The organism is Enterobacter sp. GER_MD16_1505_Eko_090 (assembly GCF_003331015.1).
Taxonomy (GTDB): domain Bacteria; phylum Pseudomonadota; class Gammaproteobacteria; order Enterobacterales; family Enterobacteriaceae; genus Enterobacter; species Enterobacter roggenkampii.
Map to the genome: position 1 here is coordinate 230,686 of NZ_PUQF01000005.1, position 44,768 is coordinate 275,453.

At 51.6% G+C, this 44,768-nt stretch carries 43 protein-coding genes, 1 tRNA gene and 1 pseudogene (1 of these 45 running past the window's edge); 16 read left to right on the plus strand and 29 right to left on the minus strand.

Annotation, left to right across the window (positions count from 1 at the left end):
• Nucleotides 1–1,171, plus strand: the 3' portion of a protein-coding gene (gene mnmC, locus C6A40_RS07975; RefSeq protein WP_045334265.1) for a bifunctional tRNA (5-methylaminomethyl-2-thiouridine)(34)-methyltransferase MnmD/FAD-dependent 5-carboxymethylaminomethyl-2-thiouridine(34) oxidoreductase MnmC. The gene continues 827 nt to the left of window position 1, outside the view; 1,171 of the gene's 1,998 nt are visible here — the last part of the coding sequence; its start codon lies off the left edge, out of view; its stop codon occupies nt 1,169–1,171.
• Nucleotides 1,172–1,268: 97 nt separating this feature from the next.
• On the opposite strand, the gene C6A40_RS07980 is transcribed toward mnmC, so the two are convergent.
• The 6 genes from C6A40_RS07980 to prmB are packed head-to-tail and all read right to left on the minus strand — an operon-like array spanning nt 1,269 to nt 5,817.
• The gene (locus tag C6A40_RS07980; protein ID WP_008502607.1) at nt 1,269–1,544 is read right to left on the minus strand and encodes a YfcL family protein; all 276 of its coding nucleotides are present in this window, start codon (nt 1,542–1,544) and stop codon (nt 1,269–1,271) included.
• Nucleotides 1,545–1,557: 13 nt separating this feature from the next.
• Complete coding sequence (locus C6A40_RS07985; RefSeq protein ID WP_008502608.1) at nt 1,558–2,103, minus strand: elongation factor P hydroxylase; 546 nt, start codon at nt 2,101–2,103, stop codon at nt 1,558–1,560.
• Nucleotides 2,103–2,912 carry a sulfite exporter TauE/SafE family protein gene (locus tag C6A40_RS07990; protein ID WP_045334264.1) on the minus strand — a complete coding sequence of 270 codons (810 nt, stop codon included), beginning with the start codon at nt 2,910–2,912 and terminating at the stop codon, nt 2,103–2,105. The genes C6A40_RS07985 and C6A40_RS07990 overlap by 1 nt, the downstream gene beginning before the upstream one ends.
• Complete coding sequence (mepA, locus tag C6A40_RS07995) at nt 2,912–3,736, minus strand: penicillin-insensitive murein endopeptidase (protein ID WP_008502610.1); 825 nt, start codon at nt 3,734–3,736, stop codon at nt 2,912–2,914. The genes C6A40_RS07990 and mepA overlap by 1 nt, the downstream gene beginning before the upstream one ends.
• 2 nt (nt 3,737–3,738) lie before the next feature.
• Nucleotides 3,739–4,824 carry a chorismate synthase gene (gene aroC / locus C6A40_RS08000; RefSeq protein ID WP_023325780.1) on the minus strand — a complete coding sequence of 362 codons (1,086 nt, stop codon included), beginning with the start codon at nt 4,822–4,824 and terminating at the stop codon, nt 3,739–3,741.
• Between the two features lie 60 nt (nt 4,825–4,884).
• Nucleotides 4,885–5,817: a 50S ribosomal protein L3 N(5)-glutamine methyltransferase gene (prmB, locus tag C6A40_RS08005; protein WP_008502612.1), complete on the minus strand. Its 933-nt coding sequence runs from the start codon at nt 5,815–5,817 to the stop codon at nt 4,885–4,887.
• A 145-nt stretch (nt 5,818–5,962) separates the two neighbouring features.
• Between prmB and smrB the strand changes: the two genes are divergently transcribed.
• Entirely contained in the window at nt 5,963–6,514 is a 552-nt protein-coding gene (gene smrB, locus C6A40_RS08010) for an endonuclease SmrB (RefSeq protein ID WP_008502613.1), read from the plus strand.
• Between the two features lie 46 nt (nt 6,515–6,560).
• Here the strand turns inward: smrB and sixA are convergent, their stop codons facing one another.
• From sixA to C6A40_RS08030, 4 genes are all read right to left on the minus strand, one after another.
• Entirely contained in the window at nt 6,561–7,046 is a 486-nt protein-coding gene (sixA, locus tag C6A40_RS08015) for a phosphohistidine phosphatase SixA (protein WP_014884683.1), read from the minus strand.
• Between the two features lie 209 nt (nt 7,047–7,255).
• Nucleotides 7,256–9,403 carry a fatty acid oxidation complex subunit alpha FadJ gene (gene fadJ, locus C6A40_RS08020; protein WP_045334263.1) on the minus strand — a complete coding sequence of 716 codons (2,148 nt, stop codon included), beginning with the start codon at nt 9,401–9,403 and terminating at the stop codon, nt 7,256–7,258.
• Nucleotides 9,403–10,713: an acetyl-CoA C-acyltransferase FadI gene (gene fadI, locus C6A40_RS08025; protein WP_021241580.1), complete on the minus strand. Its 1,311-nt coding sequence runs from the start codon at nt 10,711–10,713 to the stop codon at nt 9,403–9,405. Before fadI ends, fadJ begins: the two co-directional genes overlap by 1 nt.
• A 279-nt stretch (nt 10,714–10,992) precedes the next feature.
• Nucleotides 10,993–11,277, minus strand: a complete 285-nt coding sequence (locus C6A40_RS08030; RefSeq protein WP_023294142.1) for a YfcZ/YiiS family protein — start codon at nt 11,275–11,277, stop codon at nt 10,993–10,995.
• 372 nt (nt 11,278–11,649) lie between these two features.
• Here C6A40_RS08030 and fadL point away from each other — a divergent pair, with 372 nt between their 5' ends.
• On the plus strand, nt 11,650–12,972 hold the full coding sequence (gene fadL, locus C6A40_RS08040; RefSeq protein WP_021241581.1) for a long-chain fatty acid transporter FadL: 1,323 nt from the start codon (nt 11,650–11,652) through the stop codon (nt 12,970–12,972).
• A 44-nt stretch (nt 12,973–13,016) separates the two neighbouring features.
• On the opposite strand, the gene mlaA is transcribed toward fadL, so the two are convergent.
• A complete protein-coding gene (mlaA, locus tag C6A40_RS08045) occupies nt 13,017–13,769 on the minus strand; it encodes a phospholipid-binding lipoprotein MlaA (RefSeq protein WP_008502619.1) in 753 nt (250 codons plus the stop codon).
• A gap of 315 nt (nt 13,770–14,084) precedes the next feature.
• Between mlaA and C6A40_RS08050 the strand changes: the two genes are divergently transcribed.
• The 5 genes from C6A40_RS08050 (at nt 14,085) to C6A40_RS08065 (ending at nt 17,992) form a co-directional block, all read left to right on the plus strand.
• A complete protein-coding gene (locus C6A40_RS08050) occupies nt 14,085–15,014 on the plus strand; it encodes a formate/nitrite transporter family protein (RefSeq protein WP_045334259.1) in 930 nt (309 codons plus the stop codon).
• A gap of 75 nt (nt 15,015–15,089) precedes the next feature.
• Nucleotides 15,090–15,161 (plus strand) — tRNA-Arg (locus C6A40_RS08055).
• 187 nt (nt 15,162–15,348) lie between these two features.
• Complete coding sequence (locus C6A40_RS08060; protein ID WP_114191257.1) at nt 15,349–16,620, plus strand: tyrosine-type recombinase/integrase; 1,272 nt, start codon at nt 15,349–15,351, stop codon at nt 16,618–16,620.
• Between the two features lie 74 nt (nt 16,621–16,694).
• Entirely contained in the window at nt 16,695–17,669 is a 975-nt protein-coding gene (locus tag C6A40_RS24895; RefSeq protein ID WP_024235423.1) for a hypothetical protein, read from the plus strand.
• A 107-nt stretch (nt 17,670–17,776) separates the two neighbouring features.
• On the plus strand, nt 17,777–17,992 hold the full coding sequence (locus C6A40_RS08065) for a helix-turn-helix transcriptional regulator (protein WP_071993459.1): 216 nt from the start codon (nt 17,777–17,779) through the stop codon (nt 17,990–17,992).
• Between the two features lie 49 nt (nt 17,993–18,041).
• Here the strand turns inward: C6A40_RS08065 and C6A40_RS25090 are convergent, their stop codons facing one another.
• Nucleotides 18,042–18,215: a hypothetical protein gene (locus C6A40_RS25090; RefSeq protein WP_166783744.1), complete on the minus strand. Its 174-nt coding sequence runs from the start codon at nt 18,213–18,215 to the stop codon at nt 18,042–18,044.
• Between the two features lie 133 nt (nt 18,216–18,348).
• Between C6A40_RS25090 and C6A40_RS08070 the strand changes: the two genes are divergently transcribed.
• From C6A40_RS08070 to C6A40_RS08105, 8 genes are all read left to right on the plus strand, one after another.
• Entirely contained in the window at nt 18,349–18,525 is a 177-nt protein-coding gene (locus C6A40_RS08070; protein WP_001118612.1) for a host cell division inhibitor Icd-like protein, read from the plus strand.
• Nucleotides 18,518–18,877 carry a hypothetical protein gene (locus tag C6A40_RS08075; RefSeq protein ID WP_061357374.1) on the plus strand — a complete coding sequence of 120 codons (360 nt, stop codon included), beginning with the start codon at nt 18,518–18,520 and terminating at the stop codon, nt 18,875–18,877. The genes C6A40_RS08070 and C6A40_RS08075 overlap by 8 nt, the downstream gene beginning before the upstream one ends.
• Nucleotides 18,878–18,908: 31 nt before the next feature.
• Complete coding sequence (locus tag C6A40_RS08080; RefSeq protein WP_061357373.1) at nt 18,909–19,193, plus strand: hypothetical protein; 285 nt, start codon at nt 18,909–18,911, stop codon at nt 19,191–19,193.
• The gene (locus C6A40_RS08085; protein ID WP_061357372.1) at nt 19,190–19,573 is read left to right on the plus strand and encodes a DUF5375 family protein; all 384 of its coding nucleotides are present in this window, start codon (nt 19,190–19,192) and stop codon (nt 19,571–19,573) included. Before C6A40_RS08080 ends, C6A40_RS08085 begins: the two co-directional genes overlap by 4 nt.
• On the plus strand, nt 19,570–22,242 hold the full coding sequence (locus C6A40_RS08090; protein WP_061357371.1) for a TOPRIM and DUF927 domain-containing protein: 2,673 nt from the start codon (nt 19,570–19,572) through the stop codon (nt 22,240–22,242). Before C6A40_RS08085 ends, C6A40_RS08090 begins: the two co-directional genes overlap by 4 nt.
• 400 nt (nt 22,243–22,642) lie before the next feature.
• Nucleotides 22,643–23,404, plus strand: a complete 762-nt coding sequence (locus tag C6A40_RS08095; RefSeq protein WP_061357370.1) for a phage polarity suppression protein — start codon at nt 22,643–22,645, stop codon at nt 23,402–23,404.
• On the plus strand, nt 23,404–23,676 hold the full coding sequence (locus C6A40_RS08100; protein ID WP_061357369.1) for an ogr/Delta-like zinc finger family protein: 273 nt from the start codon (nt 23,404–23,406) through the stop codon (nt 23,674–23,676). The genes C6A40_RS08095 and C6A40_RS08100 overlap by 1 nt, the downstream gene beginning before the upstream one ends.
• A gap of 428 nt (nt 23,677–24,104) precedes the next feature.
• Complete coding sequence (locus C6A40_RS08105; protein ID WP_114191258.1) at nt 24,105–26,096, plus strand: ATP-binding protein; 1,992 nt, start codon at nt 24,105–24,107, stop codon at nt 26,094–26,096.
• Between the two features lie 679 nt (nt 26,097–26,775).
• Here the strand turns inward: C6A40_RS08105 and C6A40_RS08110 are convergent.
• The 17 genes and pseudogenes from C6A40_RS08110 to C6A40_RS08190 all read right to left on the minus strand — a co-directional run.
• Nucleotides 26,776–28,107 carry a VasL domain-containing protein gene (locus C6A40_RS08110; protein WP_045334256.1) on the minus strand — a complete coding sequence of 444 codons (1,332 nt, stop codon included), beginning with the start codon at nt 28,105–28,107 and terminating at the stop codon, nt 26,776–26,778.
• A gap of 91 nt (nt 28,108–28,198) precedes the next feature.
• The gene (locus C6A40_RS08115) at nt 28,199–28,669 is read right to left on the minus strand and encodes a hypothetical protein (protein WP_023325796.1); all 471 of its coding nucleotides are present in this window, start codon (nt 28,667–28,669) and stop codon (nt 28,199–28,201) included.
• A 14-nt stretch (nt 28,670–28,683) separates the two neighbouring features.
• Nucleotides 28,684–29,139 (minus strand): type VI secretion system baseplate subunit TssE, encoded by a 456-nt coding sequence (tssE, locus tag C6A40_RS08120; protein WP_025912749.1) that lies wholly within the window; start codon nt 29,137–29,139, stop codon nt 28,684–28,686.
• The gene (tssJ, locus tag C6A40_RS08125) at nt 29,139–29,684 is read right to left on the minus strand and encodes a type VI secretion system lipoprotein TssJ (RefSeq protein ID WP_045334254.1); all 546 of its coding nucleotides are present in this window, start codon (nt 29,682–29,684) and stop codon (nt 29,139–29,141) included. Before tssJ ends, tssE begins: the two co-directional genes overlap by 1 nt.
• Nucleotides 29,662–30,747: a type VI secretion system baseplate subunit TssG gene (gene tssG / locus C6A40_RS08130; protein WP_045334252.1), complete on the minus strand. Its 1,086-nt coding sequence runs from the start codon at nt 30,745–30,747 to the stop codon at nt 29,662–29,664. The genes tssJ and tssG overlap by 23 nt, the downstream gene beginning before the upstream one ends.
• The gene (gene tssF / locus C6A40_RS08135) at nt 30,711–32,465 is read right to left on the minus strand and encodes a type VI secretion system baseplate subunit TssF (RefSeq protein ID WP_045334250.1); all 1,755 of its coding nucleotides are present in this window, start codon (nt 32,463–32,465) and stop codon (nt 30,711–30,713) included. The genes tssG and tssF overlap by 37 nt, the downstream gene beginning before the upstream one ends.
• An 85-nt stretch (nt 32,466–32,550) precedes the next feature.
• Nucleotides 32,551–32,802: a hypothetical protein gene (locus C6A40_RS08140; RefSeq protein WP_045334249.1), complete on the minus strand. Its 252-nt coding sequence runs from the start codon at nt 32,800–32,802 to the stop codon at nt 32,551–32,553.
• The gene (locus C6A40_RS08145; RefSeq protein WP_114191259.1) at nt 32,795–33,085 is read right to left on the minus strand and encodes a hypothetical protein; all 291 of its coding nucleotides are present in this window, start codon (nt 33,083–33,085) and stop codon (nt 32,795–32,797) included. Before C6A40_RS08145 ends, C6A40_RS08140 begins: the two co-directional genes overlap by 8 nt.
• Nucleotides 33,086–33,658: 573 nt before the next feature.
• Nucleotides 33,659–33,937, minus strand: a pseudogene (locus C6A40_RS08150) (PAAR domain-containing protein); the annotation flags it as partial.
• 30 nt (nt 33,938–33,967) lie between these two features.
• Nucleotides 33,968–35,569, minus strand: coding sequence for a type VI secretion system protein TssA (tssA, locus tag C6A40_RS08155; protein WP_045334247.1), 1,602 nt, complete (start codon nt 35,567–35,569; stop codon nt 33,968–33,970).
• Nucleotides 35,569–39,027: an ImcF-related family protein gene (locus C6A40_RS08160; protein WP_045334245.1), complete on the minus strand. Its 3,459-nt coding sequence runs from the start codon at nt 39,025–39,027 to the stop codon at nt 35,569–35,571. The genes tssA and C6A40_RS08160 overlap by 1 nt, the downstream gene beginning before the upstream one ends.
• Entirely contained in the window at nt 39,024–40,232 is a 1,209-nt protein-coding gene (locus C6A40_RS08165; protein ID WP_039266810.1) for a hypothetical protein, read from the minus strand. Before C6A40_RS08165 ends, C6A40_RS08160 begins: the two co-directional genes overlap by 4 nt.
• A 129-nt stretch (nt 40,233–40,361) precedes the next feature.
• Nucleotides 40,362–40,919, minus strand: a complete 558-nt coding sequence (locus tag C6A40_RS08170) for a M949_RS01915 family surface polysaccharide biosynthesis protein (protein WP_039266811.1) — start codon at nt 40,917–40,919, stop codon at nt 40,362–40,364.
• A 49-nt stretch (nt 40,920–40,968) separates the two neighbouring features.
• On the minus strand, nt 40,969–41,463 hold the full coding sequence (locus tag C6A40_RS08175) for a sugar ABC transporter permease (protein WP_072205015.1): 495 nt from the start codon (nt 41,461–41,463) through the stop codon (nt 40,969–40,971).
• A 29-nt stretch (nt 41,464–41,492) separates the two neighbouring features.
• Nucleotides 41,493–43,334, minus strand: a complete 1,842-nt coding sequence (locus tag C6A40_RS08180; RefSeq protein ID WP_045334242.1) for a TIGR02594 family protein — start codon at nt 43,332–43,334, stop codon at nt 41,493–41,495.
• 18 nt (nt 43,335–43,352) lie between these two features.
• Complete coding sequence (locus tag C6A40_RS08185) at nt 43,353–43,769, minus strand: DUF4431 domain-containing protein (RefSeq protein WP_039266813.1); 417 nt, start codon at nt 43,767–43,769, stop codon at nt 43,353–43,355.
• Nucleotides 43,770–43,772: 3 nt separating this feature from the next.
• Nucleotides 43,773–44,768 (minus strand): DUF2345 domain-containing protein (locus C6A40_RS08190; protein ID WP_133293455.1); only part of this gene is annotated, 996 nt, incomplete at its 5' end.

Consider the following 44,768-nt stretch of genomic DNA (forward strand, 5'->3'; position numbering starts at 1 on the left):
CGCCCTGCTCTCGCTCGCGCTGCTGCACCGGGGCTGGCAGGTGACGCTCTACTGCGCTGACGACGCGCCCGCCAGCGGCGCATCCGGCAACCGTCAGGGGGCGCTCTATCCGCTTTTAAGCGCACACGATCCGGCCCTGTTCCAGTTTTTCCCGGCAGCCTTTACCTTCGCCCGCCGCCTGTACGACGCGCTGCCAGTGGCATTCGACCACGACTGGTGTGGCGTTACGCAGCTCGGCTGGGATGAGAAGAGCCAGCAGAAGATCGCGCAGATGCTGTCGCTGGGCCTGCCGGAAGAAATTGCCCGCGCGGTCAGTGCGCAAGAGATGGCGGACACCGCTGGCGTAGAAACCGGGTGTGGGGGCATTCAGTACCCGCTCGGCGGCTGGCTGTGCCCGGCCGAACTGACCGCGGCGGTCATTGCCCTGGCGCAGTCGCAAGGGCTGACGGTGCGGTATGCCCACAAGGTGGAATCGCTCACCCGGACAGAACGCTGGGATCTGCGTTTTGCTGATGGCAAGGAGGCGAGCCATGCCAGCGTTGTGCTGGCCAACGGGCATCACATCAGCCAGTTTATCCAGACAGCAGCGTTGCCGGTTTATCCGGTCGGCGGCCAGGTGAGCCACATCCCCACCGCGCCTGCGCTCGGCAAACTGCGCCAGGTGCTGTGCTATGACGGCTATCTGACGCCGCAAAATCCGTCTAACGGCCATCACTGCATCGGGGCCAGCTATCATCGTGGCGAAACGGATATGCGCTATAGCGAAGCGGATCAGGCGCAAAACCGCCAGCGCCTGATTGACTGTTTCCCGGATGCGGCGTGGGCGAAAGAGGTTGACGTCAGCGAGGGTGACGCGCGCTGCGGCGTGCGCTGTGCCACCCGCGATCATCTGCCGATGGCGGGCAACGCGCCGGACTATGACGCGACGCTTGAGGCCTATCAGGATCTGGCTGAAAACAAGGAAACGGCGGTGGCCGCACCGGTGTATCCGGAGCTGTTTATGCTGGGCGGGCTGGGTTCCCGTGGGCTGTGCTCTGCGCCGCTGCTGGCTGAAGTATTAGCCGCGCAAATGAGCGACGAGCCAATTCCGCTGGACAGGGTTACGCTTGCGGGACTGAATCCGAATCGCTTGTGGGTAAGGAAACTGCTGAAGGGGAAAATGGTTAAGTAAGGTGCGGCCTGGTGCCCTCACCCTAACCCTCTGCCACAGGGAGAGGGAAAATTAGTAGGCCCGGTAAGCGCAGCGCCACCGGGCGAAAAACGATGACTTAGCGTTTAGCCTGCTGGAACAGGTTGTCCCACATGCCCAGCACCAGTGACTGGTCTCGCGGAGAGAGCTCCCCGGCCTGAATGGCTTTCTCCAGACTGCGGGTCACTTCCTCATGAACAGCGTCGGCAGAGTGATCGTCACCTGCTTCCAGCTCGGCTACCGCGAGCGTCAGGTGACCACGCAGATAACCGCTGGCGAACAGCTCATCATCGCTGGCGTGTTCCACCATGTCATCAATTAACGCCAGAATGCGTGATTCAAATTCTGCGATCATCTTCTTTCCTCTGTTAAAGATCTTCCGGCCAAGGGAAGCTTTCCGCCGCAATCGCCGGCGTGTGGTAATAATTCTGTAAGGCCTCGATCAGGCGCGCCGGACGTGCCGGGATGCCTTTCTCAAGGTATTCCATCACCTGCGCATGCACGCGGCGCTGGAAGACAATGCGGTCTGGCTCGAAGTCGCCTTCGAGGTTGTCGCAGCTGACGTTGAACGGGAAACCCGCCGCCACGCAGAACAGCCATTCCAGCGCCTGCGGCTTCACTTCCACATCCTCAAACTGCCCCTGCGTCGCGGCGTCTCGCCCGTCCGGGCAATACCAGTAACCGAAGTCCACCAGCTCGCGACGCGCTTTTCCGGCGATGCACCAGTGCGAAATTTCGTGCAAACCGCTGGCGTAAAAGCCGTGCGCAAAGACGATGCGGTTATACGGAACCTCGTCATCAGCAGGAAGATAGATCGGTTCGTCGTCGCCTTTAATCAGACGGGTATTAAAATCGTCAGCAAAACAGCCGTCAAAGATCTCAATCAGCTGTTCGTATTTATGCGTACTGTTCATTAGTGCATCCCCAACCAGGTGAGGATCTCCTGTCCATGGCTGTCATAAAGAAGTTTGGCGCTCATCACGGCCGAGACGATAACGATCATCGGACGGATCAGCTTTTGCCCTTTGCTTAATACCAGACGCGAGCCCGCGCGCGCGCCCAGGAACTGCCCTACCATCATCACAAACCCGGTTGCCCAGATAACCTTGCCGCCAATGATAAACAGCAGCAGGCCGCCGACGTTCGAGGTCGCGTTGAGCACTTTGGCATGGGCGGTCGACTTGGCGAGGTTAAACCCGGCCAGCGTCACAAACGCCAGCGCGTAAAACGAGCCTGCCCCCGGGCCGAAGAAACCGTCGTAGAAACCGACGCAGCCCCCGGCAATCAGCGCAAACGGCAGGCCGTGCAGACGACGCTGACGGTCTTCCTCGCCGAGTTTTGGCATCAGCAGGAAGTAAAGACCGATACAGATAACCAGAATCGGCAGGATCTGGCGCAAAATATCCGACTGCACGTGCTGAACCAGCAGCGCGCCCGACGTGGAACCGATAAAGGTCATCAGGATATTGAGCTTCTGGTCGGCCAGGTTCACCACCTTGCGGCGGATAAAATAGAGCGACGCCGAAAGCGAGCCGCCGCAGGCCTGTAGCTTGTTAGTGGCAAGCGCCTGCGCCGGGCTCATGCCCGCCGCCAGCAGCGCGGGTACGGTTAATAGCCCGCCGCCGCCCGCAAGGGCATCAATAAAACCGGCCAGCATAGCCACAAAGAACAACACCACCAGCAGCAGCGGTGACACCATAAACAGATCGACGAAATTATCCATTAAAGTACATGCTCATCCAGTAGCGCCTGGCAGGAAGGCGGCAACGGAGGCGGTGTCTTCTTCTCAGGCTTAGAGGTTCCAGGTTTTGCCGGTTCAAACCAGCTTTGCAGTTCCGCACCACAACCATCGCCTGGCGGCGGTAGCGGCTGATCTTCGCATTCCAGGCTGTTCGCCGGGCAGCGCAGACGAACGTGCATGTGCGCACGATGCTGGAACCACGGGCGCACTTTGCGCAACCAGTCGCGATCGGTTCCCTCATCGAGGCAGAGCTGTTGCTTGATAGCCGGGTTGACGAAGATCCGCGTGACGTCGTTATCTTTTGCCGCCAGCTTAATCAGGCTGAAGATATCCGGCGTCCACAGTGAGGGCACAACACGCTTACCGTCGCTCGACACCAGATCCAGCGCCTGCGGTTTCAGCAACTGGGCTGAACTCCAGCGCGCTTTAGGCAGCTGCAGGAAGATATCGACATCCAGTCCGGTCTGGTGACTGGCGTGTCCACCGTTAAAACGCCCGCCCGCAGGCATCCCCATATCGCCGATCAGCATCGTGCCCAGCCCCAGATTATGCACCTGGTTTCCCAGCCGCTGGATGAACAGCACCAGATCCGGGTGGCCGAAGTAACGACGCTGGTCGGTACGCATCACCTGATAGGTATCCGATTGCAGCGGAAGTTCCTGCGCGCCGACGATACAGCCGTTGGAAAAGGCGCCGATGGACTGCGCGCTCCCCGCCACCGGATGGGTGATTTTTTGCCACGGCGTGGCGGCCAGACTGGCTCCACTGGCAAGCAGCGCCAGCAGAGCAATTGCGGTTTTTTTCATGTTTACCAGCGTGGAATGGTGGTCGTCACATCCGCATTCTGCGCGCGCTGGCGCAGGAAGTGATCCATCAGCACGATCGCCAGCATCGCTTCTGCGATCGGCACCGCGCGGATCCCCACGCACGGATCGTGACGTCCTTTAGTGATCATCTCAACTTCTTCGCCATCGCGGTTAATCGTGTGGCCCGGCACGGTAATGCTGGAGGTTGGTTTCAGCGCGATATTGGCAATAATCTGCTGCCCGCTGCTGATCCCGCCCAGAATGCCGCCCGCGTGGTTGCTCTGGAAGCCCGCTTTCGTGATTTCGTCGCGATTCTGGCTGCCGCGCAGGGATACCACGTCAAAACCGTCGCCAATCTCAACGCCCTTCACCGCGTTGATGCTCATCAGCGCGTGCGCGATGTCGGCATCGAGACGGTCAAATACCGGCTCGCCCCAGCCTGGCGGGACGCCGTCGGCCACGACGGTGACTTTCGCCCCGATGGAGTCGCCCTCTTTTTTCAGACCGCGCATCAGTTCGTCCAGCGCGTCCAGCTTGTCGGCATCCGCACAGAAGAACGGGTTTTGCTCGACCTGATCCCAGTCTTTGATCGCCAGCGGAATGTCGCCCATCTGGGTCAGACAGCCGCGGATCACGATGCCAAATTTCTGCTGCAGGTATTTCTTAGCAATGGCGCCAGCCGCCACGCGCATCGCGGTTTCACGCGCGGAGGAACGTCCGCCGCCGCGATAGTCGCGAAAGCCGTACTTTTGTTCGTAGGTGTAGTCGGCATGGCCTGGACGGAACACGTCCTTGATGGCGCCGTAGTCCTGGGAGCGCTGATCGGTGTTTTCAATCAGCAGACCAATGCTGGTGCCAGTGGTACGGCCTTCAAAGACGCCGGAGAGAATTTTGACCTGGTCCGGCTCGCGACGCTGCGTGGTGTAGCGAGAGGTGCCCGGACGACGACGGTCGAGGTCGTGCTGCAAATCGGCTTCGGTCAGTTCGATGCCTGGCGGTACGCCATCAACGATACAGCCCAGCGCCAGCCCGTGCGACTCGCCAAAGGTGGTCACGCGGAATACCTGTCCAATACTGTTTCCTGCCATCACGGCTCCGATGTTGTTGTTTGTGTTTGAGCGTTGTGAAGCGGGCCGAAGCCCGCTGGATTAATCTTTATAGATGCTGAAGTGTTCGCGCGCGTCGAGCAGCTGCGCTTTGGTCAGCATAAAGACGCCGTCACCGCCGTTGTCAAACTCAAGCCAGGTGAACGGCACATCCGGGTACTGCTCTATCAGATGTACCATGCTGTTGCCCACTTCACAAATCAGAACGCCGTCGTCGGTCAGATAATCCGGCGCGCAGGCCAGAATGCGGCGGGTCAGCTTCAGGCCGTCAGAGCCTGACGCCAGACCCAGCTCCGGCTCGTGACGGTATTCGTTTGGCAGATCGGACATGTCTTCCGCATCGACGTACGGCGGGTTAGTGACGATCAGATCGTACTGCAGCGTCGGCAGATCGCGGAACAGGTCAGAGCGAATTGGCGTAACGTGATGGATCAGACCGTGCTCTTCAATATTGTGCTCGGTCACGGCCAGCGCGTCGGTGGAGATATCAACCGCGTCCACTTCCGCTTCCGGGAAGGCGTAAGCGCAGGCAATGGCGATACAGCCGCTCCCGGTACACATATCCAGAATGTGCTGCGGCTGATGGCCGATCAGGCCTTCAAAGTGGTTGTTAATCAGCTCACCAATCGGCGAGCGCGGCACCAGCACGCGTTCATCGACATAGAACTCGTGGCCGCAGAACCAGGCTTTGTTGGTCAGGTAGGCGACCGGAATACGCTCGTTCACGCGACGGATTACGCGCTCAACGATGCGGTGTTTTTCGCTCGAGGTCAGGCGCGCGGTGCGCATGTCTTCCGGAATATCCAGCGGCAGGTAGAGGGACGGCAGCACCAGCTGCACGGCTTCATCCCACGGGTTGTCGGTACCGTGTCCGTACCAGATATTGGCGGCGCTGAAGCGGCTAACCGACCAGCGCAACATGTCCTGTATGGTATGCAGCTCGTTTACTGCTTCATCGACAAATATTTTATCCACTCTTTCCTCCAGGGCATGCTCGCATAATTTTCGGCGGCTAGTTTGCCATGAAGACGGCGATAAATCAGCAATGACGCGTACCGCTTGAGGTTAAAAAATGCGTTTAGTCGGGTACACTATCGGAAATACGAGATGAGAATGACGAATGAAAAAGAAAACATCGCTCAGCGAGGAGGATCAGGCGCTCTTCCGCCAGCTGATGACCGGGACGCGGAAAATCGCGCAGGACACGATAGTTCATCGCCCGCAGCGTAAAAAAATCAGCGAAGTTCCGGTCAAACGGCTGCTGCAGGAGCAGGCCGATAACAGCCACTACTTTTCAGACGAGTTTCAGCCGCTGCTTAATACCCAGGGCGCGGTGAAATACGTGCGCGAGGACGTCAGCCATTTCGAACTGAAAAAGTTACGCCGGGGAGATTATTCGCCGGAGCTGTTTCTGGATCTGCACGGCTTAACGCAAATGCAGGCGAAACAGGAGCTGGGGGCGTTGATTGCTGCCTGTCGCCGCGAACATGTTTTTTGCGCCTGCGTGATGCATGGCCACGGGAAACATATCCTCAAGCAACAGACGCCGCTGTGGCTGGCTCAGCACCCACACGTAATGGCGTTTCATCAGGCACCGAAAGAGTACGGCGGAGATGCCGCCTTGCTGGTATTGATTGAAGTTGAGGAGTGGCAGCCGCCAGAGTTGCCCTGACAGAAGGGCGGGAAAGATATAGCACCCCGCCCTGTCACACGTCACGTCAGATCGCTTTTGCCATCTTCAGGTTGCACGGGCTCATTTGCCAGTTGAAGACCCCTTTGCCGGTTTCGTCGAGGGTGACGTTGGCAATCGCGGAAGTGGTGAACATAGGCGGCGTTTCGCCCGGGCACAGCTCAGATACCAGATAGCCGACCAGCGGCAGGTGGGAAATGACCAGTGCGGAAGCGACACCTTCATTGCACAGCGCCTGAAGATAAGCGCTGACAAGGCCGACATCACCGCATGGTGTCAGTTCGGGGAGAACATCCACACTGGACGGCAGGTTCATACACTCCCCTACCACATCCAGCGTCTGTTCTGCACGCAGGAACGGACTCACAAGAACGCGTTCAATGTCCACTTTTTGACCTTTAAGCCAGGTTGCCATCAGACGGGATTCGTCGCAGCCACAGACGGTTAAAGGACGTACTGAGTCACTGGCGGCATCGAGTGCCGCGTCGCCGTGACGCATGATGAAAACTTGCATATTGCACCGCTTTTGTTAACCAGAATCACCGGCGTTAACTACCCGCGATAAATGCTAAGAGGTAGAAAACCCGATGGCCGGGCATTGTGCCTGATCCATTCGATGAATGAAACGCTGTTTTTTACCTCAATGGCGTAAGTATAGTCAATCTCTGTTTACAAAATCGCCAGAACAGGTTCATTCACCTCAGGATTTACCCTTCTTTGACTTCAGTTTACGAAATCAGTTTCCCGTGCAGGCCAAAATGTCTGGCCCCGTTCCGCCATCTGCAATAATTCGTCACACGGTGTAAACCGTGGGCCATATTGCGAGGCCAGACGTTGCAAAATGGCAACCACTTCACCCGCGCCGAGTGTATCCATGTAGCGGAACGGGCCGCCAAGGAACGGCGGAAAACCAATACCAAATACCGCGCCGATGTCGCCATCGCGTGCGCTCTTGATCACCTGCTCACCAAAGCAGCGCGCTGCTTCATTGAGCATCATCATCACGCAACGTTCAGCGCACTGAACGGCAGACAGTTTTCCCTGACCGGTGGTCGAAATAAGCCCATAAACCGAAGGGTCGACCTGTTTCTTGCTTTTACGCCCTTTCGCGCCGTAAAGATAGAAACCGCGTTCATTTTTTCTGCCTTTGCGATCGTCCTTCAAAATTGCAGAAACAATGTTTGCAGGCGGGCTAAAACGATCGCCATAAGCTGCCTCCAGCACAGGTATAATTTTAGTGCCGGTGTCTATTCCCACCTCATCCAAAAGTTGGATTGGGCCAACGGGGAAACCAAACTTTACCAGCGCCTCGTCGATATGCTCGATCTTCTCGCCTTCCGTCAGCAGCCGCATGGCTTCATTAATATAGGGCGCCAGAATACGGTTGACGTAGAAGCCGGCTTTATCTGCGACCACGATCGGCGTTTTACCCTGCTTCTTCGCAAGTTTGACTACCGTGGCGATGGTTTGCGGACTGGTAGTCTCGTGTGGAATAACTTCCACCAGCGGCATTTTTTCTACCGGGCTAAAGAAGTGCAGTCCGATCACCTGCTCCGGACGCGCGGCTTTCGCCGCGATATCGCCAATCGGTAATGACGACGTGTTGGAGGCAAAAATGGTATGCGGGGCGCAATGCTGCTCAACGTCTGCCACCATCTGCTGCTTAAGCGCCAGATCTTCAAACACGGCTTCAATCACCAGATCGCGGTGCGCAAAACCGCTGTAATCCGTCGTACCGGAGATCGTCGCCAGGGTTTTATCACGCTCGCTTGCCTTGATATGGCGGCGTTTGACCTTTTGATCAAGGTTCTGCCAGCTGTACTGCAGCGCGTGGTTGATTCCCTTAGGGTTAATGTCTTTGATGCGTACCGGCAATTTGCCTTTGCTGGCGGTAACAAAAGCGATACCGCCGCCCATGAGCCCCCCACCCAGTACGCCAATGGCACGCAGAGGCGCAGGCTCCGCCTTGCTGCCGGGATCTTTTTTGACGTCAGTGCTGGCGAAGAAGATGCTGCGCAATGCCTGTGACTGCGGCGTCATCGCCAGTTCACCAAAGGCTTTGGCCTCCGCGGCATAGCCGCTGCTGCTGCCCTGCGACAGCCCGGTTTCGATCACGTCCAGGATCCGCTTTGCCGCCGGGTAATTGCCTTTGGTTTTTTGTTCGGTCTTTTTGCCCACCATATTGAACAGGAGCGTTCTCCCCAGCGGACCGGCCAGCACGCGCTCGCGAACCGGCAGAGGACGTTTTGCCTGACGCCCTTTCAGCGCAAGCTCAACGGCGGCCTCCAGCAAAATAGACTGCGGCACGACGTCATCGACCAGACCGGCTTTCAGCGCCTGACGGGCACGCAGCTGTTTACCGGTTAAGATCATCTCCAGCGCCGTGCTGACGCCCACCAGCCGCGGCAGACGCTGCGTTCCGCCAGAACCTGGCAACAGGCCCAGCTGCACTTCCGGCAGGCCCAGAATGGTTTTCGCATCGTCAGTACAGATGCGGCTGTGGCAGGCCAGCGCCAGCTCCAGCCCACCGCCCAGACACGCACCGTGGATCGCTGCGATGACCGGGATTGGGAGACTGTTGATCTCCGACATCACCTGCTGGCCCTGACGCGCCAGCTCTTCGGCTTCCAGCGCGCTTTGCGCCCGGGCAATCATGTTGATATCCGCCCCGGCGATAAAGTTGTCGGGTTTGGCAGAGATAAACACCAGGCCGCGAATGGCTTTGTTCTCGCGGATCTGCTTTAGCATCGCGCGCACCTGAACGCCAAATTCGGCCTTCAGGGTATTCATCTTTTCATCAGGCACATCAATAGTGATAACGGCCACGTTATCGAGGCGAACCGTCAGATTAAATGCAGATGGCATATCCATTATTCAGCCTCCAGAACCATTGCTGCGCCAAGGCCGCCCGCCGCACAGGCGGTAACAAGGCCAAACCCACCGCCACGGCGACGGAGTTCATGTAATGTTTGCGTGATCATCCTCGCCCCTGTAGCGGCAAACGGATGACCGTAGGCGATAGAGCCACCCAGCACGTTGAATTTACTCTGATCCACTTCACCCGTGGCATGCGCGCGGCCCAGCACATCACGTGCGAAACGCTCGCTTGCCAGCAGCTGGACGTTTGCCAGGGTTTGCGCGGCAAACGCTTCGTGCATATCAATCAGGGTTAAATCAGCCAGCGTCAGCCCCGCGCGATCCAGCGCCAGCGGCGTGGACCATGCCGGACCTAACAGCATGTCCTGCCAGACGTCAATGGCGGTGAAGGCGTAGCTGCGTAAATAGCCCAGGGGAGTAATGCCCAGCTCTTTCGCACGGGATTCGGTCATCAGGATCACGGCGGCAGCCCCGTCCGTCAGCGGCGTACTGTTCGCCGCCGTCACGGTGCCGTGCTTGCGGTCAAACGCCGGGCGCAGTTTGGCGTAATCCGCAAGCGTTGACGTGCCACGAATATTGTTATCTTCCGCAAGCGGTTCGCGATAGGGAGGAATATAGGCGGTCATGACCTCATCGGTCAGCTTGCCTTCCGACCAGGCTTTTGCCGCAAGCTGATGTGAACGATGCGCCAGCGCATCCTGCTGTTCACGGGTAATGCCGTAGGTTTTCGCCATCTGCTCGGCGGTGTCGCCCATGCGCAGGCCGGTGGAGTATTCCGCGACGGCAGGAGGTACAGGCATCAGGTCGCGCAGACGTAAACGCGAGAAGAGTTTGAGTTTCTGACCCGTCGTACGGGCTTTGTTGGCATCCACCAGGATGCGCGCCAGCTTTTTACTGACCCCAATTGGCAGTACCGAAGAGGAGTCCGCTCCCCCCGCTATCCCGGCGCGAATGGTGCCCGCCATCAGGCTTTCGGCGACGTTAGCCACGGCCTGGAAACTGGTTGCGCAGGCGCGGCTGACGCTGTAGGCGTCGGTATGAACATTCATCCCGGTACCGAGGACGATTTCCCGCGCAATGTTGGGGGCTTCAGGCATCTGCACGACCTGGCCGAAGACCAGCTGTTCGATGACCTCCGGCGGAATTTCGCTGCGAGCCAGCATCTCCCCCACTACCATTTTCCCCAGGTCGACGGCCGGTATGCCATGAAACGCCGTTGCCTGACGCGCAAATGGCGTGCGCAATCCACTGACTATGGCAATGCGATCGCCCTGACGGGTAATAAGCGGTAATGCCTGACTCATAACACTCCCCTGTAAAAAAAATATTCGCAAACACTAAGTGGTCTGACCTGATAATAGTCTTAACCATTTTTTTACATTCAGCCAATCGGGGAAACGAAAAAGTGCGAGCTAAAACACAGAGAAGAAAAAGAAAATGCCCCTGTATGGCAGGGGCATTTGTGCGGTATGTTGCCGGGTACGCAAGGTAAAAGCAAAACGGTAACCCGTAGGTTACCGTTTTTAATGCTTACGCCCTCTCCCGTGGGAGAGGGTCGGAGTGAGGGCATCAGGCCGCTGAAATTAACGCAGACCCAGCTGGAAAATCAGCGTTTCAGCTTCGCAGGCAAAAACAAAGTCGATGTCCAGCTTCACGCCGCCTTCCACTTCGGTAAAGGTCGACTTGATTTCACACGGATCGGATTCAACATCACGCGCACGCTTGCTCAGCGCGGCCAGGGTCTCTTCCGCTTCGGCGCGGTTGGTGAACACACGGCTGTAAGACGCGGTGCAATCGGAGTTGTCCATGATGGTGCCAACATCCATACAGCAGCAAACCGGGGTTTCATCAGCACTGCATTTACTCATAGCTCAATTTCCTCTGTATTCGCGCAGCGCGCGAGATAAACACGATGCTGATATTTTACGCCCCGGCGCGGGCTCTCTCCAGCCGTTAATGGCGCAAAATCGGATAAGTGACCAATATCACACTAAAAAATGATCTAAAACAAAAACCACCCTTTTGGGTGAGTCGCGATGGTCACAATTTTGCCAACCAGATCTCGTTTCACGAAACATGTTTGAAAATATTAATAAACAAACTTGCAACATTCAGGCTGGTCGGACCTATACTCTGGCCACTGGTCTGATTTGTCTGTCATACCTCAGACCCTACACTTCGCGCTCCTGTTACGGTATGTAACAATTATTGAATAAAAATAACTCAATGAGGTTATGGTCATGAGCCAGAAAACCCTGTTCAACAAGACTGCGCTGGCAGTCGCAGTGGCACTCGTCTCCACTTCCGCATGGTCAGCGGGCTTTCAGTTAAACGAATTTTCTTCCTCTGGCCTTGGCCGCGCGTATTCAGGGGAAGGCGCTATCGCTGATGATGCGGGTAACGCAAGTCGTAACCCCGCATTGATCATGATGTTTGATCGTCCGACCTTCTCTGCCGGTGCGATTTTCGTTGATCCGGGCGTTGATATTACGGGCCGTTCACCTACCGGTGCCAGTCTGAATTCAGATAACATCGCGCCAACGGCGTGGGTGCCAAACATGCATTTCGTGGCGCCTATTAACGAACAGTTTGGTTGGGGTGCCTCCGTGACCTCTAACTACGGTTTAGCGACCGAGTTTGGTGATAACTATGCCGCAGGGGCATTTGGCGGTAAAACCGATCTGGAAACCCTGAACCTAAACCTCAGCGGTGCTTACCGTCTGGATAGCCACTGGAGCTTCGGCGTTGGCTTTGATGCTGTGTATGCCAAAGCGAAAATCGAACGTTACGCGGGCGATTTGGGCAAAGTCGTTGCTGGCTCAGGTGCACTGCCGCCTGCCCTGGCGCGTCAAGTTGCGGGTATCCCAGCAGACACTCAGATCGCTTATCTGAAGGGCGATGAGTGGGGCTTTGGCTGGAACGCCGGTATCCTGTATGAACTTGATAAAAACAACCGTTACGGCTTTACCTACCGTTCCGAAGTTAAAATCGATTTCGATGGCGATTATAAGAGCAGCCTGCCTTCTGCCTATAACCAGATCCTCGGCAACTTCGGCCTGCCGATGGGTACCAACGGTAGTACCACTGGCGGTTCTCTGAGCCTGCACCTGCCGGAAATGTGGGAACTGTCAGGTTATAATAAAGTGGCACCGCAGTGGGCAATTCATTATAGCCTAACCTATACCAGCTGGAGTCAGTTCCAGGAGCTGAAAGCAACCAACAGCAAAGGCGACACGCTCTTCTATAAAGATGAAAGCTTCCGCGACGCTTACCGCATCGCGCTGGGGACAACCTACTATATGGATGATAACTGGACGTTCCGTACCGGTATTGCCTTCGATGACAGCCCGGTTCCTGCCGACAAGCGCTCCATCTCTATTCCGGATCAGGACCGTTTCTGGCTGAGCGCAGGTGCTACTTATGCCTTCAACAAGGATGCCTCAATTGACGCCGGTATCTCTTATATGCACGGTCAAAAAGTTTCCTTCAAAGAAGGCCCGTATGAGTTCTCTTCCGAAGGTAAAGCCTGGCTGTATGGTATGAACTTCAACTACGCGTTCTAATCGCGCAGGAATTGAAAAAGGTGAGCATTGCTCACCTTTTTTATTTACTCCGAATCGATATCTTTTAGTTCGTTCTCGATCGCCTTCGCGTTTGGATTCTCTTCCGGTTTCAGCTTACCGCCGTTAGCAATAAAGTCATGATTCTGGAAGTACGCTTCTCGCACCATAATATACGGGTCAGAAGACTGGCGCAGTAAGCCATCAGAGTCGAGCAGTTGCGCACGGGTTTCTATCCCTTCCACCGTCCATTTACCCACCGACAGCGGCCAGGTCAGCCACGACAGAACCGGATACAGCGTATCAACCATATCGCCGCCGTCATCACGAAGGGTGAAACTACCGTAGAACGGTAATTGCATGTACGGACCGTACCCGACGCCATAATGTCCCATTGTGCTGCCGAAACGGTGCGGCTGCTCACGCTGCAGTTTCGGGTTCGCCATGCCTGCCACGTCAATAAAGCCGCCCATCCCCAGAATGGAGTTCAGGAAGAAGCGGGTAAAGTGCACCATCCCCTGATACGGGTCGCCCTGCAGGAAGTAGTTCACCATTACCGCAGGCTCTTCGAGGTTGCTGGTAAAGTTACTTAACCCGTTACGCGCGGGCTGTGGAACATAATCGCGCCATGCTACTGCCACCGGGCGAACCACATACGGGTCCAGCACGTTGTAGTTGAAGTTATACATGGAGCGGTTAAATCCTTCGAGAGGATCGGAGCGTCCCGTTTGCTCCCCGGAGCTGGCGCAGCCCACAAGCATCGTCGCGCCAAGCGCAAGCGCCGACAGCCGAAGTTTCATAAATATCTCCCTGTTCAGTATGGCTATCGTTGATTGCCATCCGTAACGGAGCCGTTGATGCTCCGTCTGTAAACGTGCAAGCGATTGTAACAGCACGTTTACCGATGTCTATGAGCACAATTACGGGCAGTAATCACCGTGACTCTGATCTCAGCATAGCCTGGCTTTTGGAATTCGTTTCGCTGGCAATTTTATAATGTCTTTGAAAGAGATGTATCACCTTTGTTGTCATTGCCGCCAATTTAAGAGCATCCCCACAGGCATCCCGATAAAAGCCGCTACGCTTAACAGAAAGATCAACCTCCGGGAGCAGATATGAAAGAAGTGGGCGAAGAAAAAATTGGCGAGAGCAATGAGGAACTTGAAATTGAAAGCGAGGAGAAAGCGCGTGGCGAGAAAATAGAAATTGATGAAGATCGCCTCCCTTCCCGCGCGATGGCCATCCATGAGCATATCCGCCAGGACGGTGAAAAAGAGATGGAGCGCGATGCCATGGCCCTCTTCTGGTCAGCTATCGCCGCAGGGCTCTCAATGGGCGCCTCTCTGCTCGCCAAAGGGATATTTCATGTTCAGCTGGAAGGTGTGCCGGGCGGTTTTTTACTCGAGAATCTCGGCTATACCTTCGGCTTTGTGATTGTCATCATGGCCCGCCAGCAGCTGTTTACCGAAAACACGGTGACCGCCGTTCTGCCGGTGATGCAAAACCCTACCCTCGGCAATTTCGGTTTATTGATGCGTCTGTGGAGCGTCGTCCTGCTGGGTAATATCATCGGCACGGGCATCGCGGCCTGGGCGTTTGAGTACATGCCGATCTTTGATGAACCCACCCGGGATGCATTTGTAAAAATCGGCATGGATGTGATGAAAAACACCCCGATCGAGATGTTCTCGAATGCCATCATCTCCGGCTGGATCATCGCCACGATGGTCTGGATGTTTCCTTCAGCAGGGAGCGCCAAAATTGTGGTGATTATATTGATGACCTGGCTGATTGCGCTGGCTGACACCACGCATATTGTGGTCGGTACCGTAGAAATACTGTATCTGGTCTTTAACGGTACGCTTCACTGGAGCGACTTTTTCTGGCCCTTCGCCCTGCCGACACTAGCAGGAAACATCTGCGGCGGAACATTTATCTTCGCGCTGTTAAGCCATGCCCAAATCCGTAACGATATGTCGAACAAACGCAAAGCGGAGCTTAAAGCGCGGGAAAATGATGATAAATCGACAAAAAAATCGTCCTGAATGGTGACTCTTTGAGCAGTCAGGCGGCGATGCGCTTAACGCATAGTGTAAATAAGGCTATACTCGTGCCGCCTCGTCCCCTTAGTTAAATGGATATAACGAGCCCCTCCTAAGGGCTAGTTGCAGGTTCGATTCCTGCAGGGGACAATACCTTTTCATTTCATCACGTTTCAACACACTTCACCTCCCCCCTTAAAACCAGCAAAATCAGGGCTTGTCGCCTTGAACATGGTTTCAGTTGATTTCATGACATTACATGATTCTGATGGTATCGTTGATGGTACTCACGGTTCGATAAACCGATACCATCAACTGACAACAAAGATTACTCTCCATGGCACTAAATGAGCTATCACCTAAGAAAGTTGAAAACGCTAAACCCAAAGAAACAGACTACAAACTGACGGATGGGGGAAGCCTGTATCTTTTAGTTAAAAAGAACGGGACCAAGGCATGGCGAATGAACTACAGATTTAACGGCAAACAAGCTACGCTGGCTTTGGGCGTTTTCCCTGACGTTTCGCTGGCACTTGCCCGTAAGCGTAGAGATGAAGCAAGGCAACTTTTAGCCGACGGTGTTGATCCCAGAGTATCTAAAAAAGCAGCGCCAACAGAACCCGCCTCTGCTACATTCCAGACAATCGCTTTAGAGTGGCATAAAGGCTCTATAGGCCATCCCTCATGGAAAGAGATTACCCGCACTAAAATTTTAAGAGAAATGGAAAATCATATTTTCCCATATATCGGAAATAAACCCATCGACTCATTAAAAACAAGTAACCTGTTGCCATTATTGGTGAGGATGAGTGATCAGGGAATTGGAGCAACAACAGGAAGAGTGAAAACTACTCTTGCAAGCGTTTTCCGGTACGCTATTCAGCGTGGAGTTGTTGAATACAATCCTACCCATGATCTAAGAGGAGCAATTTCCAGCCCCAAAATAAAGCATCGCCCTGCACTTCCGTTAGAACGATTACCCGAATTAATATCAAAAATTGATAGCTATACAGGGAGGCCGTTAACTAAGCTGGCAGTATTATTTTCTCTTCATACTTTTGTTCGCTCCAGTGAACTGAGACACGCAAGATGGGAGGAAATTAATTTTGAAAATGCAATGTGGACTATTCCTGCTCAAAGAAAAAGAATTGATGGGGTAAAATATTCAGAGCGTGGGGCAAAAATGGGCAGTATTCATTATGTTCCATTATCTAATGAAGCTATTGATGTTCTCGAAGCTATTAAAAAAATAAGTGGTGAGTATGAACTTATTTTCCCCGGAGATAGTAACCCTTACAAACCAATGAGTGAGAACACAGTTAATAAGTCATTAAGAATTATGGGGTACGACACGCAGGTGGACATTTGCCTTCATGGATTTAGGGCAATGGCGTGCTCAGCCCTGACAGAATCAGGTTTATGGTCGAGGGATGCAGTAGAACGGCAAATGAGCCATCAAGAACGAAATGAAGTGCGAGCCGCTTATGTACACTTAGCTCAGCATATGCATGAACGTCGTCGGATGATGCAATGGTGGTCTAATTATATTGAAGCTAACACTGATAGATATATTGCCCCCTATAAAATGAAAAAACTACGCGTTGTTTGAAAATAAGAAAATGGCTAATAGTAGTAAAGTCTGCTATTCGCCCCATTTTACCATATGTGCATACAGGTGACGTGATGAGCGATAATACACGATTAAATGTTTGGGAAAGGAATAGTATTCCTGTAATGGAATTTTGCTCCCTAAAACGAGCTGCTGAACTACTTAATTGCCAAATTGATGACCTTATCCATTTTGCTCAAATTGGAATTATCGAATTTTGCTTAGAATTAAATGGTTTCGAAGCTGCGCTAATGATGATGCGTAAAGGTGGAGATTTTAAAGATTGGGAAAATATGTACCCACCCAGAGTATTAAACTATAGTAATAAATCTGCATTAAGCCATTTCATACCAAAAGCAAAATTCGATATTGATTATACAGAAGATAAGCCATTTTCACCTCCAAAACAAATATACCATTTAGAAAACAAACCAAATATAAAAAGCCCATTAATCTTACTTTCTGGATTGTGGTCTATATGTGTCATCAGCCCAACATCTTCATTATACAAAGAACTAAAGGTATATGGTAAAGCAAGGCTATTAGCACATGATATTTCTTTTAAAGAAGCTAATATGCCATTCACTAATGCTGCATTTGGCAGTGATGAGTGGGTAATATTAGCAATGTCCCCTTTCGAAGGCTTATCATCAATAGAGGGATTAGTATCTCCATCTAATAAAAATATTATTGGAAATATAACACTGGATGATATCTATTTAACAAGATACCAAATAGAAAAATTAGATAACGGTGTTGGCAAAGAGCTACCCAGCTATGTGAATGGTGGTGTATCCAGCATCGAAAGCATCCGAAGAGTGCATGGTAATGTTGAAGCATCAGCAACAAAAAGGGAGGCAGTGTACAAAGCAGCTATTTATTGGTTACTAAATGACCCAGCATCTTGCAATGGAAAACGAGGAAAACTGACTATTGACGCGTGGGCAGATAAAATCGTGGCAGAAAGAAACAATCCCAAAACAAAGGTTGAACTTGGAAAAGATAAGATAAAAGAATGTCTTAGCTCATCTAAAGCAGGAAGATTTTAAGTGGTAATATTTTATACCATCATAAAAACAAAATAGTGGCACTGATAATTTAGCCCTAACCTTGCCATCATCTGCCGTGTTCATTACATAACACGGCAGGTAATTTCATGACATTAAAAACTTACCCTATCACCGGGCATGCCCGCCCACGGGCTACTGCTGACTTTTTGCAAGTAAGCACAGTTACTCTCTGGCGCTGGGAAAAAAACAATCCTGAATTTCCAAAATCCACACGTATTTCAAAACGGGTAACTGTTTACGATGCACAAGAAATTAGACAGTGGGTAAAAGCTCAATCAGCGGGTTCAGGGGGCGTAGTGTGATGGCAACCTTAACTAAATTGGGGAGAACTGCATCCCCCCTATACATAAATCAATTCTTAGGATCGATGCCACGATTCAGTAGTTCTTTACGCAGAATTCGCTTGATCCAAGATGCAAGAGCTGAATCTCCATCTTTGCGCATTTCGTCTTCAAGCTGTCGGCGGAACTCATCTGTAAGACGCATCTGGAAAGGCGGAGAACGTTTTTCTTTTGGTGTTGACATGGTGATGACCAGACCTTATATTAACCTACATGGTAATTACCATTGTAAACATCAAAGCTACAAAAAACAATGCCCAACCTGTGCTGGAACACAAATCGGGCATCTGACCAATCCGCTGTATGAGGTAACGAAGATGGCTAAACAGAAGTGTACCTGGTTATTTGCGGCGATCAACCGCAGCCAGCGCAATGCCCGTCCTGTGATGTTAAGGATCACCGCAGATAACGAGCGCTCAGCGCGGCGCAGACTGGCCCCGGACTATGTGCTGAGCTTTGCCGGTCGCATTCCCTGCGGAGGTGAGCATGCGTAATTATCCGCAACCCGGCGAACGCTGGCAGCATGAGCGTGGCTGGACCGTCACAATCATCCGATTAATTGAAGCCTTGCCCTCCGTGGCGCTGGTTAATCCTGAATTCAGCTGTGAAGTGCTGATACGTCATGACAGCGACAACCAGCTTTCTTCCTGCCCTCTGGCATGGTTTGAACAGCGGTATACGCGTCTGTTTGATGCGCCGCTCTTTAAACCTTCACCAGCTCCGGCAGGCGGTAGTGGCTCCGGCCCGCTGACACTGCATCCGTCTGTGGTATTTACCCGCTGGCGGGAGCGCAGCATACGGCGTTCTGCTGAACCTGACGACAGTCACTATTCAAAGTTTCTCTGACAAAACACCGCTGAAAACGGAGTAATCCACGATGAATATTTCAAACGGGCACAACAGTGCTCAGGGCCACACTTTGCCTGAAAAACACAATGCCGGTGCTTTTGCCTATGGATTGTCAGAGGACGGTTTCGGAAAGCTGACCCGCGCAAGAAATGCCTGCGACCTGCTCCAGCTTCTCTTTTCTGAATACCCGTCTCAGGTCGGAGCGCTCGATACAGGCTGTGCGCCGGGTGTCGCCGCGCTGATGGAGTACTTGCGGGCAGATTTGACGGATATTGCGCACAGCTGCGCACTGATTGAAGGAGGTGTCAGATGAACCAGCCGCAGGTTTCCATTTTCCCGGCAGAAATGACCACCGCGCTGTACCGGCGGGCTATTGCATCGGCATGGCGGCAGAAAACGCTGAACGAAACCGGCAGCGATCAATATGGTCCGCACAGCCTGACGGTTGAACGTATTGAAATGGCCATTGCCCTGCATATCGAGTGCGCATTGATTAACGAATATGGCGAAGCACAGGGAGCCGCTGCCGCACTGGCACTGCTGACTGACATGCTGGAGCCGTCACTGCTGACCGCGCCGCCGGTACTGACCGTGCGCGGCTGTGAAGTGATGACGGAGCTGTACCGTACGCTTCCGGCGGCTTTTGATGACTTCTGCAGCACGGGTGCGGCGCTGTATCAGGGGGAAGTATGACAACACAGAAAGTTTCACAGGTTGCAGAGGCTGCACAGGGGAAATGGCCCGTTATTCTGCAGATGCTGCGTATTGATGTACCTGAAAACGGCAGGCACGGTCCCTGCCCGAAATGTGGGGGCAAGGATCGTTTTCGCCTCGATGACCTTGACGGGCGCGGGACGTGGATTTGCAGCCAGTGCGGCAATGGTGACGGTCTGGATCTGGTTAAGCTCATAACCGGTTACGGCGTCAGAAAGGCCGCGCAGGAGGTGGCGCAGGTGCTTAATGTGCCGGATGTGCAGGAACTGTCTGTTAAGCCCGCCAGGCAAAAAGCCCCTAAACGTGACATGAGCCTTACCGTGGCGGCGCTGATGAAAGAGAGCCACACGGGAGAAAGCCCCTATCTGACCGGAAAAGGGTTCGCCGGATACCCGGCCTCCCTGACCGGGAGCGTGCAGCATATCAGCGGTAAGGATTTTCCTGCCGGTTCCCTGCTGTTACCGCTCACCACCAACGCCGGAGCCGTGACCGGTGCGCAGCTTATCGCCCCGACGGGTGAAAAAAGCATACTGCCCGGCAGTACGATGAAAGGCGCGTTTGTGGCGCTCAGCCCGTTACCGTCTGAACCGCCGGTACAGGTGGTGATTACCGAAGGTTACGCCACGGCGCTGACGGTAAGCCAGCTCACCGCCGGATGCGTAGTTGCTGCCATATCTGCGGGCAACCTGCCCAACGTGGCGCAGTCGCTGCGGGCACGCTGGCCTGAGGTAAAAATTATCATCGCCGGTGATAACGATTTTCAGGACGGGGGCGAGAATCCCGGCAGATCCTTTGCTGAACGGGCGGCAAAAGCCGTCGGCGGCTGGATGACGCTGCCACCGGGAGAGATTAAGGCTGACTGGAATGATTTCCATCGGGAGCACGGTATTACCCGTGCCCGTGAAGCCTTTCGTAACGGTCTGGTACTGTGCGGGGAAGGCCGCACGCAGCTGCCGCACGGGTTCCGTCTTACCCAGGAATATCTCTGGTATGAAAAACAGGTACAGCGCAACGGTGAGACGGAGATCCAGAACGTCAAAATATGCAATCCGCTGCGCGTGACGGCAATCACCTGCGATGCCGATGGCGGTAACTTCGGGCGACTGCTGGAGTGGGAAGATACGTGGGGTGAGCGCCGCCGCTGGGCGATGCCGATGGAAATGCTGAGCGGCAGCGGTGAGGAACTGCGCCGGGTACTGCTGGTTAACGGGCTGTCCTATATCAGCACCACCGGCGAGGCCCGCGCACGCCTGATGGAATATATCTCGCTGTGTAAACCGGAACGCCGCGTGACCTGCGTCAGCCGTACCGGGTGGCATGGTCAGGTTTACGTCCTGCAGGATGAGGTCAGCGGTGAAGGTGCGGAAAGTGTCATTCTCCAGACCACTTCCGTGCAGGGGCGTGATTTCCGCGTGTCGGGCACAACGGAGGAATGGCGGGAGCACGTATCCCGCTACTGCACCGGCAACTCCCGCGTGGCGTTTGCCGTCAGTCTGGCTTTTGCTGCACCACTGTTACGGCTGGTTGGTATGGACGGCGGCGGCTACCACCTCAAGGGGGAATCGACGGACGGTAAGACCACCACCATGAAAGCGGCAACCTCCGTCTGCGGCGGGCCTGACTACTGGCAGACGTGGCGGGCAACCGGCAACGCGCTGGAGGGATGCGCCAGCCGCCGCAACGATGCCGCCATGATGCTCGATGAGATCCGGGAGGTGGACGGACGCGAGGCTGGCAATATCGCCTACATGCTGGCAAACGGTCAGGGCAAGGGCCGTGCCGGTACGGACGGTGAGCTGCGCACCCGTAAGCAGTGGCGGCTGCTGTTCTTTTCAACCGGCGAGCTGTCACTGACTGAACATGCGGCAAAAGCCGGGGAGCGTACCTTTGCCGGGATGGAAGTCAGGATGATCCAGATCCCCAGCGATTCCGGGAAGTTTGGCGTATTTGAGGAGCTGCACGGCTTCGACAGCGGCAAAGCTCTGGCGGAACATCTGGAGTGGGCCACGTCCAGCTACTACGGTTCGCCGTTCAGGGAGTGGCTGAAAGCCCTGACCGCTGACCTTAACGGGCTGACGGCACAGGCAAAGTCACTGATGAAGGAATATACCGCCGCCCTGACCCCGAAAGATGCGGGCAATCAGGTGGGCCGGGCTGTGAACCGCTTTGCACTGGTGGCGATGGCGGGCGAGCTGGCAACCCGGCTGGGTATCACCGGCTGGCCTGAGGGTGAAGCGCTGCGGGCAACCCGCGTCTGCCTGAACGCATGGCTGAAAGATCGCGGGCACACCGCCAATCAGGAAGATATTGCCGCACTGGAGCAGGTACGCAGCTTCTTTACCGCGAATCAGTACAGCCGCTTTGCTGACTGGCACGACGAGCGTAACCGCCCCGGCAATATGGTGGGCTGGCGCAGGGTGGAGAAAGGCAGTACCGCGCAGGGCACGGAAGCCGTCACCACGTTCTACGTCATGCCGTCCGGCTGGAAAGAAATCTGCCGGGGATTTGACCCGCGCAAGGTGGCACGTCTGTGCGCGGATCGTGGATATCTGCTGCCCTCCACCGATGGCAAGCTGCAGACAAACATTCGCCCGCCAGAGATGAATCCCCGCAGGCTCTATGTCTTCAACAGCGAGGTTCCGGGTTAAGGCTTTGCGTGAGTTTTATTTATTAAGGGTAACAAGTGTAACAGGTGGAACAACCTTGTTTTACAAGGGCTGAAACTGTTCCACCTTCTGAAATAGTGAGGTGGAACAGGTGGAACGCCAGCCGATCCGCTGTTCCACCTTGTTACCCGCGATGTTCCACCTGTGCTTTACCTATAAATGCATTACAAAACAAGGCTGTAACACCTGTTCCACCTGTTCCACCGCATCGGGGACATAAAGCAGGCTGAAGCAGAGGCATTTTTATCTGGCTGGCTTTCATAGCCACGTCTGAATAACCGCAAACGCCCGTTGTGCCAGCTACCACACACTGAGCACCGATAGTGCGCTTGTGTCAGCCACGACACAATTGACGTAACGAACCAACCCGACAGGAGAAGTCATGAACAACACTGCAGAGAATAACAACCTTTCCACTTTTCCGGCTGTCACGCAGCGGGCGCTGGAAACCCTGAACACAGCCAGAAGCGCATGGCTTGAAGCACGTCGTCGGCAGAAAGCGGCAGCGGATAATATTGCAACTATCCGCCAGCGCCGGGCTGAAATGGAAGCCACGACGAACGCACTGAATGAGGAGTGGCGCACGCTGTTTCGTGAAAGTCAGGGCGTTGTCTCAAAGGAAATGAAAAAGCTGCGCACGGAAATTGCGCTGGGACGCGAAACGCTTGAGGATTTTGATGAACTGCTGGCAGCTCAGGAAAGCGAAAATGCCTTATTACCGCAGGAAGCCGGGAAATTAGCCGGGCAGTATATCAGCGCACATAACACCCTTGTGGAAATTCGCGCAAAGCAAATCTGGGAAGACTTCATGCAGGCGCATGGCAAGGCGTTAATCCAGACACTGAGCCTGCTCAAAACCACAATGGGGCGGGAAGCCAGTGCCGTTGTGGGGGTGGTGAATTCAGTTAATGACCCGGACACAGTACTGAAAGACTTTATTCACAAACATATCACCAGACCGGCTCTTACTAACGCTGCGATGCCGGAACAGGACCCTGTGTTCAAACTGGCGGGCGTTGCGCCGGATTATGCGGCTCGTGTCGATTTAAGCAAAATCCCGTCACCGGCGGCCCTTCACAAAATGAAGATCCGTCAGGAACGTGAAGAGCTGCAGAAACGTAACCGTGATATGGAGGGTATCTGATGGCGCTGAAATGTCCTGAATGCGGCACCGTTGCACACGCCAGAACCACCGCCTATGAAGCACCGTCGGTTAAACGCTCATGGTATCAGTGCCAGAATCTTGAATGTTCCTGCACATTTACCGCTCTGGAAAGTGTGGATACGATAATTATGAAGCCCCGGCGCAATGAACAGGAATCAGACAAAGCACAAATGCCGGAAAAACAACAGCAAACGCTCAATCGCTATGGCTCTGCATCAAAGTTATCAAGCCGCCAGCAAATCCCTGTCTGATTAGCAAAAAACGCCTACCTAATCCCGGCCCGGCACCGGGATTTTTTACGCCTTTTTCCTGGCTGGCCTGAGAGCGCATGAGTGCATGTCTATGGCGCATGAAAACGCATGAGTCTCATGCATCATTTTTGACGTGAAAGCCCTTGTGTGGCGGCTCCTGAGGCGATTTACCGGGTGCATGAAAACCATTCTGTTAAGCGAAGCGGGCAGGCGGGCGGGGCTGCGCACGGAATGGAAATAAATGGTAATGCTGTGGGTACTGGGCACACATAGATAAGAGGTTTGCGAATATTAAGCTTGTTGTCGTAACTGAGATGGCCCTATCAAAATCAGAAATCAAACAAAGTGTTACGTGTAATTTATAGAATTTTCACAGAAAACATATACAATCATTTCTAACATAGGAGTCTGATTAAGTCGGGATTATTATGGCTATTCAAAAAAAACAAACAAAAAATTCTGAAAGAAGTATTAAAAGCCAATTAGAAAAACTTACGGTTGAAAAAGCCATTTCCGAATATATTTGGAATGCTTTTGATGCCGAGGCCACAAATGTTAACATTACAGTTATTCCGAATGGTTTAAGTGGAATATCCTCAATAGAAATCATTGATGATGGAACTGGCATCGATTTCAATGAAGTCGATGAAACCTTTGGGCAATTTTTAGATTCCAAGAAGAAAGCAAAAAGAACACCTGTCACAAGAGGGCATAAAGGTAAGGGGCGATTTTCATTCTGTAAATTCGCTGACAAAGCCGAATGGAATAGTTGGCGAAATGGAGAGGAATTTACGCTAACTATAGTTTCATCGCATCTGAATGAATATGAGCACTCAGATTTATCCACATGCCATCGTAAAAACTCTGGAACTAAGGTCGTATTTAACCCCGTAACAATGGCTGAGGATTATTTTAGCTCAACAGTCATACCTTTTTTGCAGAACGATATATCGTGGTTATTGGTGGCCAAGCCAAAATTAAATTTAAAAATAAACGGCCAACCTATGAGCCCAATCGGATATTCTTCAACTTCAAATATTACTGAGTTTGGAGATGAAGATTTCAACTCAAAAACAGTCATATGGTCCAGCAAGCCAGTAGTAGAAAAATCATACATATATTATTTAAACAACCTCGGTGATATTGTTTACAAAGAGTTTTCTGAGATGAACAAAAAAGGATTTGATTGTTCATCCTATGTCACATCAAGTTGGTTTGATGATTTTTCTGAATCAAGTGATTTGTTTAGTGAATCGGAAAACAGTGTTGATTCAGATGCTTTTAAATATATCAGCCTTAAGGTTAAGGGGCAATTAAGGGAAGAGTACAGAAAATATAAAAATAATGCAGCAGATCAACTCATTCAAAGCTATTTAAATGAGGGTGTATTTCCAGAGTATAAAGGTGAGAATAGAATGCTCAATGAATTTAAAAGGAATCAACTCATTGAAACTATTAAAGTAATTTATGAGGCTGAACCTCAAATTTTCTCATCATTAAATAAGAAACAAAAGAAAATCCTAATTAAACTATTGGATAGAATTGTTGAAACAAATAACTTATCCAATCTCTTTGATATTTTTGAAGGGATAGTTTCCTTATCCGAAGATGAGGTTGATAAACTTTCATCCGTAATAAAAAGAAGTTCACTCTCTAATATCACTAGGACTTTATCATTCATTAACGACAGACTGGATATTATTGATTATTTTAAAAAAATGTTATATGAAAAAAAGAAAGAGTCGTATGAGGTAAAACACATTCAAAAGAGTATAGAAAATAACTTATGGCTTTTTGGGGAGCAATACACTCTAGTTGCATCCGAAGAAGATAAGTTTGATAAAGCTCTAAGGAAATACCTTGAGAAAATTAAAGGCTTTAACGAAGAACATTATAATAAGTATAGTGTGGAGCACCCAGACAAAAATAAAGAAATGGATATATTTGCAGCGCAAAAAACAAAACGCTACACTGAAAACAATGAAGAATACTTTCATTGCATTGTGATTGAATTAAAGAAACCAAGTATAAAACTCGGTGATGAAGAACTCGCACAAATAAAACTATATAAAAATATAATATCTGCAACTGATGAATTCAAAGACGAAAATACAAAATGGGATTTTATTTTAGTTGGGAATGATATATCTAATAGTAAAATCACTGCCGCAAATTTATCATCAGATCTAGAAACTAATAAAATACATGGTGAGTTTGGCTTGGTTCAAAAAACAACAAATATGAAAATTTACGTCAAAACGTGGAAGCATATTTTAAATGAGTATGATCTTAGATATAACGACCTGATCGATAAACTTAAGTTGAAAGAGTTAGAAATTGCAGAAGATATGGGGCCTGATGAACTCACAGCAAAAATTGTAGAAAAAACGGAAAGACTTCCGACTTCGATACAATCTTAGCCGAAAAAACCAGCTTTGCTCCCATTCAACCCACATCAGGCAATACAGTCTTTTGTGGGAGCAGGGTTTGACTTGTTCATGTCAGCGCATCGCATATTGGATGAGGCGTTTTTTGAGCACCTGTCCAATGTGCCCATCTTTCTTAGGGCCTGCCATTTCTCACAAGCGCTTTTTTGCATAGTGGCTCCTGCTGCATTTGAACCAGCGGCCAAGCGATTATGAGATGGCAAATCATGAAGCGATGGTATACATGGTTAAACCCGGTTATAGCGCTGGACGGTGAGCGATTTAAAGCCATTCCGGTATACAGAAAGTGAAAAAAATACTTTAGGGGATATACCCCTAACTTACAGAACTGGCGCTGGTTTGCGAGTAGCATTGTATAATGCGTGGGGTGTGATAACTTTTTTGCGCATTTTTCAACCTTTTCGCAGATTTGCCAGCCCCCTGCCCCGTCGTTTTTTCATCCAACTATTCATTATTGAAACTGACGGAATAGGCCGATCTCTATGGCCTTAATGAGATGTTTTTATCGTTTGATGGTATCCATGATGGTATCAACAAAACAACCACTTAAATTACCTTTATAAAACATAGATATAAATACATTTTCGATTCCTGCAGGGGACACTTTGACCTCCACGCGTTGTTGAACACATTCGCCTGTCCATCGCAGAATTCACTGCGAAGAAGAATCCCGTTTTATTTGAGCGTAACGCGTTGCCAGCTGTTTAAGACGCAACTCCAGTTGGGTCTTTTCAGCTTCAGGAAGCACACCTCCTGCGGGATGCTGTGACAGGCGTCTGAGTTGTTCTTCAGCCGGTATTGTTTGGTTAAATGACTGTATAGTCGAAAAAACTACCGATTTAAGCTCACTCACCGTGATATATTTTCCCTTCTGCTCATCCAGACTACTCAGCCGATGGCTCAGTTGCTGTAGCTTCATCATTCCCTGATACCAGCTGTTCATGGCCTCAGCAGGCAACGCTGCCGCGTTAAATTTTTGCTGCCACTGCACGGCAAGCGGCTTTGCCTCCTCCGGCCGCACCGTCTGGAGTTGCGCTAACAGCTCAAGGCTGTAGGAAATATTCCAGTCAGGGGGCAGCTTATCCAGTCGGGCAAGCTGCTGCTGCGTTTCTGTAATAAACGTGGGCGGTAAAGTGCCTCGCTGTGCTAATGCCTCTTGCTGAGCAGGTGTAAGCGCTTCAGGTAACGGCGCCAGCGAGGCAACAGCCTGAGTCGTTAAGGGATCGGGTCTGGACAGAAAGCCCCCTCCCCACGCCACGACGACGCAGACCACCAGCATAGAACACATCCCGGCGACAAAGGGCTTCCATGGTCTGACCGACCCGTGCGCTGTCGTAAGACCCTCTGCATCAGGCTGATTTTCCGGCTGCACAACATAGACCCATTTCACGTCGTCAACCGGTTCTGCCCTTTCCTGAGGTAATTCGCAACCGGGCATCATGCGTGCATTCAGATCTGATGCGTCATTACTGCTTTCCAGCCGTTCAGCATTCGAACGTATCATTGTTCGTAACGTATCGAACTGGCTTAGGTGTTTCAGTTCAAGACGCTGGAGCACCGCACTCAGCCGGGTAAGCAACGTTTCAGCACTGTAAAGCTCACTTAGATGGCTGTTGTTGAGTGGAAGCATACGCATGCGCTGCTGCAGTCGCTGGCTCAGGCCGGTAAGGATTTCCAGACGAGTATGTAGCGTCTTCGGCCAGAAAACGTCCCATTGATGGCTAATCAGGGCCTCCAGAATCGCCAGCCCTTCGTTCAGGCCAGCCAATCCAGACAGGTGAGTCCGGGCAAGGGTGTACCAGGCCGCAGTCTGCAACTCCACACCGTTTTGTTCAAACAGAGAGAGACAGCGTTTTTCGACATATTGCCAGTTTACATCCGGGCGAGCAGGATGCGTCAGCTTGCTGAGTTCATCGCGGAGAGTAGCGTAATCTGGCAGCGTGCGCGGGTCGCCGCCGGTTTTTAACGTTATATGTGTGGTCATCCTGGAGGGCCTGCATATCCGTGTGGTTAATTTCGTCAGTTGATGTGAGGGGCTATTTTGCGTTTAAAAGTGCAATGACTCAGAAATATCGCTATGGCAGCAGCGCTAAAATCAGACCGAAAAATACACCTTCATCAAATAGTTGTCCGGACCGGGATGAGGTATCAGGGGGAGTAAAGATCCAGCCATTTGCGTTCCCCACCCGCATGAACAGACGTCCTTGAGAAATCAACTTGTCCCCGGAATAGAAAGTCACCTCGACACAACCGGCGACGCCCTGTCCATACAGAAAGATCGGCATAAAGTTGACCGCCCGGCTGTCATAGCGCAAAACGATACCGGAAATCTCAAAAGCCCCGCCCTCCACCAGCAGATCCGGAACGGATACGGTCAGTGGCTCCACATTCAGTCCCGTATCCGTCAGCCACGCGTCCATTTGCTCCTGAAGCTGAGCCATCCGCTGGCGAAACTCTGCAATATCAGCCTGACTCTTGCTGATGGCAGGAACTGGTGCAGGTTGTCGTGCCTGCAACTTTTTCAGGAACTGTGATTTTACTGACATGATGTTATCAAACCTTATATACGGAGGGTCGTATCGAGATATTGTTGTTGCCTGAGATGCCTTAACAGGACCCGTCCTTCGGGCATAAACTCAGTCCCGTAGCGCACCAGACCAATCCCTTTAAGTTCAGCGTCAATGGCATAACGCAGTTCGCCGGGGACGTTCTGTTCCAGCAGGACAACGGTTATTTTTTTCAGGCGGGGTTCATACTTGAGCAGGACGGCAGATAATGTGCCCATCAGCTCATGGGCCGTTCCCGGCATGCCTTGCAGAATTTTGGTCATATCCGGCAGCCCGTAGTCTGGCAGATGCGACAGCGTACCGGCACGACAGTTGAGAACGCGCTGCATGTTATCCAGCACCGAGAGGATGACCTGATTTTCTTCACTGACCTGACTAAGGTTGAGTCCGCCTGTAAAATTTCCCGTTAACATTTCATACAGCGAAGGCGCGTTATGTCCGTAGGGCATCAGTCTTCCTTAAGCGGCTGTAGCGTCAGAGAGTTATCACCTGCTTCCAGGATACGTGGTTTATCCGGATCCAGGTCACTGCGTTTGATAACCTGCTTCCAGGCGTTGTTGTCCATATCCGGATGGCGGAAGAGCCCTACCACCGCGACAAACTGCGCCTTTTCTTCCATTGGCATATCAAGGTTTGCATCGCCACCCGGTTTCACCACGACATCACGACTGGCCAGCATGTCGTCTTTCAGAATGGTGCTATCATCCTGAAGCAACTGCTGATACACCGTCTTATCAAAGGTTTTGCGGTCTTTGAGCTGGTAAACCCTTATCACCACCGGCTGAGACAGCGAGTTACTTTCACGGGAGTCGGTGTTCAGCGCCTCACGTGCGGTGAAATCGAGGTGCAGCACCTTGATTTTTTTGTAGAACACGGCGTTAAACGCCGATTTAGTGCCATCGGTGACGCTCTGCGTCACCCCGCAGCCTGCCAGGCTGAATGCCAGCAGCGGTAGCAGCCAGCGCGAAGTCTTAATTGAATTTGTACGTAACACGTCGGTTTCCTTGTTGTGGTGTTGAGGGCTGCAGGCCGGTGTAATAGCCCAGTTCCGTCGTGAAGGTCTGCGGGATATCGTCCAGGAGATATTCGTCTTCCGCGCCCAGCACGCCATTCATCCCCAGCCAGAAGCGACCTTCACCGAGCGGCGGCGCAGCCAGCAGGCAGGTCCGGGTGGTCAGAGTAATTTTTGCCTTAAAACGCCACCCGAGATAAACCCGCAGCATCACCAGAAAGTCCTGATACAACAGACCGTCCGGTTTCCAGCCCTGCGCTTCCTGTTCGTTATCCGTCGTGAGCGCAATCAGCAGTTGACTGCTGGCATCCATCGCTTCGTCACCCAGAGGCGTATTGCCATCAAGCAGAAACTCTTCGTCACCGTAAAAACCCAGCGGCCTTTCAATCTCTACAGGCCGGAGACAATACGGACTCACCTGCACCGTCGTATCGGGGGCCAGCAGGCGCACCAGTGCCTGCATCCCTTCCTGAGTTTTGCCCGGCTGCTGCAGCACACCCAGTAGCGCCAGAAAGCGGGACACTGGCGTGGCTATATGATCCGCAGTGCCCGGTATTCCCAGACCAACCAGACCCAATAACGACTGCGAAATGCTGTCGGTACCGCCGGGCTCAAACGTGGCCGGATACGAGTATTTACGCCAGACGCGGTAAAACTGCGTCAGGATGCGATGACTGAAAATATCCAGAAACCCCTGCAGCGCCTCATGTCCTTCCCGGCGCTGGGAAATGTCATCGAGATAGGCGGTCGGTAGAGGCGAATCAACACCGTACATCCCCATAAAGGTCGTGCGGATAAGCGGTGGCCTACTGTCATCATCCTCGTCATACTCGACAGCCTTCAGTTCACTGGCCGGGAACCCCATTCCAGGGTGCGGCGCAAAGCGTACCGGGTCATCCGCAGGATGGCTGGTAGAGCCCATCAGCGGCCTGTCCGGATGGCGCTTCTCCAGTAGCTGGCATAAACGATAAAAGTTTATGCGGTGAAGATCGGCCTCCAGACGCGGGGTCAGCCGGGAATGCGGCGGTTGTGCTTCTCTTCCCATTCCAGGCGCTCTCCGGTCGGTTGCAGAATAATAATCAGGCGGTTAAACAGATAGATATCGGTGTACAGTGCAAAGAAGCGGCTCAGCATCTCGCCGAACAGACAGATATCGCCGCGCCCGGCAAAGCCGTTGCTCTCAAGCGTCACCTCAATCTGCACCCCGCGCACCAGATATCCCTGCTCAAAGCGTTCCGTTTCACTGTGCTTCACATCGATAATCGCCTCCAGACGACGGCGGTTCATCTCGCTGTCGGTCCACTCATACAGCGCCAGGGTGCCGCGCAGCACGTCGGCGTTGTCCATCATCGACAGGAACCCGCTGCCGAGGTGGCTCAGCACGCGCCAGTGGAAACGGTCCTGCGCCGGGGGATAACAAGGCAGCGTCGGCGCACACAGGTTACGCACGGCGATACTGGCTGAAGTGGTTTTCATCACTGTATCGAGCACGGTACTTTGCAACGCTCTGCGAGGTAGTTGGCCATTGGTGCCGGTTAGCGTCAGCGACAGGCTTTCATCCTCCGGCACCGTGTGGTTATCAAACGCTTCCCCGCCGAGGATAAGCCAGGTGTTATGCAACCCCGACGGGCCACGGCGCACGCGGGTGTGATAGTAATATTCCGGGGCTTCATGGCGCATCATTCCGCCCTTGTGGCGGAAGCTTGAAAATGGCACGTAGGTATGCTGGCTCGATGACATCACCGAATCCACCGCATATATCTCGGTGTGGCCATCCTGCACGCGCATCGGGCGCAGCATGTATTCGGTCTGCAGGGAGTTGAGCGTCAGCGGGTCAGATTCCAGCGGGAACAGGTTGATCACCGGCACACAGTTCAGCCGCAGATGCTTTTCGGTAAAGCTGAAATCATGCTCCCAGCGTTCTGCCAGCACCACGTCGATTTCGAACCAGGGGAGCTCAGCCGGAAAGACTATGGTCTCCAGCCCACGCAGCCCGGTGAACATGAATTTCTCACGGAAGGTGAAGTACTCGAGCAGCAGTTGATATCCGCTAAAGCTGCTGCTTCCTTTCGGCCACAGGACGTCATCATCGCCAAAGCCCAGCGCGGTGAAATATCCGTCGAGCGGTCTTCTGTCCATGTCACCCGGCATCCGCAGCCAGAGGCGCGCTGTGTTCATGGTAAAGGCTTCATGCATGGAGCAGGCCAGCGGGGCATCAGCGTTAAAGTAGAGCGGGATCTGGCTGAGATCGATACGACTCCAGTCGGCGAGATGGCTGCAGTTAAAGCGCAGCGTGATGACCGAACGGCCATCCGGATCGGTTGCCAGCCGGGCACTCTCAAGCGACAATGGCTGAAGGGTGATCTCTTTGGTGGTGGTGTACCGACAGCGCGTGCCCTTCTCACCGATCGGCCTTGAGTTCACCTCAAAGCCTTTGACGATGCGCATCGGCTCTTTCATTTCGAGCCAGTCAGGCGTGAACTCCACCACTGACATCGACGGAATGGTACGAAGATAATGCGGCCATAGCAGGCTGACCAGCCCTTCGGTAAGTTCAGGCAGGTCGTCATCGAGCTTTTCACGCAAGCGCCCCATCAGGAAGGCAAAGCCCTCGAACAGGCGTTCAACATACGGGTCGCGCGCACCGGCTTTATCGAGGTTGAGCATTGCTGCCTGCTCGGGGTGAGCACGCGCAAACTCTTCGCCGGCTTCCAGCAGATAGCGCATTTCGGCGTCATAATAACGCAGGGTTAAGTCGTCCATAGAAAACCAATATGATTGAATGTTTAACAGTATTCAGGGATCAAGTGAAGCCATCACAGCCTGCAACTTATTGATATGGTATCGACTAATATTTCTTGCTTACTCGCTTAAACACCATAAGAGAGACAATATAAATAACAACAAAAGCAATATTCGAAGAACCATAAAACAGCCAAACAATGGAGTAGGTTTCGTCAACCAAATAATCCAGAGTTGTTCCAATTAACACGGATTCAAAAGTGTATTTGATATCCATGAGTGAAAGGGAAAGAATTGTTGTACTGACCAGTAAAAACAAGGCTACAGGCACAAAAGCTAGCAGTATACGCTTAATCATTCTCAATTCCCTGGGATTGGCTGAATGTTGTGGGGGCATAACCGCTCGAGCCTTTTCCGGTGAGCCCACTTCCTTTGCCTATTGCCCCGGCAGTTTCATTACCGCTGCCTACACCATCAATTTCTTTATAATCTGAAGCGTTATGATAGCTGCCCTTAAATTCGTCAGTCATTTTAATTATTCGCATATCAGCTGGATTTAGAGCTAAATCCTCCAGATAAGCATTCAAAGACGATGGGATCGCAAAGTCTTCACTGTAACCCAAAGAGTCTAGCAGTCTCACGTCAAATATTCCTGTACCTGCTTTTTTAAGTCCCGTTACTGACGTTGTAGTACAGTTGTTAACTGCCAGGTTATATCTATCAATAACGCGCCCATCTTCTTTTATTTCCGCACTGGTATTTTTTCCATCAGGGTGAACGCTGCTGGATGACCATTAAGCATTAAATATTGATAGCGTGTTGGATTCATCGACGTCCAGTATTTTAAAAACTGACGCCCTCATTCGATAAAGTTCTTTTGCGTAAAACCTTACCGCTCTTTCGCTGGAATATTTAATCAACACGCCTTCACCTACAGGACTAAATCCTTCCTGATCATATCGTCCATAGGTGAACACATAGATCATATTTTTAAAGTGTATTGAAACGAAAGCATGTCCTGCACCTTGGGTTTCTGTCCAGAGGAAAACGCCATCACTCAGTTCATTCGTTTCTGCAATACACTCTCCCGCAAGGTCATATTGACCAGACTGGCTACAATCAATTCCCGGAGCAAACATCGTATCAGCCTGTGAGCCAGCCAGAAACGATGTCTTTCCAGCTCCTCCTGCATCTGAAATTGCACCAGCCGAACTCTTCTCATACGTATCATTCATCATCGACGGAATAAACTTAGCCTTACATGGACAGGTACTGTAGCTATCGAGTGTTCCGGCCATTCGCCTGCCGTGTATGGTATCGTTGTCGATGCCACCGGCTATCCTGTAAAGCCCGGGATATTTTCCACAGGTCACGCTGTCCTGCTCACGCGCAACCAGTTTATCAAACAGAGTGTGATCCTCGGCGCCCGAGGTAATTCTCCCGCCGCAGGTCGTTTTGTCACCCTGCACCAGATAAAAACCTTCTGTTGGCATATGTTTTCCTTTTAGTTGTATTCCGTCCTGTTACCCACAAAGCACCGCACTGCCTGCCGGGTCGAGCGCAATCAGACCGGCCAAAAGCTGGTCCATCTCAGGCTGAAGGCGTGACTTATCGGTTTCACTGCGTGTGGCTTTCATGCGCAGCAGTCTGAGGCGACGAGATTTCACTTCAAACAGCAGTGTCGGTGTCCACTGCGTGAGGGTGATTGACCGTGCGGCGCTATCGAGCTCACCCAGCAGATGCAGGGCCAGCTCATTTTTACCCTTTTGCTCGGCTATGCGGGCCATCAGCAGGCGCAGCAGCCATTTGTCTTTTGTAGAGTCGCAACCAGGATGGGTCTGGAGCCAGTGAAGTGTGGCATCCAGACCGTCAGTGTCCGCTTTATCCAGCGCTTCCGGCTCGAGGAGCAGGATATCGTTATCTGTCTTACCAGCAGCACTGACCGACTCATCCCGCCAGCTGGACAAATCGTCCAGCACGCTCTGATTTATCCAGTTGAGCGTGACCTCATCGGCAAACGGCGTTCCGTCATTAAAGGCCAGCGTTTCAAGTCCTGTGAGACGGCTCAGCAGCCCTTTCAGATCGGCGATGATGATATCGGCCAGCACATCGTGCCCCAATTTCACCAGAGCCTGGTGGATATACCACTGCAAATCCAGCCAGAGGTGATTAGCACCACGCGAGAAGGTGCTGTCCGCCTGCTCCAGTATCTCCAGCCAGCTCTGCTGCAGGTACAACCGTTTAAGCATGGCCCGCTGGTCAGCCCGCGGTGGTTCGATACGTGTTTTCCCTTCGGCATCCGGTGCAGGGATCGCTCTCAGCGTGTCATGGCGCAAGCTTTTCATCAGCCGGTGTGCGGCTAGCCAGCCATCAGGCTGCTCGCGCAGATATCCCGTCAGGGTACGGGCCTGGGCCAGCAAATCCTGACCGGAGGTGATGCGGTTCAGAACCGGCGCATCTGACTCGGTCGCATGCGTAAAGGGCTGTGACTGCGCCTTATTCCCTGCGTTCTGCGGTACCACGGCATCCACACCCCCGGCCTTCATCAGGCGAGACTCCAGCCCGCTGTACAGGGCATTCAGCTCTGGCCGCGATGCTTCCGGCTCGGTCTCCAGACGGGTACTGATGAGCAGCAAGGCCCCGGCGGTACGCTGTGCATCCTCGCGGATGACCTCCGGAAACAGTGACAGACTGTCCAGAACACGGCTACCGGCAAGCCATTCCAGTGCAGCCTTGCGGCTTCGGTCCCGCTGCGGGTGAAGCTGCATGCCGTAGCGCTGCAATAATCCGGCAAGCAGTTCAAGCCCTTCGGCAAAGCCGGCTTCGCCATCCTGGTGCAGTCGCGCCCAGCAGTAATAGGTCGCAATACGGATGTCTTTGGCTGTGGTGGTCAGTAACTTTTCAGCAAGCGTGCATATCAGTTCGGTATCAATTCCGGAGAGCTTATTAACCTCTTCGCGGATACGCTGAAAATCATCGTCATATCCCGGGTCTTCCCCGGTCGGACTGGCTACGCTTACCGGAGCAAGCCAGGGCTGCCAGTTATCCGTGCGCGTCTGCGCCTGTTCACGCAGCTGAGCATCGTCAGCCTGACAGGCGATAACCAAATTCTGCAATGTGCTCATTATTCGACGCCCTCCATGTCATTGTTTTCCGTATTAGCCATCAGCGCCTGAGCGGTGGCCGCGCTGTCGACACTGAATATGTGATCCGGCAGCGTGAAACCACGCAGATCCAACAGCGCCAGCGGGCCTTTTCCGAGTTGTGAGCGCAGCACCCACTGCAGGGTGCGACCATCCGGTGCAGTAAAGCTCATCATCCACTGGCTGCGGTCCAGCTGCTGACGCTTGCTCAAGTCCAGCAAGCGGATAAAGCCCCAGGTCCCGCTGTAATCCCCGAACAGACGCGCACTGGCGTTGACCGTGGTCCATGTCAGCATCGTTCCCGGTTTGTAAGTCTCTCCCGGCCAGCGGAAGCTTTGCCAGTCGGCCATCTGGTTGAAGTAGTGCAGCTTTTGTCCATCAATGGTTAGCTGCGTCTCCACCACCTGTGGCACAGGACGCGCCTGCAGCTCAAAGCTGATGCCCTGACTACCATCGGTGAACAGGATGTCTGACAGCTGGCTCAGCTGGTTAATGGCCCGCAGGAAGGCCGGGTTAAAGTTCAGTCCCTGGCTGTTGACCTTATCCGGTACCCACTGGCTGCCCTCTTTGTGCAACACACCGTTGAGCTCTGTCGACAAGAAGCGCTCTATCCGTCCACTGTCCTTACGGACAAATTCAGCCAGCATCGGTAAAGAGGCATCGCTTTTGCTGGCAGCAAACGGGAAACGGCCGTCAAAGGCAGTTTGCCAGTTCGCGACAACCGAGCGGCTCCATTTGTCATTCAGACTGGCTGCCGACGGCTGAAGTACGGTCTCCCAGGCCTGGGTCAGCGGCTGCACAAACATTGTGCTGCCAAATCCGCTCCACTCCTCACCAAGACTTGCCGAAATCAGGCTACCGTATTGCTGAGTGTCGGTGAGGTCCACGCTTTTGCCCTGGAATACGGTCTGCGCCAGGGTCTGCATCATTGCCTGCGGGTCAGAAGCGCTGGCCACCTGCTGCAGTCGCAGACGCACGCGGGTGATACGGGTCAGATACGTCTGCAGACTCAGGGTGTTGTCCGCCGACATGACATTACCACCTTTGTTTTTACCCAGAAGCTGTAGCAACGGGCCAAAGGTTTCATCGAGCGGCCCCTGTGGGCCTGACGCAGACTGGTCAATCGCCGGTTTATCCTGTCCGCCGACCAGGTCTTTAGCCGATTTGATGATGGAATCCGAAAGGCCTTCGTTTTGCTGGCCGGTTTGCCCCTGCCAGGCGAGGGTGTTCATCAGGGCAATCAGTGGCGACTGGCGGACATCGCTCATCAGCGTCAGCTGGTCGGTAACGTCCGCAATATTGTTTGCCGGGTTCCAGTGCAGACTGTTGAGGAAATTCAACCAGCTGCCGGCAAAGTCAATGAAATAACGCTCTGTCAGACGTGCTTTGAGCGCTTCCGGCGACAGATCTGCCGATACGGCTTTACGGGAATCGCTCAGCACCCAGTCGATTTCATCCCGGCGGGAATTTGCAGCCTTTTCGATAGCCTGCTGAATGCCCCCTTCCCAGGCCTGGCGGGTGAACATGCCCGGCACGACCACCTCGGTAGTAAAAAGTCGACGCGCATCGGTACCGCTGGTCATGTCCTCCAGGGAAACATCGGCGAAGTTACGACGCACTGACTTGAGCATATTTTCATACAGGGTGCTTTCAGCGTTACGACGCCCGATTTGCTGCAGCAGCACCTGGCGAATCTGGCTCACCAGCTGCGCATCCGGTGTGATTTTCCACTGTGGCTGCGCGGGCAGCTCGGCGATATAAAAAGCCCACAAATCCGGCACCAGGCTTTGCCACAGGCCGGTTGAAATCCCCATCCGCGTGGGCTGCACGGCTTTCAGGGTCTGTGCATAAAATGCGCCATCGACTTTATCCGGACGGGCCATCATCAGCCAGGCTTTCAGCTGGTCATAACCTGGCTTCGCCAGCTGTGCACGCTGGTCGCTGTTGGGGGCAGAATTTGTCAGCGCGGTGAGCTTCTGCTTAAGCGCTTCATTTGCCGGGTCGCGTATCAGACGGTTGTTCGCCACGCCGTACCAGGGCAGCATCGCGTCGAACAGCTGCTGGTTATGGTCCAGACCAAAGCGCTGATACCAGGGCGCACCGTCCTGAATATGATGCTGCAGGCGACCGGCTTCATTACGCAGGGTATGCAGGGCCGTCAGCTGATAATCCGATACAGAGGGATGCTCCACCAGATTGCGGGCCTGACCTGCCACAGAGGAAATCTGACTGTAGTTCAGGGCAAAAGAGAGCAACAGCCCGGCTCCCCAGACCCCGGTGATAGTCATCAGCGTCCAGGCGAGCGTCTGCTCCCACGCCATACCGACCCGGCGACCGCGCACGCGGGTACAGTCATCAACAATCCCCTGCCAGATCACCGGCAGAGTCAGGGCATGGCGCTGTGATTCCGGGACATATTCGTCTTTTTCCTGTGACGCACCGGCGTGTTTATTGTCCGGCAGGCTGAACATCAGGCCACGCAGCGGAATGCGCTGCTGTGAGCTATACAGCCACGGCGCCAGTTGCCGGGCCCGGCGGGCGATACCGCCGTCACTGAGGTACTGGCCAAGGCGCAGCAGGAAGTCATGGCGGGTGTTCTCAGCGACCTGGCTCACCCCCTGCGCCCGCAGGGCCGGCAGCATCAGTTCAAGCTGGCGGGTAATATCGTCTTCCCTGGCGCGTGGCGGGAAGCTGGCCCCCACCGCCTGCTCAGGGCGCGTCGCCTGCGGCCAGGCGCTGTCGCACAGCTGCCACAGCCAGACCGGGGCTGAGTAATGCAGCAGCTCGCTGAGCTTTTCCAGCCCGCGTAAATCGTTGTCGCTGATTTGTGGGGTCAGGTTAAGCGACTGCGGCATGACGCGGACAATACCGTCCAGTGGGCGCCCGCGACGCAGTTTACGCAGCGCGGCGTATTTTTCTTTATCAGGCTCAGCAGTCAGACTGCCGCCGTAAATCAGAACGGTACGGTTACCTTCAAGCCACTGGTTTTCCTGCAGGCCAGGTACCAGCAGTTCGATTGCTGCCTCATCGCCAGTGATTAACAGCAGACGGGTTTTACGACGCCAGTAAAGGCCAACACGGGAGCGAAGATGTCCCCGAATCTTGTTACACATGGCCACTGCAGGGTGAACAGGTGCTTTATCATTTTCCCGTTTCTTTTTCTCATCATCACCGTTGGTATTGTCGACAAGCGCATTAAACTCCTGCTTACCGGCACTACGAACTGCCGCCAGAAGCACTACGGATACGATAAGGGCAGATCCTGAAATACATCCGCCGGCGATGAGCCAGTGAATTTGCTGCTGACTTCCGTCTTCAATCCCGGCTATATCCGGGTGCTTCCAGACCATGAACGTCATAACGGCCAACAGCAAAAAGAAAATCAATGCGACAGCAAGATAGCGGCCTTCCGTAGTCTTCGGTGCTAAGGGTAGCTTCACGGATCCATCTCCTGTCGGGAAGCAATCGGGGTAATGAGCGTGCTCCACAGCACATTCTGTGTGGTATCACCGCAGATAATCATCTGTGGTAACTGAGTTTGTCGGGCAATTTCGGTGGCGGCAGCGATAGCCAGCCAGGGGGCCGCGGCACCGGCATGTCCCATAGATGTATCGAGCGAAATGACGGCTTCGTCCTCTACAGATTGCGCAGGGTGCGCATTCTGGCACGCGATAACTTCTGCACGCTGCTCACCCGTCAGCCCGGCAAGCCACATATTTTTCACGATATTTTCTCTGAGCGGGGCGTTATAGGCAGCCATGTTCATCCCCTCCCTCAGCTCACCGGTTGGAGCAGCATCTGGCCGATGCAGCAGCGCGAGAGGTTCGAGAGCCTCCTGCGTCAGGCGGTTGCCAAGAAGTAGTGCTACACCGGCTTCAGCTGTGTTGTCAGATTCGGCAGGCTTTAACTGGAGACCCACAATCAATAGCATTGCTTTATCTTTAATACGTTCATTCAACCAACGGTCGATTACACTGAGCCCACTCCCCTCACCATATTCAACAGGAAGAGTAATATTGCTATTTTGCCAGGTTTCATCCCAGTAATGGCGAATACTCTCCAGAGGCAGCGATGTTGTTACATCAAAAAATATGACCAGTGGTACTTTGTCAGGGATATGTGCGAAAGGAATGCCAGCAATCAACTTCGAAAAAATATTCGTTATCACAAATTTTAGCGAGTCCTGCGGGCTAGAAGAAATTTGGCTCATCCTGGAGCTTTCATTACCATCCCGGTCGACCTGCGAAACAATAATGCTATCGTTATTTTGCATCGCAATAGCTGTATCTTTCTGAGCAACTGATGAGTGGCCGGTAATGAATGTTGCATTCAGCACCTGCAGTGCACGACGTGCCTTACGGGTTTCGCGAAGAATCCATTGTTCTCGTTGTTTGTCGAAAGCATTTGCTTTGCTATCCTGCAATGCCCACAGAAGCAGACAAGAAGCAAACGGAACACTCCACAAAACGATAGGCACACCTAAAGCAATTTTCCAAAAATACAGGTTTTCAACATAACGCCCAAATATACGCATTAATATAACACTGACCGAAAGCATGGCAATCAGAGCAATAATCCAACGAGAAAATTTCAGAGGCTTAGGTCTGGGGTAGCATTCTGGCAAATGTTTAAGTGTATATAACATTCATTCTCTCATATTACAGATTAACTAAATTGGCTTTGGGTAAATATGAGGTGAGGGAATAATTTACTTAAAACCACGTGAAAGGTCACAATCAAAAAAGGTTCATTATTTTAATGAAGGATAAACACGTTAATTTAATTTGGTCGTTGAAATAGACCTCCATTTCTTCAGCATGTAATTTAGCAGTTGCTTATCGTTTTTTAGATTGTAATCTGGAACCGGAGGGCTTTCTCCACCATACCCACCGTTTTCAACTATGATATGCTCTTCCCCTCGTAGGGAATATTTTACTCCATTTTTATACGCGAAATACTTTACAGTAACTGGGTCTATCCCACCAATACATCCAATTTTATAAGCAAATAAAACAGTGCCTTCGCCATCGGCAAAACTATTGTTTACTTCAATTGATTCTTTTATCAAATTCAGATTAATATCCACTTCACAGTCATTAACATAATCATTTAGAATCCAATCATCCTTTCCCTTCGTCACCTGTTTTACTGACAAATGTTCTCCAATGTTATTCTGGTTAATCTCCTTTTTTATCACCAGTAAATGCTCACCAGAATTGTCTTTCCACCTTACTTTAGGGGTTAGATCTTTAGCAAAAGTAGAGCTCACTGGGTACAAAAATAATATGCAACTCAACCTAAACAGCAGCAAAAGTGCCGAATAACAATTCATCAATAATACCCTTTATTTAAAATGAGATGCGAACTTCAAAACTCACAAGCTATTTTTGTAGCATAAACTTATTTGCAGTTTTGCAAGCTAAAGTTCCGTCAGGAAGTGAGTCAAACAAAGAGGTAAACTTATATAGAACTGTTTCCCCATTAACTTTCTTAAATTCAATAAAATACCCATAGGCACCATCATCATCACATTTTTTTCTCATAGACTCCGGTAGTGCAAAAGATACATTCCATACACACACTTTTTCATTTGGGAAAACTGCCGATGTGTTAACAGGATACTTAGACTTTTTGTCCACTCCCCAACCATAGTAAACCTCAGATACATTAACAAGTGTACTGTATTTATTTTTGATAAGTAAGTCACTTTCAATATATTGCTTCACTTCTTTTGAAGCCATTTCAATCAACAATTTCTTGTTATTTGTTTTGAAAATTTCTCTTAGAGAATCTATATTTGATTTATCCATACACTCTACTGCCAGTACAGAGGAACTGTAACAAAGTGACAACGCTAAAACATAATGATACTTCATATTACCTCCAGTATTAAATTTTTTATTTATCACCTTGTTCTTTCATCTTCATTCGAGGGTAGATTGGCTCCAAGGCTTTCACGCAACTCTGCAATATTAGACATTGTTGTTTTCCTCAAACCTGAACTTATTGTTTTTTGTGCATAAGCATAATATGGCTTAGGTACATAGAACCCTATCAATTCATAATGTAACCGCCCATTTATATAAACTTGATACAATGGATTTATAGTAACACTATCTCCCTGATTTCCGCCAAGCACACCTATTTCACCATCTTCAAAAAAACAGTATATAAAAGCAACGTGTCCTGTCCAAGATCCTTTTTTCCGCAAAACAACTATTGCACCGTATATAGGTTGAGATATTTTTATAAAATTTTTGTTTTTCGAGAAAGATTGAGAACTGGCGCTACCAGATGTCGAATACCCTGACTCTTTAAGGCAATAATTTATAAAAGAAGCACACCACGGATTAGAATTACCAACCATGGAAGACATATTAATGCCAGTCTTCTTATGGTAGTTTATTCCGCCATCGCCTTCCTTTACACGCCCCCATTTCCATCGAGTCTCTCCCTCCTCGAATGCAACCGCCATCCACGGAGCCTCTCTCTGATCATGAGGTAGTAACGCAATCGGATTACCAGAATTTTTCCCTCCAACTGAATCAAGTGTTTTTTTATTTTCATTGTTTATACTATTTTTTTCAGGTTTTTTAATAGCTGGTTTTGAGGCTATCGGATTTGCAACTGGCTTTTCAGTTTGACCAGACGTAACATTGCCACTTTTGTCTATAGAAATTGATTGTCCCGGGTATATTTTATTAGGATCTGATATATTATTCTGCCGCGCAATATCATCAACATACACACCATTTTTTTCTGCGATCTTCACCAACGTGTCCCCTGGAACAACGGTATAGTTCGAAGGCCCATTAGCATTGACACCATATATAGTCAAATGCTGGCCAGGGAAGATCTTACTCACATCTTTTATATTATTGTTTTTGGCAATCTCATCAGTGCTTGTCTTATAACGTTCGGCAATTTTCGAGAGAGTGTCGCCTGACATGACTGTATACTCAATCGGTTTTTGAGTACTCTTCGCACGTGGAACTTTGGGAGTATCGGCAAGAGTTTTTGCAGAGAATTGAGAAAAATTTCGCGTGAGCAGTATATTCTTCGTTTCATCCCCAGCAACTGCTGAATAAACAACATCCTCTTTTCCAGCAGAATTAGTATATTTGACGACAATAGCCATTCCTTGTTTCGTATGAATGATTGTCTTGAGCTTGCCGTAAGCGTCTGTTTTCCACTCGTAGCTAGTGCTTCCGAGCGTCACTTTAAATGGCACATCAGCAACTGGGCGGGAGCCGTCTGAAACAGTCACATTTGTCACATACACCCATTTTTCGGTGCCCGGCTTCAAGCCACCTTCCTTTTTGCTAATTGCCTTGATTACCTTACTGAATTTTGAATCGTCAAGTTCTCCTACTTTCTCCCCCTGAGCGACCCCACTTTCAGACATGATAAAATTGGCATAAGCTTCAGGGTTATTACCATCATTCCCCGGAGCATATTTTTTCATCATTTCTGGAATAGTAAAATCCTTATATTTTCTTTTGAGCAGAGATCGTTTGGCATTATCACCAGCTTCTATGCTAGAAAATATTGCGAATGAATGTTTGTCTGGATTGTAGACAACTCCAATACCGATTTTTCCTTTCTGATTTTTTACAGAAATAAGGTTTCCTGGGTTATTGAATCGCCAATTCAGTGAGCCCCCAGTTTTTAACAATCTTGTGCCATTTGATGACTCATATTCTACCGTTTTTGTCGATGCATGATAAATAGCATTTATAAAGCGCATTTTAATTAATCCTCTCTGCTATTTGCCTGCAACTTCAAACTTGGCATCATCTAATAAAACAGGCGTCATGTGATATCCGGTCTCTGCAAGAAATATTACGCCATCAATACTGACACTTTTTCCTAGAAGTCTTTTATTTGCTTTATAGTCATTACTATCACGCATTATCAACTGAACGTCCTGATTCCAGTTTTGGTTGTCAGTATCTGCGTCTGTTACACACGTGAGTGGCTGTTTTAAATGCAATATCCACTCATGTAGCTTCTCATCATTCGCTTTATCCTCCCCCCAGCCAGGAGGGCCGTAGTATAATTTTTCGCTAACAACTCCTGTCAGACTTACTTTATCCCCTTCCTTTAAGCAAGTAGCAGATGCACTAAAGCTAGAAAGCACGATCATAAAGCAAAAAATAGACTTCCAAATTTCCTTTAACATAGATCACCCTGTCGTAGTTAAATTTAATAGTTTTGCGATCATTGATTCTGTTAGCGCAGAAGTATGATCTTCTGCTGTCTCGGTATCATCCGAATCGGTATCAGACTCCAGTGATTCTATATCTTCCGCACTATCTACCTCAGCCTCTTCGACTGATGTTGGAAGCTCTTCTTTGAGCCAAGTCTCTCGCCCTATGATTAAGTTTAATGTATCGCTTTCAGGCAGCACTATTTTTGGGAAGCGACCTGAACTGTCTACCGTGCCGGTCGACAGGATTTTCCCATTGCTGTCAGTAATGTTGTATGGCTGATTTGTCATCCAGTCCATACTTTGGCTGACACTATCGGCGCCAGGGAAAGCAAAACGCAAGCTTTGTTCGCCAGGTTCCATTACAGGAAAGACAGGCAGCGTGACCTTTTCTGATGCGCTTGCCTTACGCCCATAATGTCCTGCTTTCGTACGATATTCACCTGCAGTAGCAGATTCAATCGCACTTGCATCAATCCTGATATAGCTCCCACCACCATTCAGAGTCAGCTTCTTCTTCGCGATGATTTTTATTTCATCTTCCGTGCTTACGATGCTGATTTCTTTTCGTGCCAGCAATGCCATCAGATCGTTCTGCGCCTGTACCTGTACCGGTCCCTGGTTTGCTATCAGCTTTATGCCCAGCTTACGCACAAAAACGCTCAGGGCATTGCCCACCCCGATAAACAGATTTTTCACCACGCTGACGTCTGCATTTTTTCCGGCGGTGGCAATCAGGTTCTGACCGGCCGATACATGCAGGTGCTGTCCGCTGGTCAGCGCCATCCCCTCCGGTGCGCTCATCAACAGCACCGACTTTTTAAGGTCCGTCAGTTGCTGTTCCAGCAGCTGAATCTGCGCCTGCAGATCGGCCGGGTTTGCGGTCGCCTTCTGTGCATCATCGGAGATGGACGTCATCTGCTCCCGGGCATCACCCAGATTGCTGACCGCTGGCTGCATCTCCAGAACCTG

Excerpts from the sequence above, each read along its gene's own strand:
- C6A40_RS07980 (WP_008502607.1), bottom strand. The coding sequence starts at position 1,544 with ATGATCGCAGAATTTGAATCACGCATTCTGGCGTTAATTGATGACATG.
- C6A40_RS07985 (WP_008502608.1), bottom strand. The coding sequence starts at position 2,103 with ATGAACAGTACGCATAAATACGAACAGCTGATTGAGATCTTTGACGGC.
- C6A40_RS07990 (WP_045334264.1), bottom strand. The coding sequence starts at position 2,912 with ATGGATAATTTCGTCGATCTGTTTATGGTGTCACCGCTGCTGCTGGTG.
- mepA (WP_008502610.1), bottom strand. The coding sequence starts at position 3,736 with ATGAAAAAAACCGCAATTGCTCTGCTGGCGCTGCTTGCCAGTGGAGCC.
- aroC (WP_023325780.1), bottom strand. The coding sequence starts at position 4,824 with ATGGCAGGAAACAGTATTGGACAGGTATTCCGCGTGACCACCTTTGGC.
- smrB (WP_008502613.1), top strand. The coding sequence starts at position 5,963 with ATGAAAAAGAAAACATCGCTCAGCGAGGAGGATCAGGCGCTCTTCCGC.
- sixA (WP_014884683.1), bottom strand. The coding sequence starts at position 7,046 with ATGCAAGTTTTCATCATGCGTCACGGCGACGCGGCACTCGATGCCGCC.
- fadJ (WP_045334263.1), bottom strand. The coding sequence starts at position 9,403 with ATGGATATGCCATCTGCATTTAATCTGACGGTTCGCCTCGATAACGTG.
- fadI (WP_021241580.1), bottom strand. The coding sequence starts at position 10,713 with ATGAGTCAGGCATTACCGCTTATTACCCGTCAGGGCGATCGCATTGCC.
- C6A40_RS08030 (WP_023294142.1), bottom strand. The coding sequence starts at position 11,277 with ATGAGTAAATGCAGTGCTGATGAAACCCCGGTTTGCTGCTGTATGGAT.
- fadL (WP_021241581.1), top strand. The coding sequence starts at position 11,650 with ATGAGCCAGAAAACCCTGTTCAACAAGACTGCGCTGGCAGTCGCAGTG.
- mlaA (WP_008502619.1), bottom strand. The coding sequence starts at position 13,769 with ATGAAACTTCGGCTGTCGGCGCTTGCGCTTGGCGCGACGATGCTTGTG.
- C6A40_RS08050 (WP_045334259.1), top strand. The coding sequence starts at position 14,085 with ATGAAAGAAGTGGGCGAAGAAAAAATTGGCGAGAGCAATGAGGAACTT.
- C6A40_RS08060 (WP_114191257.1), top strand. The coding sequence starts at position 15,349 with ATGGCACTAAATGAGCTATCACCTAAGAAAGTTGAAAACGCTAAACCC.
- C6A40_RS24895 (WP_024235423.1), top strand. The coding sequence starts at position 16,695 with ATGAGCGATAATACACGATTAAATGTTTGGGAAAGGAATAGTATTCCT.
- C6A40_RS08065 (WP_071993459.1), top strand. The coding sequence starts at position 17,777 with ATGACATTAAAAACTTACCCTATCACCGGGCATGCCCGCCCACGGGCT.
- C6A40_RS25090 (WP_166783744.1), bottom strand. The coding sequence starts at position 18,215 with ATGTCAACACCAAAAGAAAAACGTTCTCCGCCTTTCCAGATGCGTCTT.
- C6A40_RS08070 (WP_001118612.1), top strand. The coding sequence starts at position 18,349 with ATGGCTAAACAGAAGTGTACCTGGTTATTTGCGGCGATCAACCGCAGC.
- C6A40_RS08075 (WP_061357374.1), top strand. The coding sequence starts at position 18,518 with ATGCGTAATTATCCGCAACCCGGCGAACGCTGGCAGCATGAGCGTGGC.
- C6A40_RS08080 (WP_061357373.1), top strand. The coding sequence starts at position 18,909 with ATGAATATTTCAAACGGGCACAACAGTGCTCAGGGCCACACTTTGCCT.
- C6A40_RS08085 (WP_061357372.1), top strand. The coding sequence starts at position 19,190 with ATGAACCAGCCGCAGGTTTCCATTTTCCCGGCAGAAATGACCACCGCG.
- C6A40_RS08090 (WP_061357371.1), top strand. The coding sequence starts at position 19,570 with ATGACAACACAGAAAGTTTCACAGGTTGCAGAGGCTGCACAGGGGAAA.
- C6A40_RS08095 (WP_061357370.1), top strand. The coding sequence starts at position 22,643 with ATGAACAACACTGCAGAGAATAACAACCTTTCCACTTTTCCGGCTGTC.
- C6A40_RS08100 (WP_061357369.1), top strand. The coding sequence starts at position 23,404 with ATGGCGCTGAAATGTCCTGAATGCGGCACCGTTGCACACGCCAGAACC.
- C6A40_RS08105 (WP_114191258.1), top strand. The coding sequence starts at position 24,105 with ATGGCTATTCAAAAAAAACAAACAAAAAATTCTGAAAGAAGTATTAAA.
- C6A40_RS08110 (WP_045334256.1), bottom strand. The coding sequence starts at position 28,107 with ATGACCACACATATAACGTTAAAAACCGGCGGCGACCCGCGCACGCTG.
- C6A40_RS08115 (WP_023325796.1), bottom strand. The coding sequence starts at position 28,669 with ATGTCAGTAAAATCACAGTTCCTGAAAAAGTTGCAGGCACGACAACCT.
- tssE (WP_025912749.1), bottom strand. The coding sequence starts at position 29,139 with ATGCCCTACGGACATAACGCGCCTTCGCTGTATGAAATGTTAACGGGA.
- tssG (WP_045334252.1), bottom strand. The coding sequence starts at position 30,747 with ATGGGAAGAGAAGCACAACCGCCGCATTCCCGGCTGACCCCGCGTCTG.
- tssF (WP_045334250.1), bottom strand. The coding sequence starts at position 32,465 with ATGGACGACTTAACCCTGCGTTATTATGACGCCGAAATGCGCTATCTG.
- C6A40_RS08140 (WP_045334249.1), bottom strand. The coding sequence starts at position 32,802 with ATGATTAAGCGTATACTGCTAGCTTTTGTGCCTGTAGCCTTGTTTTTA.
- tssA (WP_045334247.1), bottom strand. The coding sequence starts at position 35,569 with ATGAGCACATTGCAGAATTTGGTTATCGCCTGTCAGGCTGACGATGCT.
- C6A40_RS08165 (WP_039266810.1), bottom strand. The coding sequence starts at position 40,232 with ATGTTATATACACTTAAACATTTGCCAGAATGCTACCCCAGACCTAAG.
- C6A40_RS08170 (WP_039266811.1), bottom strand. The coding sequence starts at position 40,919 with ATGAATTGTTATTCGGCACTTTTGCTGCTGTTTAGGTTGAGTTGCATA.
- C6A40_RS08175 (WP_072205015.1), bottom strand. The coding sequence starts at position 41,463 with ATGAAGTATCATTATGTTTTAGCGTTGTCACTTTGTTACAGTTCCTCT.
- C6A40_RS08180 (WP_045334242.1), bottom strand. The coding sequence starts at position 43,334 with ATGCGCTTTATAAATGCTATTTATCATGCATCGACAAAAACGGTAGAA.
- C6A40_RS08185 (WP_039266813.1), bottom strand. The coding sequence starts at position 43,769 with ATGTTAAAGGAAATTTGGAAGTCTATTTTTTGCTTTATGATCGTGCTT.